The organism is Stenotrophomonas acidaminiphila, assembly GCA_002951995.1.
Classification (GTDB): domain Bacteria; phylum Pseudomonadota; class Gammaproteobacteria; order Xanthomonadales; family Xanthomonadaceae; genus Stenotrophomonas; species Stenotrophomonas acidaminiphila_A.
Map to the genome: position 1 here is coordinate 3,069,290 of CP019797.1, position 56,929 is coordinate 3,126,218.

Annotated in this window: 49 protein-coding genes and 8 pseudogenes (2 of these 57 cut by a window edge); 34 read left to right on the forward strand and 23 right to left on the reverse strand. The window is 68.5% G+C overall.

What is annotated here, in order from left to right; genetic code table 11:
* Both B1L07_13665 and B1L07_13670 read left to right on the forward strand, forming a co-directional pair.
* Positions 1–864, forward strand: partial view of a hypothetical protein gene (locus tag B1L07_13665; protein ID AUZ55958.1) — the 3' portion only. It extends 531 nt beyond the left edge of the window; 864 of the gene's 1,395 nt are visible here — the last part of the coding sequence; its start codon lies beyond the left edge, outside the window; the stop codon is at positions 862–864.
* A 46-nt stretch (positions 865–910) separates the two neighbouring features.
* Positions 911–1,141, forward strand: a complete 231-nt coding sequence (locus B1L07_13670) for a hypothetical protein (protein ID AUZ55959.1) — start codon at positions 911–913, stop codon at positions 1,139–1,141.
* A gap of 74 nt (positions 1,142–1,215) precedes the next feature.
* Here the strand turns inward: B1L07_13670 and B1L07_13675 are convergent, their stop codons facing one another.
* The 8 genes and pseudogenes from B1L07_13675 to B1L07_13710 all read right to left on the reverse strand — a co-directional run bounded on the left by B1L07_13675 (position 1,216) and on the right by B1L07_13710 (position 12,019).
* Positions 1,216–2,496, reverse strand: coding sequence for a hypothetical protein (locus B1L07_13675; protein AUZ55960.1), 1,281 nt, complete (start codon positions 2,494–2,496; stop codon positions 1,216–1,218).
* Positions 2,497–4,385: 1,889 nt separating this feature from the next.
* Positions 4,386–4,742 (reverse strand): hypothetical protein, encoded by a 357-nt coding sequence (locus B1L07_13680; GenBank protein ID AUZ55961.1) that lies wholly within the window; start codon positions 4,740–4,742, stop codon positions 4,386–4,388.
* Positions 4,739–5,011, reverse strand: coding sequence for a hypothetical protein (locus B1L07_13685; protein AUZ55962.1), 273 nt, complete (start codon positions 5,009–5,011; stop codon positions 4,739–4,741). The genes B1L07_13680 and B1L07_13685 overlap by 4 nt, the downstream gene beginning before the upstream one ends.
* 1 nt (position 5,012) lies before the next feature.
* Positions 5,013–5,834, reverse strand: coding sequence for a transposase (locus B1L07_13690; GenBank protein AUZ55963.1), 822 nt, complete (start codon positions 5,832–5,834; stop codon positions 5,013–5,015).
* The gene (locus tag B1L07_13695) at positions 5,831–6,145 is read right to left on the reverse strand and encodes a transposase (GenBank protein AUZ55964.1); all 315 of its coding nucleotides are present in this window, start codon (positions 6,143–6,145) and stop codon (positions 5,831–5,833) included. The genes B1L07_13690 and B1L07_13695 overlap by 4 nt, the downstream gene beginning before the upstream one ends.
* A gap of 292 nt (positions 6,146–6,437) precedes the next feature.
* Positions 6,438–6,917: a hypothetical protein gene (locus B1L07_13700; GenBank protein AUZ55965.1), complete on the reverse strand. Its 480-nt coding sequence runs from the start codon at positions 6,915–6,917 to the stop codon at positions 6,438–6,440.
* Positions 6,918–7,434: 517 nt separating this feature from the next.
* Positions 7,435–8,373: a hypothetical protein gene (locus B1L07_13705; GenBank protein ID AUZ55966.1), complete on the reverse strand. Its 939-nt coding sequence runs from the start codon at positions 8,371–8,373 to the stop codon at positions 7,435–7,437.
* Between the two features lie 959 nt (positions 8,374–9,332).
* Positions 9,333–12,019, reverse strand: a pseudogene (locus tag B1L07_13710) (pyruvate dehydrogenase (acetyl-transferring), homodimeric type).
* 1,209 nt (positions 12,020–13,228) lie between these two features.
* Here B1L07_13710 and B1L07_13715 point away from each other — a divergent pair.
* The 4 genes from B1L07_13715 to B1L07_13730 all read left to right on the forward strand — a co-directional run bounded on the left by B1L07_13715 (position 13,229) and on the right by B1L07_13730 (position 15,512).
* Complete coding sequence (locus B1L07_13715) at positions 13,229–13,735, forward strand: PadR family transcriptional regulator (GenBank protein AUZ55967.1); 507 nt, start codon at positions 13,229–13,231, stop codon at positions 13,733–13,735.
* 84 nt (positions 13,736–13,819) lie between these two features.
* Positions 13,820–14,611 carry an NADPH-dependent ferric siderophore reductase gene (locus tag B1L07_13720; protein ID AUZ55968.1) on the forward strand — a complete coding sequence of 264 codons (792 nt, stop codon included), beginning with the start codon at positions 13,820–13,822 and terminating at the stop codon, positions 14,609–14,611.
* A gap of 70 nt (positions 14,612–14,681) precedes the next feature.
* Entirely contained in the window at positions 14,682–14,993 is a 312-nt protein-coding gene (locus B1L07_13725; GenBank protein AUZ55969.1) for a hypothetical protein, read from the forward strand.
* A 117-nt stretch (positions 14,994–15,110) separates the two neighbouring features.
* Positions 15,111–15,512, forward strand: coding sequence for a hypothetical protein (locus B1L07_13730; GenBank protein AUZ55970.1), 402 nt, complete (start codon positions 15,111–15,113; stop codon positions 15,510–15,512).
* Between the two features lie 113 nt (positions 15,513–15,625).
* Here the strand turns inward: B1L07_13730 and B1L07_13735 are convergent, their stop codons facing one another.
* Together B1L07_13735 and B1L07_13740 are read right to left on the reverse strand one after the other, a co-directional pair.
* Positions 15,626–16,318: a polyisoprenoid-binding protein gene (locus tag B1L07_13735; GenBank protein ID AUZ55971.1), complete on the reverse strand. Its 693-nt coding sequence runs from the start codon at positions 16,316–16,318 to the stop codon at positions 15,626–15,628.
* 85 nt (positions 16,319–16,403) lie between these two features.
* Positions 16,404–16,994, reverse strand: a complete 591-nt coding sequence (locus tag B1L07_13740; protein AUZ55972.1) for a nitroreductase family protein — start codon at positions 16,992–16,994, stop codon at positions 16,404–16,406.
* A 130-nt stretch (positions 16,995–17,124) separates the two neighbouring features.
* On the opposite strand from B1L07_13740, the gene B1L07_13745 reads away from it, so the two are divergent.
* The 4 genes and pseudogenes from B1L07_13745 to B1L07_13760 all read left to right on the forward strand — a co-directional run bounded on the left by B1L07_13745 (position 17,125) and on the right by B1L07_13760 (position 20,235).
* A complete protein-coding gene (locus B1L07_13745) occupies positions 17,125–18,099 on the forward strand; it encodes a nucleoside-diphosphate sugar epimerase (GenBank protein ID AUZ55973.1) in 975 nt (324 codons plus the stop codon).
* A gap of 37 nt (positions 18,100–18,136) precedes the next feature.
* Positions 18,137–18,984: pseudogene (locus tag B1L07_13750) on the forward strand (hypothetical protein).
* Positions 18,985–19,000: 16 nt separating this feature from the next.
* Positions 19,001–19,519, forward strand: a complete 519-nt coding sequence (locus B1L07_13755) for a hypothetical protein (protein ID AUZ55974.1) — start codon at positions 19,001–19,003, stop codon at positions 19,517–19,519.
* Positions 19,520–19,680: 161 nt separating this feature from the next.
* A complete protein-coding gene (locus B1L07_13760) occupies positions 19,681–20,235 on the forward strand; it encodes a hypothetical protein (protein AUZ55975.1) in 555 nt (184 codons plus the stop codon).
* 599 nt (positions 20,236–20,834) lie between these two features.
* On the opposite strand, the gene B1L07_13765 is transcribed toward B1L07_13760, so the two are convergent.
* Positions 20,835–23,639, reverse strand: a complete 2,805-nt coding sequence (locus B1L07_13765) for a bifunctional glutamine synthetase adenylyltransferase/deadenyltransferase (GenBank protein AUZ55976.1) — start codon at positions 23,637–23,639, stop codon at positions 20,835–20,837.
* Positions 23,640–23,738: 99 nt separating this feature from the next.
* On the opposite strand from B1L07_13765, the gene B1L07_13770 reads away from it, so the two are divergent.
* The 3 genes from B1L07_13770 to B1L07_13780 all read left to right on the forward strand — a co-directional run bounded on the left by B1L07_13770 (position 23,739) and on the right by B1L07_13780 (position 26,236).
* Positions 23,739–23,990: a hypothetical protein gene (locus B1L07_13770; GenBank protein AUZ55977.1), complete on the forward strand. Its 252-nt coding sequence runs from the start codon at positions 23,739–23,741 to the stop codon at positions 23,988–23,990.
* A complete protein-coding gene (locus tag B1L07_13775; GenBank protein AUZ55978.1) occupies positions 23,990–24,418 on the forward strand; it encodes a VapC toxin family PIN domain ribonuclease in 429 nt (142 codons plus the stop codon). The genes B1L07_13770 and B1L07_13775 overlap by 1 nt, the downstream gene beginning before the upstream one ends.
* 303 nt (positions 24,419–24,721) lie before the next feature.
* Positions 24,722–26,236: a propionyl-CoA--succinate CoA transferase gene (locus B1L07_13780; protein ID AUZ55979.1), complete on the forward strand. Its 1,515-nt coding sequence runs from the start codon at positions 24,722–24,724 to the stop codon at positions 26,234–26,236.
* 69 nt (positions 26,237–26,305) lie between these two features.
* Here the strand turns inward: B1L07_13780 and B1L07_13785 are convergent, their stop codons facing one another.
* The 4 genes from B1L07_13785 to B1L07_13800 all read right to left on the reverse strand — a co-directional run bounded on the left by B1L07_13785 (position 26,306) and on the right by B1L07_13800 (position 28,693).
* The gene (locus B1L07_13785; protein AUZ55980.1) at positions 26,306–26,644 is read right to left on the reverse strand and encodes a hypothetical protein; all 339 of its coding nucleotides are present in this window, start codon (positions 26,642–26,644) and stop codon (positions 26,306–26,308) included.
* A gap of 132 nt (positions 26,645–26,776) precedes the next feature.
* Positions 26,777–27,037: a hypothetical protein gene (locus tag B1L07_13790; protein ID AUZ55981.1), complete on the reverse strand. Its 261-nt coding sequence runs from the start codon at positions 27,035–27,037 to the stop codon at positions 26,777–26,779.
* A 17-nt stretch (positions 27,038–27,054) separates the two neighbouring features.
* Positions 27,055–27,462, reverse strand: a complete 408-nt coding sequence (locus B1L07_13795; GenBank protein ID AUZ55982.1) for a hypothetical protein — start codon at positions 27,460–27,462, stop codon at positions 27,055–27,057.
* Positions 27,463–27,646: 184 nt separating this feature from the next.
* Entirely contained in the window at positions 27,647–28,693 is a 1,047-nt protein-coding gene (locus tag B1L07_13800) for a 3-deoxy-7-phosphoheptulonate synthase (GenBank protein AUZ55983.1), read from the reverse strand.
* A 400-nt stretch (positions 28,694–29,093) separates the two neighbouring features.
* Between B1L07_13800 and B1L07_13805 the strand changes: the two genes are divergently transcribed.
* The gene (locus tag B1L07_13805) at positions 29,094–29,537 is read left to right on the forward strand and encodes a thiol reductase thioredoxin (protein ID AUZ55984.1); all 444 of its coding nucleotides are present in this window, start codon (positions 29,094–29,096) and stop codon (positions 29,535–29,537) included.
* 247 nt (positions 29,538–29,784) lie between these two features.
* On the opposite strand, the gene B1L07_13810 is transcribed toward B1L07_13805, so the two are convergent.
* Together B1L07_13810 and B1L07_13815 are read right to left on the reverse strand one after the other, a co-directional pair.
* Positions 29,785–31,428: a chaperonin GroL gene (locus B1L07_13810; GenBank protein ID AUZ55985.1), complete on the reverse strand. Its 1,644-nt coding sequence runs from the start codon at positions 31,426–31,428 to the stop codon at positions 29,785–29,787.
* A gap of 58 nt (positions 31,429–31,486) precedes the next feature.
* Entirely contained in the window at positions 31,487–31,774 is a 288-nt protein-coding gene (locus B1L07_13815) for a co-chaperone GroES (protein AUZ55986.1), read from the reverse strand.
* Positions 31,775–31,981: 207 nt separating this feature from the next.
* Between B1L07_13815 and B1L07_13820 the strand changes: the two are divergent.
* From B1L07_13820 to B1L07_13880, 13 genes and pseudogenes are all read left to right on the forward strand, one after another.
* Positions 31,982–32,316, forward strand: a pseudogene (locus tag B1L07_13820) (divalent-cation tolerance protein CutA).
* A 2-nt stretch (positions 32,317–32,318) separates the two neighbouring features.
* Entirely contained in the window at positions 32,319–34,643 is a 2,325-nt protein-coding gene (locus B1L07_13825; protein AUZ55987.1) for a cytochrome C biogenesis protein, read from the forward strand.
* A gap of 1 nt (position 34,644) precedes the next feature.
* Complete coding sequence (locus B1L07_13830; protein AUZ55988.1) at positions 34,645–35,217, forward strand: thioredoxin; 573 nt, start codon at positions 34,645–34,647, stop codon at positions 35,215–35,217.
* Between the two features lie 210 nt (positions 35,218–35,427).
* The gene (locus B1L07_13835) at positions 35,428–35,862 is read left to right on the forward strand and encodes a type II 3-dehydroquinate dehydratase (GenBank protein AUZ55989.1); all 435 of its coding nucleotides are present in this window, start codon (positions 35,428–35,430) and stop codon (positions 35,860–35,862) included.
* A 61-nt stretch (positions 35,863–35,923) separates the two neighbouring features.
* Positions 35,924–36,406 (forward strand): acetyl-CoA carboxylase, biotin carboxyl carrier protein, encoded by a 483-nt coding sequence (locus B1L07_13840; GenBank protein AUZ55990.1) that lies wholly within the window; start codon positions 35,924–35,926, stop codon positions 36,404–36,406.
* A 10-nt stretch (positions 36,407–36,416) separates the two neighbouring features.
* Positions 36,417–37,784, forward strand: a complete 1,368-nt coding sequence (locus B1L07_13845; protein ID AUZ55991.1) for an acetyl-CoA carboxylase biotin carboxylase subunit — start codon at positions 36,417–36,419, stop codon at positions 37,782–37,784.
* 177 nt (positions 37,785–37,961) lie between these two features.
* Positions 37,962–38,876 carry a ribosomal protein L11 methyltransferase gene (locus tag B1L07_13850; GenBank protein ID AUZ55992.1) on the forward strand — a complete coding sequence of 305 codons (915 nt, stop codon included), beginning with the start codon at positions 37,962–37,964 and terminating at the stop codon, positions 38,874–38,876.
* A 29-nt stretch (positions 38,877–38,905) separates the two neighbouring features.
* Positions 38,906–39,655 (forward strand): hypothetical protein, encoded by a 750-nt coding sequence (locus B1L07_13855; GenBank protein ID AUZ55993.1) that lies wholly within the window; start codon positions 38,906–38,908, stop codon positions 39,653–39,655.
* 97 nt (positions 39,656–39,752) lie between these two features.
* Positions 39,753–40,025, forward strand: a complete 273-nt coding sequence (locus B1L07_13860; GenBank protein AUZ55994.1) for a Fis family transcriptional regulator — start codon at positions 39,753–39,755, stop codon at positions 40,023–40,025.
* A gap of 312 nt (positions 40,026–40,337) precedes the next feature.
* Complete coding sequence (locus tag B1L07_13865) at positions 40,338–41,921, forward strand: bifunctional phosphoribosylaminoimidazolecarboxamide formyltransferase/IMP cyclohydrolase (protein ID AUZ55995.1); 1,584 nt, start codon at positions 40,338–40,340, stop codon at positions 41,919–41,921.
* 10 nt (positions 41,922–41,931) lie between these two features.
* Entirely contained in the window at positions 41,932–42,753 is an 822-nt protein-coding gene (locus B1L07_13870) for a hypothetical protein (GenBank protein AUZ55996.1), read from the forward strand.
* Positions 42,753–43,160 carry a hypothetical protein gene (locus B1L07_13875; protein AUZ55997.1) on the forward strand — a complete coding sequence of 136 codons (408 nt, stop codon included), beginning with the start codon at positions 42,753–42,755 and terminating at the stop codon, positions 43,158–43,160. The genes B1L07_13870 and B1L07_13875 overlap by 1 nt, the downstream gene beginning before the upstream one ends.
* Positions 43,161–43,182: 22 nt before the next feature.
* A pseudogene (locus tag B1L07_13880) lies at positions 43,183–44,468 on the forward strand (phosphoribosylamine--glycine ligase).
* A gap of 133 nt (positions 44,469–44,601) precedes the next feature.
* Here B1L07_13880 and B1L07_13885 read toward each other — a convergent pair.
* Complete coding sequence (locus B1L07_13885; GenBank protein AUZ55998.1) at positions 44,602–45,597, reverse strand: aldo/keto reductase; 996 nt, start codon at positions 45,595–45,597, stop codon at positions 44,602–44,604.
* Positions 45,598–45,673: 76 nt separating this feature from the next.
* Between B1L07_13885 and B1L07_13890 the strand changes: the two genes are divergently transcribed.
* Both B1L07_13890 and B1L07_13895 read left to right on the forward strand, forming a co-directional pair.
* Complete coding sequence (locus B1L07_13890; protein ID AUZ55999.1) at positions 45,674–46,594, forward strand: LysR family transcriptional regulator; 921 nt, start codon at positions 45,674–45,676, stop codon at positions 46,592–46,594.
* A gap of 215 nt (positions 46,595–46,809) precedes the next feature.
* The gene (locus B1L07_13895; GenBank protein ID AUZ56612.1) at positions 46,810–49,008 is read left to right on the forward strand and encodes a TIGR01666 family membrane protein; all 2,199 of its coding nucleotides are present in this window, start codon (positions 46,810–46,812) and stop codon (positions 49,006–49,008) included.
* Here B1L07_13895 and B1L07_13900 read toward each other — a convergent pair.
* Positions 49,005–50,137, reverse strand: a pseudogene (locus B1L07_13900) (MFS transporter). The gene B1L07_13895 and the pseudogene B1L07_13900 sit on opposite strands and share 4 nt — an antisense overlap.
* Positions 50,138–50,283: 146 nt before the next feature.
* On the opposite strand from B1L07_13900, the gene B1L07_13905 reads away from it, so the two are divergent.
* The 5 genes and pseudogenes from B1L07_13905 (at position 50,284) to B1L07_13925 (ending at position 54,262) form a co-directional block, all read left to right on the forward strand.
* Positions 50,284–51,219 (forward strand): LysR family transcriptional regulator, encoded by a 936-nt coding sequence (locus B1L07_13905; GenBank protein AUZ56000.1) that lies wholly within the window; start codon positions 50,284–50,286, stop codon positions 51,217–51,219.
* Positions 51,206–53,094: pseudogene (locus B1L07_13910) on the forward strand (glycerol acyltransferase). The gene B1L07_13905 and the pseudogene B1L07_13910 overlap by 14 nt, the downstream one beginning before the upstream one ends.
* 144 nt (positions 53,095–53,238) lie before the next feature.
* Entirely contained in the window at positions 53,239–53,511 is a 273-nt protein-coding gene (locus tag B1L07_13915; protein AUZ56001.1) for a hypothetical protein, read from the forward strand.
* A gap of 22 nt (positions 53,512–53,533) precedes the next feature.
* The gene (locus B1L07_13920) at positions 53,534–53,842 is read left to right on the forward strand and encodes a hypothetical protein (GenBank protein ID AUZ56002.1); all 309 of its coding nucleotides are present in this window, start codon (positions 53,534–53,536) and stop codon (positions 53,840–53,842) included.
* A gap of 9 nt (positions 53,843–53,851) precedes the next feature.
* The gene (locus B1L07_13925; protein ID AUZ56003.1) at positions 53,852–54,262 is read left to right on the forward strand and encodes a hypothetical protein; all 411 of its coding nucleotides are present in this window, start codon (positions 53,852–53,854) and stop codon (positions 54,260–54,262) included.
* A gap of 204 nt (positions 54,263–54,466) precedes the next feature.
* On the opposite strand, the pseudogene B1L07_13930 reads toward B1L07_13925, so the two are convergent.
* The 4 genes and pseudogenes from B1L07_13930 to B1L07_13945 form a co-directional block, all read right to left on the reverse strand.
* A pseudogene (locus B1L07_13930) lies at positions 54,467–55,353 on the reverse strand (hypothetical protein).
* Positions 55,354–55,429: 76 nt separating this feature from the next.
* Positions 55,430–56,335, reverse strand: coding sequence for an NADH pyrophosphatase (locus tag B1L07_13935; protein AUZ56004.1), 906 nt, complete (start codon positions 56,333–56,335; stop codon positions 55,430–55,432).
* Between the two features lie 86 nt (positions 56,336–56,421).
* Positions 56,422–56,807: pseudogene (locus tag B1L07_13940) on the reverse strand (iron-sulfur cluster insertion protein ErpA).
* A gap of 31 nt (positions 56,808–56,838) precedes the next feature.
* A protein-coding gene (locus B1L07_13945) for a cell shape determination protein CcmA (protein AUZ56005.1) crosses the window boundary here: on the reverse strand, positions 56,839–56,929 show its 3' portion. It continues 338 nt past the right edge of the window; only the last 91 of its 429 coding nucleotides appear in the window; its start codon lies beyond the right edge, outside the window — the gene reads right to left on this strand; it ends in the stop codon at positions 56,839–56,841.

Below are 56,929 nucleotides of genomic sequence, written 5' to 3' on the forward strand. Positions count from 1 at the left end.
CAGTTCGCCGTCGAGCGCGCGCTTGCCGAGCTGGACACCCCCACCGATGCGGTCACCTCCGCACAACGCGCCCAGCGTTACCCGGCGTGGGCAAAGGAAGCACTGGCCGGCGAGGAGATAGGCTCGTCCCCGGGCGGCGAACAACCCAAGTTCACCGCCACGGTGGACACCGGGCACGGCCGCTACGCCGCGCTGGTGAAGTTCGCCCCGCCCGATGAAGGCCAGGCCGCACGGCGCTGGGCCGAACTGCTTGCCTGCGAACACCTCGCCCTGGACTGCCTGCGCGACGCCGGCCTCGATGCCGCCGAATCGGAGCTGATCCAAACCGACGGTCACACCTTCCTCGAAGTGCGCCGCTTCGACCGCGTACCCGGCACGCTGGGCCGGCGCGGCTTCGTCTCACTACTGGCGCTGGACGCCGCGTTCATCGGCGAAGGCACGCGCGACTGGGGCCTGGCCGGCGAACAGCTGCTGGCAGAGCATTGGATAGAACGCGGCACTGCCGACACCATGGCCCGCCTGCACTGGTTTGGCCGCTTCATCGGCAACAGCGACATGCACCTGGGCAACCTCGGCTTCCACCTGACCGACGCCGGCCCACTGCCCCTGTGCCCTGCCTACGACATGCTGCCCATGTACCTGGCCCCCTCGCGCACCGGCATCGTACGCCCGGCCGGCCCATTGCCACTGGCCGCCCCGGCCCGTGGCGGCCAACTGCCCCACATTGCATGGGCCGCAGACGCCGCACTGCGCTTCTGGGGTGCCGTGGCCGACAACGACCACATCACCTCGCCCGAACTCAACCGGCTCGCGCGCGAGAACCACACGGCCGTGGCTACGTTTGCGCGCAGGTTTGTGGGCTAGCCTGCAGCGTCGCAGCCACCGAGATGACAACGGACACAATCGTTGCATGGCCGTCAGGAAAACCGACATGCAATGCAACGTTGATCCAAATTGGCTGCAGGACTTTGATACCGCGTTGAAGCGCTACTTTCTGATTGACCATGCAGAAGCTGGCATGGGTGAGACGGAGCTAGCCCGCTATGCAGACCTTCGCCCGCACGACGCCGCTCTGCAGTATGGGGAAGACTATGACCTGCAACGGGTGGACATTGACTGGGTGTCGCCTACGCGACGGTGATTCACCGGCCAATGCCTACCACCTTTCGAGGGTGTGGCTGCGGCTGTCAGATGAGCTGTCGCAGCTATTAGCTATTAGTCCCAAAGCACTTCTTCGGGCCGTCGGCTGCTCACTTGGTCTTCGTACCCCGCATCCACATGCTCCAAGAACTGCTGATCGGTTGCGAAGCCGCCCGCAAGCCGCATCTTGGCCACTTCGCCGGCCAAGCTTGCGCCGTTGAGCAAGATGACGGGGTACTGATCGTCGTGCACCTCACGCTGCACCGCCTCGGAGAAAAACGAGGTAGTTACATAAGCGCCCACCCAGCCACGGCGCAGCCTTGCCACGGTGCGGGCGATATGAACACCGCCGGTCGGCGTGTCGACCTTCTCGCACTTGGCCTGTCCCAGCACCACTAGCTTCGTTCCCCAAGTGCCCTCGCCGATGTCGATACGGCCCACAAAGTCCAAGCCCCCATCCCCCGTTCCACGGGTTAGCCACCCACGCCTGTAGCCAGCGCCTGTACCGCGGACCATGGACTCACAAGCGAGACTAGCAAGCGCCTCGAATCGGTGCTTCTTCCCTTCATAGAAGCGATACACGGTGTCCAACGTTTTGCCGATTGTCGAGCTCGCCGGCATCACTTGGTCCTGCCTGCACACTATGTGATAGCGCGCAACACGCCGCTTGATGCGCTCGATCTCTGGACTTCCGTACTTCACCCATTGCTGCCAAGCCTTCGGCGCATGGGCGTTTGCAACCATTGCGTCATGTTTCGGATTGCGGCGGTCGCTGATCCAGAGCATCGCCAAGCTCTCGTCCTCTTCTGTTAAGGACAAAATGGCCAGGTCGAACAGATAGTTGGTAAAGAAGCCGCCGTTCTTTTCCGAGAACTGCGTAACCCGCTGAGCACCGGTAATCAGCCCCAACCCTGCAAATTCTTTGAACCCCTTCCGCGAGGAGCGGAACAGGAGAATAGGAGCTGCACGCTCGCGCTTGGTACGGTCAGGCGATGTATGAAGATCGAACTGACGCAGCAATGTACGGTTGCCCAGCGTCGTACCGGGGTCAACATCCGGCAGCTTGTTGTCGCCAAAGTACCTGGCGAAACCCTCGTCCGGCGCCAAGGTATCGTGCCACGGGTTCTCTGCCGAGCCGCGCTTGTGCTCATTACTAGAGAGCAAGATGACCGCAAGCCGCTCCCCGTCTACAGCGCGCGTGGCGCTAGGGGCATTGATTCCCCGCTCCAGCTGCAGCGTAGGCTGCCCGGGGGCTGCGACTACGTAGTGGAAGTTAGGCAGCCCATCAATCACAGGCTCCTCGGGCAGCGTGGGGCGTGCATACCGGTACAGCTCCCCCATACGAAACCGCTTCATGACTTCCCCTTACGATAGCGAGCTACAGGGTAACTAAGTGATTTGAAGCTACCAAGTAGCTGAAACAGCAGGCCCTGCCGATGCGTTGATGCCGGCGAATGGCACCCTACGTCTACCCAAGCTCATGAATTGCCCATCTTTGCTGCGCGCGATCGATATCGTCGCTGCTCCCAGTCACATGGATACTGCCCCTTGATCGAGGTAGGTATCTGTGGAAAATCAACACGGGTGCCTACCACTGCACGAGCGGCCAGCACTACGACGTCACCATGCGCAGCCGCTTCGCGCCCGAGCACGAAGCAGCGCAACACGGTCACCGCGCCGCCCATGGCCGCATCCGCTCCCCAGGCTTAACCATCGCCTACACAACGACAGTGATATCAAGTCGGCGCAGCCGGGCGAGCACCGTACGGATACGCGTTAAGACACATAGCCCCCTCATAGGTTGTGATCAGAATATCGCCGCTGCATAAAAAAGACCACCCCACTCAAGAAGGAAAACCAGCAACCGATATATGGAGTACATTAGCGAGAGAAACAAGAAGCATGAGCTCCAAGCCAACAATCAGCAAAGAAGCACGAGCTTCAAAATTACTTACTAACTTCCTCAAAGACTACAAGTGGCTGGGAATTAGCCTAGGAACACTCACTGTCCTGGCACACTTCTGGCGCATCCGCTATCTTCCAACGCTCGGAATTGCGGACGTAGGGCTATTGGCCTTGGCGATCCTCCTATTCTCATCAATAGCCTTGCTGTTGGTGGGAATAATGTGTGTCATGCCTGGATTTGCCCTACTCGGCTGGTCAACTCAGAGGGTTATCGCACGCCCCCGAGGATCAACTGAGCGCAGCCCTCGCAGGAGAGTGGCCCGAAACAAGGTACGCACTACAGATCCTGCCAGGCAGCCCCAATCCCGTAAGCGCTTAACAGGGATGGGCTTGGTGCTTCTGCAGATTTATGCCGGCTCTCTGGTCGCCTTCTTGCTCTATTGGAGCGTGACCCTGCTTCCCAAAGGCGCTCAAAAGCCGGCGTTTCTGTTTGTATTCTTTTTATCGCTAGTCGTTGTTGTTCTTTCCTCCATCCTCTTGGACATTCGTTGGATTCGCTATCGCGCACTAAAGGCCAAACATAAGAAGCTACTTTCATTTTGCCTAATAGCCTTCCTATACGGCGCCTCCACACCTTTCATGTGGGTAGTGTTCCGAGAATTAAGAACCCCAGCATTGACTCTAATCCCCCTCCTCGTCCTCTTTCCGCTTATCCATTGGGCCATATATGCGACGCAGCGCATGCCCCTGAAATTTCGAACGGTGATTACCGGGGTTGCTCTTGTCTATAGTTTGTTCGTGGCAGGACTGCCACTTCGCTTGATTGACGAATCTCTACGCACCTTTGGTGTTGGCCTCATGGACAATCAGACAGTCTTAGTGACGCAACGCGGCTGCGACATATCGAAAGCTGCCGGCATAAGGGCAATCTGCACCCGAATTGGTACAACCAATAGCGACCTCTTTGCCCTTGGCCCCGTCATAATTCAGACACGGCTCGGATCACACCTGTTGATAGCGGAACCGAGCTGGACACCAGAAACCCCCTTTCATCGCGCCCCAGTACCCGCTTCTGAGATCGCGTCTTGGTTCACCCGGGCAGACAAGATGGTCTCTAAAGAGGGGAAAGCTGAGAACACATCTTCAGCAGGTACGTCAAAGAAAGGATTGACAAAAGATGCCGAGCTTTAACCATCAGCATCAAACTCCTTAGAAGGCAAAATTAAATCCAAATAGGCGAATCCTTCCTCACTACTACCGCCTGGCAGCCATATCCGCTCCCGCCTCGAACATCGCTGGAGAATACCCGAGCCTAAGGACAGATACGCAACCACATCGCCTCACCCCTGCGCCTCAATTACCAGGCGCCCCTCCTGCGCGGTGATGCGCAGCTTGGCGCCGATGGCGAAGCCCAGCTGCTCCAGCCACAGGCCGCTCAGGCGCAGGTGCGGGACGGGTTGGTCGCCGCCGTGGCCGTGGGCGCCGGGGTAGTACGTGCAGCTGACGGTGCACTGGCGGGGCTGGCGTGGGCGGCGGGGTGCGCTCAGGCGGCCGCGGCGGGCGGGGAGTGGATCGGGTTGCAGGTCGGGGGGCGGCAGGGGCGGCAAGGCGTCGAGTAGCGTTTGGGCCAGGGTGCGTGTATCGCGGCGGGTCGGGCGCTTGGCGCGCGAGCTGGTGGAAGCACGGCGGCGGCTCATGGGGCCTCCTGCGCGGCGCACGCGGATTGGGCCACGCCACTGCATTCGCGCAGGGCGGCGTTGATGCGGGCGGAAAGGCTGCGCAGGCATTGCGTCAGCACGCCGGGCTGGCACAGCAGGTGCGCGGTGAGGTCGTGGTTGCCCTGCTCGGTGGCCGCCAGTGCGGCCAGCCGCTGCATGACGTCGCCCACTTCAAGCAGCAGGGCGTGCGCGCCCTCGGGCAACAGGTAGCCCGGCGCGGGTGTAATGACCCAGCACTTCCTGCACAGGTTAGGCCGCTAAAGCGTATGCCTCGGCGGGTGTCTTCATGCCCAGCGCCTGATGCGGCCGCCGGTGGTTGTAGAACTGGATCCAGTCGCCGATCACGCGCATCGCATGCTGTTGGCTTTCGAAGCGGTGCCGGTGTGCGCATTGCTCCTTCAGTGTCCGGATGACGCGTTCGACCATGCCGTTCTGCTGTGGACAGTGCGGGGTGATGAATTCCTGCCGCAATCCGTAGCTGCGCACCAGGCGCGTGTAGTGGCGGCTGGTGAAGACCAGTCCGTTATCCGAGCGCAGCAAGAACGGTTCGGGAACGCGGCCGAGCGTACCGAAGCGCGTGATCAACGCCTGCTCTAAAGCCGCTGCCGCCGTCGTCGCACGGCCGGTTCGCGACAGATGCCATCCCAGCAGTTGGCGGGTGTGGCAGTCGATCACCAGCGCCAATGTGAGCCAACCATCACGGCCGCCCCAGATCCGGCACAGATCGGTCGCCCAACGCTGGTTCGGCGCCGAGGCCACCGAGGGCAGTGCTTGGATGCGGGGACGCATACCCACAGCGCGTTTGCGCACCTGCCAGCCCATCAACTGGAAGATCCGTTGCACCGTGTTCTTGTTCATGCCCAGCAATCCGGCGACCGTGCGATAGCCAAACGAAGGTTCGGCCTCGATCAGTTGCTTGATCGGGCCGGCCAGCTCCGGGCGCACCGCCGGTGCAGTTCTCACTGGCCGGTAGTAAACCGTCCGACGCGGCACGTCGAACCAGCGGCACAACTGCGACATCGAGACCGCCACGCCGTCATTGCGCAGTCCCTGCTGGATCGTGACCATCAGGTCTCGTCCTTGCCCAGCAGGGACGCCAATTTTTTTCGTGCACGTAGCTCCAGCATCGCCTCGCCATACGCCTCCTGCAGATCCTTGAGCTGCCGCTCATACTGCTCGCGCACGTCCTCCGGCTTGGCACGCAGCGCGTTCTCCATTCCGCGCTTCCCGTCATCGACCCAGCTCTCGATCTCTGATGGCGGCAAGTCGAACTGGCGACTCGCCTCCGACACAGTGGTCTTGCCCTGGATGATCTCCAACACCAGCGCCGACTTCCGCCGTGCTGTCCAACGTTTGATCTCTTCTTCCATTACCGCGCTCATCGGTGTCTCCTTGAAAAGGTTACACCTGAGCAGGAAATCACTGGGTCATTACAGAGGTGGGTACCGCTGTGTGAGGAGTTTCGACGCTCCTTGAGGGCCGAGAGTGCTACTGCCTTCGCGCCATGTCAACTGCAATTCAGACAGAACAACAAAGATCGGGGAGAAGTCTTACATTGCTCTCATACGAGCGCGGCCTAATTGAGCTGCATCTATGCGCGTGCGAGAAAGAGTAGACATAGATGGAAGCAACCAGGCTCTCAGTAGAAGGCAAAAATCGAGCCAAGCCCACAAACTAACAAAAATTCAACGCCACTCCTGAAATACACACAGGCTCATGCAAATTCGTCGGAACTAATATTGATGTATCAAAAAAAGCGAAATTGTAACCGCCCTCCTTTAAAGAACTCCGATATCTCACGCCATCGTAGCCAATAGTCTTAATAAGCTCGCAAAGGTATTGCGTAGCAAGATAATCATAGAAGGCCCTATGCGGCGGCGTGGGCCTAGTCAGGTCTTCGCTGAGCATCGTCAGCAGCCCCATCGCATCCCGAACATTTCCAAGCGCCCCCAGATCTAACCGAAAGGGAGATATTAATGACCTTGGATCTGAAAGATCCACCAATTTAAAACCGCAAGCAGGCTCAAATCGCCCTACCGCGACCAAATCAGCCACGGTAGGACGAACTTCGCTAATCGCCGTTTCACGATCACTCGCAGCGTACAAGTATGAAAGACCCGCAGGATTGGCACGTCCCGCTTGAGCTACTCCCAACGGCGGCGCTTTAAGATCATCCAATTCGAATGGATTATCATCTCTTTGAACCCTAGCTCGAAAAAAATGCCTGGGAAGATCCTCATGAGAGATGACCAGCAGTCCAAGCAACTGAGAAAGCTCATCTCGATTTGGCGCAGACTCTGGAAAAAATCTATTTTTATACTTAAGCTCATCCTTGAGAGCCACCCAACGTTCTTCGGCAGTCCTTGTAACGGGCTGGCTCGTTACATACTTAAGCCCCGCAGTATCTGGAAGCAGATCTTTCAGTAACTCCGCTTTATCAATAACGCCTGGGGAAAAGAGCGCCCAATCACGCTCCAGAAGAGGCAAAAGATCATCCCCATCCTCCGACTCCCGATAGAGAGAAAGAAGAATAGAAAACTCACTACCGAGTTCTGCACAATCGATTCGGATCGCACGCGGAGTCAAGCAGCGTTCGCAATAGCCTTCATCTGAGCTTTGCCTTGCAATTTTTTGGCCTATAGCTCTATCCGAAAAGCATGCCATGCAGCACTTAGCCATGAAGAAAGCTCGCCATAAGCTCAAGGTGATGCTGCATACTTAGCTTTTTTACATAACCCAGACCCGGATAATGACCCCGGTCGTGCAATTCTAGGAATTCAGCCACTGCTTTCGTCACGGCGATTTTTGAGTTAGGCGCACGTACAGCGGCGGCGAGTTTAGCTAAAGCTTCGCTAAACTTACCCGCCGGATCGGCCGGCGTCAGGTTTGAATCAGAAACAAAATGACGAATAAACATTGACGATTCTTTATCTTCATCTAAAAATGTAAGATGAATCGCCACTGCGTAAGCCGGCCCACCTCCGTCTGCATACTCATCACCAACAGTAAGGAAATCCCCGAACCCATCCATCCCCTCCTCCTGATAAGTCAGGTGCAGATCGGAAAAATGTTCAATTTCGGGATCGAGATAGTCAGAATTTTTCTTCTTACGAAAGCCATCTCGAACAAGAACCCTGTCCTCGCCCTTAAAATTTCGGCGATATAAGGTGCCCGAATCCTTCGCATCAATGAATATATTTCTACTAAAGCTTGCCTCCGATTTCGTCACTGATGCCTTGATAGCGGAAGCATCAGCTGATCGATCATGTAGCAAGGCTACTGGCTCTGCGGGAATCTTAGTACTACCGTCCTCCAACCCTTGCGTCCGATAAATCCAGGCCAACCCTGTCGAAGCATCGATCAGCTTGGAAAGACTTGCCCGAAATTCATCCCCAAGCCCGACCTTTAAAGTCCCGCAACCCGGGTTGGCGACGATGTATGCGCGCCCTTTATGCTTTTCTATCTCTGACAAACAACGAAGCATTGAGCCAATATCATTCCTAACCGGCTCAACGACAGGACAAAAGCCAGCGTTTGACAAAAGCTCGGCATTTTCCTTGATACAGATAAGCTCGTACTGCTTACCACGAAAATAAGGATGATAGCTCACACCGCCCTCCCCTAGTGACGTCCATTTCGAATAGATCTATTAACCTTGCGATCTGAACACCTGTCAAGTCTTGCGCCAAGGCAGATGCCGCGAGTGATGCAGGCAACCCACTTACAAGAGCTTTCTTCGGAGCAGACCTAGCCAGAAGCCGCTTTGCTACAAAGGCATTGATCGCCACGGGATCCATTGCCAATGATGCAGAAAGAGCCTCTTGATAGATTTTTGTATTAGGAATTCGCTCACCATCACGCCCCAACTTGCATAAGAGGTCAAGTAGATCTTTGCGACGAAGAAGAGCCAACATATCGGTGTGGGACAACAATGAGTCAAATGTTTCCGCAGGCCTAATTACACGAAGTTGATATCTACCGGTTAATACAAGCAGACCGATCTCTGGACCGATTAGCCGTTCAACTATCGGCGCATAGCGTTCGCTTGTGACGACAGAGACCTGCCTGCACGCCTTTTGATATGAATTTAACTGCGTCGGTAGACGTGCCAGCTCGTCGTAGTCAGTCTTGATCTCGTAGGCACTCAAATATTCCCTTGCAAGCAGCACATCGAGCTTAGCCTCTGCAATTCTGACCTCCAGGCACGCAGTCGCTGTACTCAGAGAGTGCCGACCAAGTACCAGCTTTTGCACTATGGCATTTTTGTAAAAATACTCGACACGCTGATTTTTCAAGCAAAATTTGAATGCTGATTCATATAGGTCGGACAAGGTCATGCCTTCAGCTAACTGACCTGTGCCATCCAGAGACCGTAGAACGATCACCAGTTCCTTGGGTAATTCTCCGCTTCCAAGCTCTTTCAACACCCTACTAGAAAAGAGGCGCCGAACAAGAACTGGGTTGGTTCCTGCAAAGTTAACGTGCACTGCTGTCCTGAGCTGTTGTGCTTCCCGCTTCGAACTCATCTCCGCACCAAAAAGAAGAGGGGCCGAAGCCCCTCGTTCTCCATCAAACCCCAACAGGATTCGCCTTATCCGGATCGATGTTGTACTGCTTGATCGCCCGGGCCACATCCTTCGCGGTCATCTTGCCGTCCTTCGCCAGCGCCGCGATGGCGGCGTGGGCGATGTAGTAGCGGTCAACCTCGAAGAAGCGGCGCAGGTTGGCGCGGGTGTCGGAGCGGCCGAAGCCGTCGGTGCCCAGCACCGAATAGGTCATCGGCACGAAGGCGCGGATCTGGTCGGCGTAGGCGCGCACGTAGTCCGTGGCGGCGATGGCCGGGCCCTGGCGGCCTTCCAGCAGCTGGGTGACGTAGGCCTTGCGCGGTTCGGCTTCCGGGTGGAGGCGGTTCCAGCGTTCGACGTCAAAGCCGTCGCGGCGCAGTTCGTTGAAGCTGGGGCAGGACCAGATGTCGGCGGTGACGCCGAAGTCCTTGTCCAGCAGTTCGGCCGCGGCAATGGCTTCGCGCAGGATGGTGCCGCTGCCCAGCAGCTGCACGCGCAGCTCGCCCTTCTTGGGCTTGCCGGCGTCGGTGAGCAGGTACATGCCCTTGATGATGCCGTCGGCTGCACCTTCCGGCATGGCCGGGTGGGTGTAGTTTTCGTTCATCAGGGTGATGTAGTAGTACTCGTCGACCTGGTCTTCCATCATGGCCTTGGTGCCATGCTGCAGGATCACCGTGACTTCGTAGCCGAAGGTGGGGTCGTAGCTGCGCACGTTGGGAATGCCGCCGGCCACGATGTGGCTGAAGCCGTCTTCGTGCTGCAGGCCTTCGCCGTTGAGCGTGGTGCGGCCGGCGGTGCCGCCCAGCAGGAAGCCGCGGGTACGCATGTCCGCCGCCTGCCAGGCCAGGTCGCCCACGCGCTGGAAGCCGAACATCGAGTAGTAGATGTAGAACGGCAGCATGGGCACGTTGCTGACCGAGTAGCTGGTGCCGGCGGCCATCCACGAGGCAATGGCGCCCGGCTCGCTGATGCCCTGCTGCAGCACCTGGCCGCTCTGGTCTTCGCGGTAGTACATGAGCTGGTCGGCGTCGACCGGCTTGTACTTCTGCCCGTACGGGGCGTAGATGCCGATCTGGCGGAACAGGCCTTCCATGCCGAAGGTGCGGGCTTCGTCGGCGACGATGGGCACCAGGCGCGGGCCCAGTTCCTTGTCGCGCAGGCTGATGTTCAGCGTCTGCACAAAGGCCATGGTGGTGGAATAGGTGCGCTCGCCCGAATCCTTGAGCAGGCGCTCGTAGGTTTCCAGCTTGGGGGCGTTGAACGACTTATCGGCCTTGCGGCGGCGCTGCGGCAGGTAGCCGCCGAGCGCGGCGCGGCGCTCCTGCAGGTACTGCACTTCCGGCGAATCCGGGCCCGGGTGGTAGAACGGCACCTGGCCATCCTTGAGCTGTTCGTCGGTGACCGGGATGTTGAAGCGGTCGCGGAAGTGGCGCACCGCTTCGTCGTCCAGCTTCTTGGTCTGGTGGGTGGGGTTGAGCGCCTCGCCGGCGCTGCCCATGCCGTAGCCCTTGACCGTCTTGGCCAGGATGACGGTGGGCATGCCCTTGGTGTTCACCGCCTGGTGGTAGGCGGCGTACACCTTGTGCGGGTCATGGCCGCCGCGGTTCAGGCGCCAGATGTCGTCGTCGGACAGGCTGGCCACCATGGCGGCGGTTTCCGGGTACTTGCCGAAGAAATGCTCGCGCGTGTACGCGCCGCCGAAGGCCTTGCAGTTCTGGTATTCGCCGTCGACGGTTTCCATCATGAGCTTCTTGAGGACGCCGTTGGTGTCCTTGGCCAGAAGCGGATCCCAGTAGGAGCCCCACAGCAGCTTGATGACGTTCCAGCCGCCGCCGCGGAACACGCCTTCCAGTTCCTGGATGATCTTGCCGTTGCCGCGCACCGGGCCGTCCAGGCGCTGCAGGTTGCAGTTGACCACGAAGATCAGGTTGTCCAGGCCTTCGCGGCCGGCCAGGGCAATGGCGCCCAGGGTTTCGGGCTCGTCGCTCTCGCCGTCGCCGATGAAGCACCACACCTTGCGGTCGGACTTCTCGATCAGGCCGCGGTTTTCCAGGTAGCGCATGAACTGCGCCTGGTAGATGGCCGCCAGCGGGCCCAGGCCCATGGACACGGTGGGGGTCTGCCAGAAGTCCGGCATCAGCCACGGGTGCGGGTAGGACGACAGGCCGCCGCCGTCCACTTCCATGCGGAACTTGTCCAGCTGCTGCTCGCTGATGCGGCCTTCCAGGAAGGCGCGGGCGTAGATGCCCGGGGCGCTGTGGCCCTGGATGAACAGCAGGTCGCCGGGGTGGTTGTCGCTGGGGGCACGCCAGAAGTGGTTGAAGCCCACGTCATACAGCGTGGCGCCGGAGGCGAAGGAGGCAATGTGGCCGCCCAGGTCGCCCGGCTTGCGGTTGGCGCGCACCACGGTGGCCATGGCGTTCCAGCGGATGATGGAACGGATGCGCCATTCCAGCTCGGCGTTGCCGGGGCTCTTGGCCTCCAGCTGCGGCTCGATGGTGTTGACGTACTCGGTGGTGGGGGAGAACGGCAGGAACGCGCCCGAACGACGGGTCAGCTCAACCATGCCTTCCAGCAACTGATGCGCGCGCTCGGGGCCCTCGACATCGATAACGGCCTTCAACGACTCGATCCACTCCTGGGTTTCCAGGGGTTCGGGTCGTTGTGCAGCACTTCATTCAACCAGTTCATTGGCGCTCCCAGGTACGGCACGCACGCGCGCGCTTGTTCAGTAGTTTTGAGCCGCAAAGTGTAGCGCACCCGCCCGCCTGCGAAGCTGGCTACGCCTGCGTATGGGCGTGCCGGCGGCGGTGTCTGGCGGACAACGCGCGACAGTGCGTTGGCCGCCCGCGGGACAGCGGCGGACAGGTGCAACGCCCTGTGCGCCTTGTTGCGGCACGTTGCGCGTGGAGCGGCCGCGCGCCCGCGTTGAGGCAGTGCCGGCCAGGCACCCGTGGCGACACGCAGCGCCACGGAACAGCGTGTTCCCCGTGGATGCGGGGCTTGCCCGCAGGGGCCCGCATTTCGTAGATGCGGGGCTCGCCCCGCATGGGGGCTTTCCCGGTGAAGCCCCGTGCCAGGCAAGCCCGGCACCTACGGGGGCGTTTGCCCGCTCTCATATCTCGTGAATGCGGCGCTTGCCGCGCGTGGAGCCTGTCACCGTAGATGCGGGGCTTGCCCCGCATGGGGCTTTCCCGGTGAGGCCCCGTGCCGGGCAAGCCCGGCACCTACGGGGGCGTCTGCCGCTCTCTTGGCCCGTGAATGCGGCGCTTGCCGCGCGGGGAGCCGCGCATTTCGTGGATGCGGGGCTTGCCCCGCATGGGGCTTTCCCGGCGAAGCCCGTGCCGGGCGAGCCCGGCACCTACGGGGGCCTCTGCCCGCTCTCTTGGCCCGTGAATGCGGCGCTTACCGCGCAGGGAGCCGCGCATTTCGTAGATGCGGGGCTCGCCCCGCATGGGGGCTTTCCCGGCGAACCCCGTGCCGGGCGAGCCCGGCACCTACGGGGGCGTCTGCCGCTCTCTTGGCCCGTGAATGCGGCGCTTGCCGCGTGGGGAGCCGCGCATTTCGTAGATGCGGGGCTTGCCCCGCATGGGGCCTTCCCGGCGAACCCCGTGCCGGGCAAGCCCGGCACCTACGGACACGTTTGCCCGCTCTTTTGCCCGTGAATGCGGCGCTTGCCGCGCGTGGAGCCGGGCAGCGTAGATGCGGGGCTTGCCCCGCATGGGGCTTTCCCGGTGAGGCCCGTGCCGGGCGAGCCCGGCACCTACGGGGGCGTTTGCGCATTTTTGCTCCGTGAATGCGACGGTGCGGTGCGATGCGGCCAGGCGCTGGCTGGGGCGCCGGTTTGCGACAGGGTGGTTTTCGATATATCGTCACGACCAAATTCGATATATCGAAATCATGCCGCCCGCGCCGCCGCCCACCGCCCGTAAACGCCCCACCGCGCGCCCGCTCGGCCGTGGCGACCTGCGCCTGCTGCTGCTGTCGCTGCTGGGGCAGGCGCCGCGGCATGGGTATGAGCTGATCCAGCAGGTCGGTGAGATGTTCATGCACGTGTATGCGCCCAGTGCCGGCTCGGTGTACCCGCTGCTGGCCGATTTCGAGAAGCAGCGCTGGGTGGTGGCCGAGGAAGACGGCGGCCGCCGGCGCTACCGCATTACCGCCCTCGGCCAGGCGCAGCTGAAGCTGCGGCAGGCCGAGGTGGAAGCGGCGCAGCTGCGCGCCCGCCACAGCGCGCGCGCCATCACCAAGGCCAACCTGCCGCCGCCGGTACGCGAGGCGATGCACCGGCTCAAGAAGGCGCTGGTGCTGCGCGGCGGCCGCTGGCAGGACGTCGATGCCGGGCGCGTGGCCGCGCTGCTGGAACAGGCCGCGGCGCTGGTACGCCAGGGCGACGCCGACGCCTGACCTTTCTGTTTCCCCACGACCGAGCCAGACGCCTCCCACCAGGTCACCCCGGCGCACAGCGCCCACCGCCCCCCAGGTATGCCCATGTCATTGCACGAAAACCGCACCCTTCGCCTCACCCCGCGTTTCCGCCAGCTGCAGGTACTGCGCAGCGAGCGCCTGACCCCGCACATGCAGCGCATCGTGGTGGGCGGCGCCGAGCTGGAAGGCTTTGAAAGCCCGGGGCCGGACGACCACGTCAAGCTGTTCTTCCCCAATGCGCAGGGCGCGTTCGTGCTGCCGGAGCTGACCGCGCAGGGCCCGCGCTACCCGGACGGGCTGATGCCCTCGCCCAGCCGCGATTACACCCCGCGCCTGCACGACGCCGCAGCCGGTGAGCTGGTGCTGGATTTCGTGCTGCACGGCCACGGCGTGGCGTCGGGCTGGGCGCTGCGCGCGCAGCCGGGCGATGCGCTGGTGGTGGCCGGGCCGCGCGGTTCATTCCAGGTAGCCGACGACTACGACGCCTATGTGCTGATCGGCGACGAGACCGCGCTGCCGGCCATTGCCCGGCGCCTGGCGGAACTGCCGGAGCACGCGCAGGCCGAAGTGCTGGTCGAGATTCCCGAGGATGCCGACCGGCAGCCGCTGCCCAGCGCCGCGCAGGTGCGGGTGTCGTGGCTGGAGCGCAATGGCGTGGACGCGGCCAGCAGCACCCTGCTGGAGGACGCGCTGGTGGATTTCGAAGTGCCCGACGGCGATGCGTTCTACTGGATCGCGCTGGAATCGCGGCGCGCGCGGGCGATGCGGCAGTTCTTTGCCGGGCACCTGCAGGTGCCGGCGGACTGGATCCGCGCCACCGGGTACTGGAAGGCGCACCCCGGCGATGCCGACTGAGCCGCCCGCGCCACGACGCCGGCGCGGACGCCCGCTGCTATGCTGCGGGCAGTTGATCCGGTTGCCTGCCATGACCCCGCGCCCGCTGAACCTGCTGCTTGTTCCCGCCACCGCCGTGCTGCTCGCCGCCGGCCTGGGTGGCTGCCTGTCCACCCCCGGCCCGACGGTGGCCGGCGACGGCCGCTGCAGCGACACGCAGCTGCAGTGGGCGGTGGGCCAGCCGGGCAACGAGGCCAACATGCGCCGGCTGGCGCGCGAGAGCGGCGCCGGGCTGGTGAATCCGATCGGCCCGGCCACCATCGTCAGCCGCGATATCCGCCAGGACCGGCTGCGGGTGTTTCTGGACGCGGGCAACACCATCACCGCGGTGCGCTGCGAATAGGCGCCGCGCGGCACGACCGGCGACGAACGACGGACGAGGAAAGGCCCGCCCCCGGCGGGCCTTTTGCGCATGGGCGATGCGACAATCGCGCCCGGTCATGACGGAACAGGCGGCAACGTGGGCAAGCTGACGATGGCGGTGATGGATACCCTGCAGGCACGCGTGGCCGACGATGGCCAGTGCGACACGCTGCTGGCCGGGTTTGCGCAGCCGCAGGCGCTGCGCGCGCCGCTGCGGGCGCTGGTGCAGGCGCAGCAGCAACTGCTGCAGGCCGAGCACGAAGTGGCGCAGGTGGCCGACGTGCTGCGCCGCGACCAGAAGTACGCGCCGGCCGGGCGGCCGTCGATCCATATCGTGCAGCTGCGCAAGCAGCAGGCGGCCGCAAAGCAGGTAATGCTGATCGCGCGGCAGCGGCTGGCGCAGGTGGCGCAGACCTTCGTGCAGGCCAGCGGGCTGGCGCTGAAGCCGAAGCAGTCGCCCAGCGAGGCGGTGGCGGCGTGGCTGCAGGCGCTGCGCTGAGCCACCGGTGCCCCCGCGGCGCGGCTCGGCGCCGCGGCGGCCGCGATGAAAAGCACAAGGCCCGCCATTGGCGGGCCTTGCGCGTATTGCGTGCGGACCAGGTGCCCGGCGGCTTATTCGGCCTTCGGGATCGAGGCTTCGGTGGTGATGCGCACCTTGACCTCGTCGCTCACGGCTGGAGCGTAGGCGCCCACGCCGAAGTCGCTGCGCTTGAGGGTGGTGGTGGCGTCGAAGCCGACCGACGGCAGCTTCAGCATCGGGTGTTCACCGGCGCCGTTGATGGTGACGTCCAGGGTGACCGGCTTGGTGGTTCCCTTGACGGTCAGGTCGCCGGTGACGGTGAGCTTGTTGGTGCCGGCGGCTTCGACCTTGGTGCTCTTGAAGGTGGCGGTCGGGAACTTGGCGGCGTCGAAGAAATCGGCGCTGCGCAGGTGTTCGTCGAACTTGCCGGTGAAGGCGTTCAGGCCCGACAGCGGCAGGGTCACTTCCACGCTGGACTTGCTGACGTCGGCGGCGTCGTAGACCAGGGTGCCGTCGACGTTGCCGAAGTGCGCGCTGGGGTTGGAGAAGCCCATGTGGGTCCACTGCACCAGCACGTCGGTGTGGGTCGGGTCGAGCTTGTAGGTACCGGAAGCGACCTGGATCGGGGCGACTTCGGGCGCGGCCGGGGCGGCGGCGGCTTCGGCCGGGGCGGCGGCGGTGGTGTCGGCCGGGGCGGCCGGGGCAGCGGTGTCGGCCGGCTTGGAGCAGGCGCTGATGGCGGCGGCCAGGGCCAGCGGGAGCAGCAGCTTGGTGACGGTGGACATGGGTGTCTCCTGGGATGCGGAATGGGAAGGCGGGAACGGTCTTTTCAGCATGCCGGCGCGCCTGTTACGGCGCCGGGTGGAGCGGTCAAACGATACGCGCGGCTTCGTCGAAGGACAGGCGCGGCAGGCGCGGGAACACGCCGGAAGGATCGCCATAGCCCAGGTTGACGAGGAAGTTGGACTTGATGGCGGTACCGGCGAAGAAGGCGGCGTCGACCTTGGCGTTGTCGAAGCCGGACATGGGGCCGGCGTCCAGGCCCAGCGCGCGCGCGGCCAGCATCAGGTAGGCGCCCTGCAGGCTGCCGTTGCGGAAGGCGGCCTCGTGGCGGCCTTCGCGCGGGCCGTCGAACCAGGACTTGGCGTCGGTGTGCGGGAACAGGTACGGCAGCTTTTCGTGGAAATCCTCGTCGTAGCCGACGATCACCGTGACCGGCGCGGCCAGGGTCTTGGCCAGGTTGCCTTCGGACAGCGCCGGGGCCAGCTTCTGCTTGGCTTCGGCGGACTTGACGAACACGAAGCGCGCCGGCGTGGAGTTGGCCGCGGTCGGGCCCCACTTCAGCAGGTCGTACAGTGCGCGCAGCTGGCTGTCCTCGACCGGGCGGTCCTGGAAGGCATTCTGGGTGCGCGCGGTGCGGAACAGCTGGTCGAGCGCGGCATCGGCAAGAACATCAGACATGGAAACTCCGTGATGGATTGGCTACGGTCGTGGCCTTGTACGGGCAAGCCCCGGACAATGCCAGCGCAGCAGAGGCCGCAGTGTAGGGCGTCGTGACTGTTGCAACACCCGGCCTGACTGAAACGAATTAATGCCACACGCGAAACGATCGACGCTTCCCTGGACGATCACCGACGGCCGCGCCGGCAACGTGCGCCAGGCCGTGGCGTTGGCGTCGGCGCTGCGCCTGGGCGGCCAGCAGCGGCTGCAGCTGGCGCCGCGCGCGCCATGGCGCTGGCTGGCGCCGCGCACCCTACCCGGCGCCGCGCGCGGCTTTGGCGAAACGTTCGAACGCCTGGCCACCGGGCCGGCGCCGGCGCTGGCGATCGGCTGCGGCCGCCAGGCCGCCGGCGCGCTGCGGGTGCTCGGCGCGCGTGGCACGCGCACGGTGCAGATCCTGGACCCGCGCATCAATGCCCGCCACTGGGACTTGGTGGTGGTGCCCGAGCATGACCGCCTGCGCGGCGGCAACGTGCTGACCCTGCTGGGCAGCCTGAACCCGGTGACCGACGACTGGCTGGCCTGCGGCCGCGCCGCGTTCGCCAGCTTCGAGCAGTTGCCCGGGCCGCGCACCGCGCTGCTGGTGGGCGGCCCCACCGACCATGCGCCGTGGCAGCAGGCGGAGATCGTGCCGGTGCTGCGCGAACTGGCCGCGCGCATCCGCGCCGAAGGCGGCAGCGTGCTGGCCACCACCTCGCGGCGCACGCCGCGGCCGGTGACCCAGGCGCTGCTGCGCGCGTTCGACGACGTGCCCGGGGTGATCTGGAGCGACGGCGGCGACGGCAGCAACCCGTATGCCGGCCTGCTGGGCTGGGCCGACCGGGTGGTGTGCACGCCCGATTCGGTGAACCTGCTGTCCGAGGCGTGTGCCACGCGGGTGCCGGTGGGCGTGCTGCTGGGCCAGCGCGCGCAGGCGCGGATGCTGCGCTTCCAGCGCGCGCTGCGCGCGCGCGGGCGCCTGCTGGACGGGCTGGACGCGCTGCAGGCCGATCCGCGGCAACCGATAGAACCGCTGCGCGAAACCCCGCGCATCGCCGCCGAGGTAAAGGCGCGGCTTGGCCTGTAACGCTTTCTTACGTGCCCCCTGCAAGGATGCGCCGCCGATGAACCGCCCTCTTCCCGCCCTGCTGGCGCTGGGCCTGGCCACGCTGGCGCCGGCCGCGCTGGCGCAGCCGCCGGCCTGCGCCCCGCGCTACCCGCCGCCCACCACGATGGCGGCGATGTTCGACATGGCCGCGCTCACCGCCGACACCCTGGACGCCCTGCCCGGGGTGGACGTGGCCATTGCCGCGCGCGGCGGCCAGGACCTGAGCCGTTATGGGCTGCGCCACAGCCACCTGGCGTTCCTGCGCCGCGACGCCGCCGGCCGCTGGGAGGTACTGCACCTGCTCAACCGCTGCCAGGGCGGTACCTCGGCGCTGTACCGCGAGGGGCTGGTGAATCTGGTGGGCGAAAGCGCCATCCGCACCGACCTGCGCGTGGGCATTCCCAGCGCCGCGGTACGCGCGGCGCTGGCGCAGTTGCTGGACGGCGACGCCGCGCCGGCGCGTGCCCTGCACCAGCCGCGCTACAGCATGCTGGCCTACCCCGGCAGCAGCGACTACCAGAACTCCAACCAGTGGGTGCTGGAAGTGCTGGCCGCGGCGATGGCGCGCGCCGGCGAGGGCCGCGTGCTGGACGGGCGCAGCGCGGCCCGCGACTGGCTGCAGCGCAACGACTACCGCCCGCGCGGCTGCACATCGGCCTGGGCAAGCGGCTGGGCGCGCGCCTGTTCGCCGACAACGTGGCGGTCACCGACCACCCGGCCAGCGAGCGCCTTTCCGGCAACTATTCGGTGGTGACGGTGGAATCGGTGTTCGATTTCCTGCACCACCGTGGCGCGCTGGAGCGCGAGCTGAGCATTCCCCACCAGGGCGACGCGGCCGCCGCGCCCGCCCCTTCTTCCCCGTGACCCCAGGAACGCCCCCATGAAGCCCTTGCCCGCCGCTGCCGCCCTGACCTTCGCCCTGGCCCTGCTGCTGCCCACTGCCCCGGCACGCGCCGGCGACAACCTGAACACCTCCGACGTCTCGGTGCTGCTGGTCAGCGGCAGCGCGGTGATGGTGGTCTCCGGGCCGGTGTTCCTGTCGGCGGCGGGCGTGAACCGCGCCAGCGAGCTGTCCAGGACGGCGGACGCCCCAGGCGACGGCCGCCGCCGGATCAGTGCCGGGCCGCTGCCGGACATGCAGGTCAAGGCGATCGCACCGACCGCCGATGGCGGCCGCAGCGTGACCCTGGTGGACCCGCGTGACCCGGCAAACAGCGCGCGCCTTCAGTGGCCGCAGCGCGAGGACAACCCGGCCGCCAATTTCGTGCCCGGCCAGACCGTGGCCTTCACCCCCAGCCCGCGCGGCAGCGGCTGGATGCTGCGCGCCGAGGATGGGGCGGTGCTGACCTTCGTGCCGACCATCGAGGCGGCCGACGACAGCCACAGCGCCACGCTGTAGGCCCGTACCCGGCCACCGGCAGCGGGTGAAGGGCGGTAAAGCCGGCGGCCGGTACAATGCCGGCCCGTTGTTGCCTGCCTGCTCCGGCACCGCCACCCACTTTTTCCCGCCCGCCGGCGGCCACGCTCCCTGGCGTTGCCGTCCGTTGCCTGCCTGCTGCCATGCCCCCGACTCCGCCGATCCGTTTCGCCCCGCTCACTCCGCTGTCGCTGCTGCTGGCCGTGCTGGCCATGGGCGCGGTGGTGCTGGGCTCGAACGTGCTGGTGCAGTACCCGATCAACGACTGGCTGACCTGGGGCGCCTTCAGCTATCCGGTGGCGTTCCTGGTGAGCAACCTGATCAACCGCCGCTTCGGCCCGCAGGCGGCGCGGCGCGTGGCCTGGGCCGGGTTCGCGGTGGCGGTGCTGCTGTCGGTGTGGATCGCCACGCCGCGCATCGCGGTCGCCTCGTGCATGGCCTTCATCTGCGCGCAGCTGCTGGACATCACCGTGTTCGACCGGCTGCGCCGCGGCAACTGGTGGCGCGCGCCGGCGGTGGCCACCAGCTGCAGCGCGACCCTGGACACGGCGATCTTCTGGACCATCGCCTTCGCCGGCGCGCCGCTGCCGTGGGTGAGCTGGGCGGTGGGCGACTGGCTGGTCAAGCTGGGCATCGGCCTGTGCCTGCTGGTGCCGTTCCGCGCACTGCTGTGGAAGATGGCCCCGGCGCGGATGTAAGGCGCCGCGGCGGCGTGTTTCACGGCAGCGGGGCTTGCCCCCGGCGTGTGGCTTTGCCGGTGATGCCCCGTGCCGGGCGAGCCCGGCACCTACGGTCCCGCGGGGCGCGGCTGCACCTGCGCCTGCGCCAGCGCGCACAACGCATCGGCAGCCTGCGTCCCTGCGGCAATGGCCATCGCGGCGTAGATGCGGGGCTTGCCCCGCATTCGGCCTTCCCGGTGAGGCCCCGTGCCGGGCGAGCCCGGCACCTACGGTTCCGCGGGGCATGGCTGCACCTGCGTCGTGCCATCCCCGCGCGAACATCGCCTCGGCAACCTGCCTCCTTGCGGCAATGACCATCGCAGCGTAGATGCGGGGCTTGCCCCGCATTCGGCCTTCCCGGTGAAGCCCGTGCCGGGCGAGCCCGGCACCTACGGTCCCGCGGTCGCGAGTACACCTGCGTCGTGCAATCACAGCGCGCACAACGCATCGGCAGCCTGCCTCCCTGCGGCAATGACCATCACGGCGTAGATGCGGGGCTTGCTCCGCATTCGGCTTTCCTGGTGATGCCCCGTGCCAGGCAAGCCCGGCGCCTACGCTTCGAATGGCAAGCCCGGTACCTACGCTTCGAACGGCAGGCCCTGCGCCACCGCCGCGGCGGTGATCGCCGCGCACGCGCTTTCGATGCCCGGGGTCGGCACGGTGATGCGCGGGCGCCGGTCCAGGGTGCACGACAGTCCGGCATCGAGCAGGGTGGCGTGGGCGTCGTGCAGGGCCGTGGCGGTGGCGGGCGGCAGCCAGCCGCTGGTGGCCAGCGCGTCGATCAGGCGTGGGGTTTCGCGCGGCCCGCACAGCGCCGGGGCGCTCGCCGCGCCGGCCAGCACGCCGGTCTGCAGCAGGAACTCCAGGTCCACCAGGCCGCCGGCGCCCTGCTTGAGGTCCAGCCGCGCGGCATCGCTGCGGTCCAGCTCGGCGCGCATGCGCGCGCGCATCTTCAACACGTCGCCGAACAGGGTGCCGGGGTCGCGGGTGCGGCCCAGCGTGCTGCCGCGCACCTGCTCGAACGCGGCCAGCAGGGCCGCGTCGCCGGCCACGCCGCGGGCGCGCACCAGTGCCTGGTGTTCCCAGGTCCAGGCGCGCTCGCGCTGGTATTCGGTGTAGCTGGCCAGCGAGGACACCAGCGCGCCCTTGCCGCCGTCCGGGCGCAGGCGCACGTCGATGTCGTACAGGCGCCCGGCGGCGGTGACCGCCGACAGCAGCGCCATCACTTTCTGCGCCAGCCGCGCGAACCAGCGGCTGCTCTCCAGCGGGCGCCGGCCGTCGCTTTCCTCGGCCGCGGGCGGGTGGTCGTACAGGAACACCAGGTCCAGGTCGGACCCGAAGCCCAGTTCCAGCCCGCCCAGGCTGCCGTAGCCGATGATGGCGAAGCGCCCGCCGGGCACCTGGCCATGTGCGGCGGCCAGGTCGGCGTGCGCCATGGCCAGCACGGTGTCGACCACGGCGTCGGCCAGCTGCGCCAGCTGCCGGGTGCAGTCCACCGCGCGCTGGCGGCCATCGTGGAAGGCCAGCGCCATGCGGAAGCTCAGCGCCAGGCGTACCTCGTTGAGCGCGCGCAGCGCGGCTTCCGGGTCGTCGATGGCCAGTGCCGCGGCGCACGCGTCGCGCATTTCCTGCGCCTCCGGCAGCGGCCCGGCCACGCGCGTGTCCAGCAGTTCGTCCAGCAGCAGCGGGAACGCCACCAGGCGTTCGGACAGCAGCGCGCTGCGCGCCAGCACGTTGACCAGCCGGGTAAGCGCGCTGGGTTGTTCGTCCAGCAGCGCCAGGTAGCTGGTGCGGCGCAGGATCGCCTGCAGCAGGCCGAGCACGCGGCGCAGCGCGGCGTCGGGCTGCGGCGAGCGGGTGGCCGCGTGCAGCAATGCCGGCAGCACCCGGTCCAGGCGCGCGCGCGCGGCGTCGGACAGCGATTTCACCCCGAGCGACTGCGCGAACTCGCGCAGCGACTGGTCGGCGCCGGCGGCGTCGGCGAAGCCGGCCGCGGCCAGCACCTCGGCGTCGCCGCCACCGGGCAGCACCCGCCAGTAGCTGGACAGCGCGTCGGGCGCGGCCTGGCCGCGGCGTGGCGCCAGCAGCGCGGCGAATTCGGTGGCCACACACTGGCGCTGCTCGTCCAGCGCCACCAGCAGTTGGTCCCAGCCGGCATGGCCCAGGCCCAGCGCGATGCGCAGGCGGTCGTCGGCATCGGCCGGCAGGCGGTGGGTCTGCGCGTCGCGCAGCATCTGCAGGCGGTTCTCCAGCCGGCGCAGGAAGCGGTAGGCGTGGGCCAGCGCGGCGCCGTCGGCCGCGTCCATCTGCCCGGATTCCACCAGCGCCTGCAGCGCCGGCAGCAGCCGCCGTTCGCGCAGCGCCGGTTCGCGGCCACCGCGGATCAGCTGCAGCGCCTGGGCGAGGAACTCGATCTCGCGGATGCCGCCGGGGCCGCGCTTGATGTCGTCGAAGCGGTCGCTGCGTGCGACTTCGGCGGTGATCGCGGCTTTCATCTCGCGCAGGCCGTCGAGCGCGGTGAAGTCCAGGTAGCGGCGGTAGACGAACGGGCGCAGGGTTTCCAGCCAGGCCTCGCCGGCGGCGATGTCGCCGGCCACCGCGCGTGCCTTGATCCACGCATAGCGCTCCCAGTCGCGGCCTTCGCGCTGGAAGTACTGGTCCATGCCGGCGAAGGACAGCGCCACCCGCCCGGCGCTGCCGAACGGACGCAGGCGCAGGTCGACGCGGTGGCAGAAGCCGTCGGCGGTGGTTTCGTCCAGCAGCCGCGCCAGGCGCTGGCCCAGCCGCGCGAAGTATTCCTCGGCCGCCAGCGGCCGCGCGCCGTCGGACTCGCCCGCCTGCGGGTAGGCATAGACCAGGTCGATGTCGGAGGAAAAATTGAGTTCGCCGCCGCCCAGCTTGCCCAGCCCGAACACCACCAGCCGCTGTGCGCTGCCGTCGTCGGCGCGGACCACGCCGTGGCGCTGGGCGAACTCCTGCTCCAGCGCGGCCAGCGCTAGCTGCAGGCAGTCCTCGGCCAGGGCGGTGGCGCCGCGCAGGGTGGCGTCGACGTCGTCCAGCCCGTTCACGTCGCGCCAGACCAGCCGGGTGGAGGCGGCGGCGCGGTAGCGGCGCAGCTGCACCGGCCAGGCGCTGGGCTGCAGCGGGTCGAGCACGGGCAGCGGCAGCGGCGCGTCGACGGCCAGCTGCGCCAGCAGCTCCGGCTGCCGGCACAGGGTGTCGATGGCGAAATCGCTGGCCAGCGCCAGCCGCCGCAGGCCGGCCTCGACGTCAGGGACCTGCGGCCAGTGCGCCGGGTCTGGCGCGGCGAGCCTGAGGCGGGCGATGGCGCGGTCGAGCAGGGCGGCCACGGGCGGGGGCGGGTCGGAAATCGGCAAGGTCATGGGCCCATTCTGGCATTGCCGGGCGCCTGCCCCGCGGGAGCGGAGGCTCCAAGACAGCTGATGTGACAGCATCACGCATCAATCATCAGGGAGAGCCTCATGCGCACCACCCTCGACATCGCCGACGACGTGCTGTTTGCCGCCAAGGAGCTGGCACGCCGCGAGAAGAAGCCACTCGGCCAGGTGATCAGCGAACTGGCGCGGCGGGCGTTCGCCCAGTCCGATGCCCCCTGGGGCACGACCGGCGTGGCCGAACCCCTGGCCGATTACGGCATTCATCCGCTGCCGCCACGCGGCGTGGTGGTCAGCAATGAACTCATCGACCGCCTGCGCGACGAAGAGGGCATCTGATGCGTGCGTTGCTCGACGTGAACGTGCTGATCGCACTGCACGACAGCGACCACGTCCACCATCACCCTGCCTCGGCCTGGCTGCGCACGCATATCGCGCATGGCTGGGCCAGTTGTCCGCTTACCCAGAACGGTTGCCTGCGCATCATGTCCCAGCCCGGATACGCCAAGCCGCAACCGCTGGGCAGCCTGGTGAGCATGCTGGCGCGTTCCACGTCCACGCCCTTCCATGCGTTCTGGCCAGACGCCATCAGCGTGCTGGATCGCACGCATTTCCAGCACGCCTACATCCACAGTCCGCGACAGTTGACCGATCTGTACCTGCTGGCGCTCGCGGTGCACCACGGCGGGCGGCTGGTGACCTTCAACCGGCACATTGCGCTGAGTGCGGTAGCGGGCGCGCGGCCCGAGCACCTGGTGCAGTTGTAAGGCCGACCGCGGCACCGGGCACGGCACCGGGAGACCGCAAGTAAAAAGCCCGCTGGCAGCGAACTGCCAGCGGGCTTTGCTCCCTCCCCCACGTCGGGATGCAGGGCGATCCTGCGGGGTCGGCGTACAAGTTGCACGCTGCAGTGCAAAAAAGCCGCTGGCACCGGCAAGGCCCCTGAAACGGCCCGTGGCCGGCCCCGCCGCCCCCGCATCGCCGGGCGAATGCCATCCCACGAAGGTAGAACACCGCCGGTGGCCGCCATCCGGGATAATCGGCCATCCCCACGAGCCAACGTCGTTTCCATGTCTGTAGAACGCATCCTGGACCCGCGCCTGCGCGAACGGGTCGTCTCCGCCGAACACGCCGCCAGCCTGATCCAGCCGGGCGAAACCGTCGCGATGAGCGGTTTCACCGGTTCCGGTTACCCCAAGGCGGTGCCGCAGTGCCTGGCCCAGCGCATCGAACAGGCGCACGCGCGCGGCGAGGAGTTCCGCATCAACCTGCTGACCGGCGCCTCGACCGCGCCGGAGCTGGACGGCGCGCTGGCCAAGGTCGATGGCATCGCCATGCGCATGCCGTTCCAGAGCGACCCGGACGCGCGCAAGCGCATCAACGCCGGCAAGCTGGACTACCTGGACATCCACCTGTCGCACGTCGCCCAGCACGTGTGGTTCGGCTTCTACAACGAGATCGACACCGCGGTGGTCGAGGTCTCGGCGATCCACGCCGACGGCTCGCTGGTGCCGTCCACCTCGGTGGGCAACAACAAGACCTGGCTGGACCTGGCCAAGAAGGTGATCATCGAGGTCAACGCGTGGCAGCCGCTGGGCATGGACGGCATGCACGACGTCTATTACGGCACCGCGCTGCCGCCGCACCGCAAGCCGATCCCGCTGGTGCGCGGCGACGACCGCATCGGCCAGACCACGCTGCGCTGCGACCCGGACAAGATCGCCGCGGTGGTGCTGACCCACGCGCCGGACCGCAACAGCCCGTTCAACCCGCCCGATGCCGACAGCCAGCGCATCGCCGGGCACCTGATCGAGTTCCTCAAGCATGAAGTGGCGCGCGGGCGCCTGCCGGCCAACCTGCTGCCGCTGCAGTCGGGCGTGGGCAACATTCCCAATGCGGTGCTGGCGGGGCTGGCCAGCAGCGGCTTCCGCGACCTGGAAGCATTCACCGAGGTGATCCAGGACGGCATGCTCGAGCTGCTGCGCACCGGCGTGCTGCGCTATGCCTCGTGCACCGGCTTCGCGCTGAGCCCGGTGGCCACCGAGGAGTTCATGCGCAACATCGACTTCTACCGGCAGCGCATCATCATGCGCTCGCAGGAAGTGTCCAACCACCCGGAGCTGGTGCGCCGGCTGGGCTGCATCGGCATGAACGGCATGATCGAGGCCGACATCTACGGCAACATCAATTCCACCCATGTCATGGGCAGCAGCATCATGAACGGCATCGGCGGCTCGGGCGACTTCGCGCGCAACGGCTTCCTGTCGATCTTCCTGAGCCCGTCCACCGCCAAGAACGGCAGCATTTCCTCGATCGTGCCGATGGTCAGCCATGTCGACCACACCGAGCACGACGTGGCGGTGGTGGTCACCGAGCAGGGCCTGGCCGACCTGCGCGGGCTGCCGCCGCGGGCCCGCGCACGCACGCTGATCGCCAACTGCGTGCACCCGGAGTTCCGCGACCAGCTCAGCGATTATTTCGAGCGTGCCTGCCGCGACAGCTACGGCAAGCACACCCCGCACCTGCTGCCGGAGGCGCTGTCCTGGCACCAGCGCTGGCTGGACACCGGCACGATGAAGGCCTGAGGCCCGCATTTGCCGCACCGCATGAAGCCCGGGATTCCCGGGCTTCATGCGTTTACGGGCGGGCCCGGCTCAGCCGCCGGTCTGGTCCTTGACCGTCGTGGCCTGGCCGTTGGCCTTGACGCTGCTGATGCCGGCTTCGCGCGCGGCCCGCGATGCATACAGCTGGCTGCTGCCGATCACCTGGTGGTTGGCCGCCGTGAGGTTGAAATGGTAACGGCCGTCGCTGGCCGTCCTGCGCGCGTAGCGCGCGTCGTCGGCACAGTTGGCGCGTACCGAGGCGATGCCGTTCTCCGCGGCCGCGCGCGTGGTGTAGCGCTCGCTGCCCAGGATGACTTCGGCATTGCCGGCCTTGAGCACGAAGTGGAACTGGCCGTCACTGCTGCGATGCAACTCGAACCAACCCTTCATCAGGTTTCCCCGCTGCTGGAGTCGCCGGCGCGCGACACCGCGGCACCGCCGCCGCCCCGCTCCGGCCGGAGGCCCGCCGCAAGCGGGCCGCTGTGGCCGCGCAAAGCCCCACGGCCAGGCCCGAATCTACCCTTATCGGCCGCCGTGTTCGAGCCAGGCCAGCTTGCGGTCGCGCGGTTGCCGCTTCAGCTGCCACTCCGCGCGCGACGCGGCGGCGCGGTCGGCGTACTGGCGGACACCCAGCACGCGCAGCGGCGGGTGCGCGCGGGTGTAGCGCGCGCCCTTGCCGGCCGCATGCGCCTGGAAGCGCGCCTGCACGTCGGTGGTGATGCCGGCGTAGTAGCTGCCGCCGCTGCACTCCAGCAGGTACAGGAACCAGGCGCCGCCGGCCACGTTGCCCCGTCCGCGGCTTACAGGCTGGCGGCGTCGGCGATCTTGCACATGCCCTCGCCCACGGCCTTGTTCGAGGTCATCTGCCCGCCCTTGATGCTGAAACGCACTTCCACGCGGATGCTGCCGTCGTCCTGGCGGCGCACGGTGGTGCGCAGCGGCACGGTGGAACCGCCGCCACCGCGCACCGGGTTCTCGGCGGCGATGTAGCCGGTGCGCTCGTTCGGCGACACCGACACCATGCCCTCGGCCTCGATCGCGGCGACGGTCTTGCGGAAGGCTTCGGCGTAGCTGACGCCTTCGTGTTCGGTCGCGGCCAGGAACTGCTTGCCGGTGGTGAAGCCGCCGGTCACCGACAGATTCTGCAGGCAGCCACTGCCCGAGTCCTGGACCGGCTTTTTGGCCACGGCCAGTGCCGGCACCAGCATCAATGCCATCGCGACGGTGCAACTGAGGATACGCATCACTTCCTTCTCCCTGGTACGGTGATTGATCGGCTTCCTGCCGGACGCGGCGCGTCCTGTTCCACACAGCAGGCGGGAGGCCTGGCGCCTCCCGCCGGGTAAGCTACTTGGAGCGGCCGGCCGTTGCCAGTGCAGGCGTCACACCCGCTCAGGCGGCCGCCTCCAGCCGCGCGCGGCGGCGCACCCGCACCGCCTCGGCCAGGCGCTCGAGCACCTGCACGGTGCTGTCCCAGCCGATGCAGCCGTCGGTGATGCTCTGGCCGTAGACCAATGGCTGGCCGTCGACCAGGTCCTGGCGGCCGGCGACCAGGTGGCTCTCGACCATGACCCCGACCACGCGCGATTCGCCCGCTTCCAGCTGCCCGGCGATGTCCGCGATCACCTGCGGCTGGTTCTCCGGCTTCTTGCTGCTGTTGGCATGGCTGGCGTCGATCATCAACCGCGCCGGCAGCTGCGCCCTGGCCAGCACCTCGCTGGCCGCCTGCACGCTGGCCGCGTCGAAGTTGGGCAGCTTGCCGCCGCGCAGGATGACGTGGCAGTCGGGGTTGCCGCGGGTGGCGACGATGGCGGTGCCGCCTTCCTTGGTGACCGACAGGAAATGGTGCGGATGCGAGGCCGCGCCCACCGCATCGGCGGCGATCTTGACGTCGCCGGTGGTGCCGTTCTTGAAGCCCACCGGGCACGACAGCCCGGAGGCCAGCTCGCGGTGCACCTGGCTTTCGGTGGTGCGCGCGCCGATCGCGCCCCAGGCCACCAGGTCGGCGATGTACTGCGGCGAGATCACGTCGAGGAACTCCACGCCGGCCGGCAGGCCCAGCCGGTTGATGTCGCGCAGCAGGCCGCGCGCCACCCGCAGGCCCTTGTTGATGTTGAAGCTGCCGTCCAGGTCCGGGTCGTTGATCAGCCCCTTCCAGCCGACGGTGGTGCGCGGCTTCTCGAAGTACACGCGCATGACGATTTCGAGTTCGCCGCCAAGCGCGTCGCGCAGCGGGCGCAGGCGCTGGGCGTAGTCCATCGCCGCCACCGGGTCGTGGATCGAGCACGGCCCGACCACCACCGCCAGGCGGTCGTCATGGCCATGCAGGATGTGGTGCAGCGCGGCGCGGGCGTCGGCCACCGTCTGCGAGGCCTGCTCGTCGCAGGGCAGCAGCGAGATCAGGTGCGCCGGCGGGGTCAGCGGATCGAGCCGGCGGATGCGAAGGTCGTCGGTGTGGGGGGCATTGCGGGGTCTCCGGTGTCAAGCGTGGTGGGGGCCCCAGCGGAAGGCGGCATGAAAAAACGGCAGGACAGTCGTTTTTCACGGCGAAGCCGCCCGCAGGGTGGCGCACAGGGATGTGCGCCATGAAAAAAGCCGCCAGGTTCGCTGGCGGCTTTTCGGGAGTGCGTCTGAAAGTTTCTTCAGGGTGAGCGCAGTCCTTCCTCCGCCAGCGGCTTCGGAAAGTAGTACCAGAAGTAAAAGCTGGCGCGGGTTGCGTTCATGGGCAGCATTGATAACACGGTTTTTTGTGCGATGCGACAGTTTCAACCGCAACCGCGATTCACCCCCGGGGCGCGATACTTGTGCGTCTTCCCCCGATGCCCGGCGAGGCCCGGCCATGACCACCGACACCCTGCTGCAGGTCGCCTGCCCGCACTGCAACGCCATCAACCGCCTGCCGGCCGCGCGGCTGGCGCAGTCGCCGGCGTGCGGACGCTGCCACCGGCCGCTGTTCGCCGCCACCCCGGTGGCGCTCGACGCCGCCGCCTTCGAGGCCCACGCGCAGCGCTCGCAGCTGCCGCTGCTGGTCGACTTCTGGGCGGCCTGGTGCGGCCCCTGCCGGCAGATGGCACCGGAGTTCGCCAGAGCGGCCGCGCAGCTGGAGCCGCAGGTGCGCCTGGGCAAGCTCGACACCGAGGCCGAACCGGCGCTGGCGGCGCGCTTCGGTATCCGCAGCATCCCCACGCTGGTGCTGCTGCACGGCGGCCGCGAGCTGGCGCGCCAGTCCGGGGCGATGCCGGCCGGCGCGATCGTGCAGTGGGTGCGCGCGCAGTTGCGGTGAGCGCCCGGCATCGAAACAACCCGCATACCGTAGATGCGGGGCTTGCCCCGCATGAAGCTTCACCGCGAAAGCCCGGTGCGGGGCGAGCCCTGCACCTACGGCACGGTAGCTTCATCGCAAAATCCATCGTGCGGGGCGAGCCTCGCCCCACAAGACACCCGGTCCGGCGACGGGGAACCGGAAAGCAGAAACCCCGCCTCGCGGCGGGGTTCCTTCGTGCAACGGCAGCGGTGAGGCTGCGGCGGACTTAGAAGTCCATGCCGCCCATGCCACCCATGCCACCCATGCCACCGGCAGCGGCCGGCTCGTCCTTCTTCGGGGCCTCGGCCACCATCGCTTCGGTGGTGATCATCAGGCCGGCGATCGAGGCGGCGTTCTGCAGCGCCGAACGGGTCACCTTGGTCGGATCCAGGATGCCGAACTCCAGCATGTCGCCGAACTCGCCCGAGGCGGCGTTGTAGCCGAAGCTGCCGGTGCCTTCCTTGACCTTGTTGACGATGACCGACGGCTCTTCACCGGCGTTGGCGACGATCTCGCGCAGCGGGGCTTCCATGGCGCGCAGGGCGATCTGGATGCCGTGGTTCTGGTCTTCGTTGGCGCCCTTCAGGCCGGCCAGCGCGGTGACCGCACGGATCAGGGCGACGCCGCCGCCCGGCACCACGCCTTCCTCGACCGCCGCACGGGTGGCGTGCAGGGCGTCGTCGACGCGGTCCTTCTTTTCCTTCATTTCGATCTCGGTCGAAGCACCGACCTTGATCACGGCAACGCCACCGGCCAGCTTGGCCACGCGCTCCTGCAGCTTCTCGCGGTCGTAATCGGAGGTGGTGTCCTCGATCTGCACCTTGATCTGCTTGACGCGCGATTCGATGGCGGCGGCATCGCCGGCGCCGTCGATGATGGTGGTGTTCTCCTTGGAGACCTGCACCTTCTTGGCGCGGCCCAGGTCCTTGATGGTGGCCTTCTCCAGCGACAGGCCCACTTCCTCGGAGATCACGGTGCCGCCGGTCAGCACGGCCATGTCTTCCAGCATCGCCTTGCGACGGTCGCCGAAGCCCGGGGCCTTGACCGCCACGACCTTGACGATGCCGCGGATGGTGTTGACCACCAGGGTCGCCAGCGCCTCGCCTTCGATGTCCTCGGCGACGATCAGCAGCGGCTTGCCGGCCTTGGCCACGCCTTCCAGCACCGGCAGCAGGTCACGGACGTTGGAGATCTTCTTGTCGTGCAGCAGGATGAACGGGTCGTCCAGGTCGGCCGACTGCGCCTGCTGGTTGTTGATGAAGTACGGCGACAGGTAGCCGCGGTCGAACTGCATGCCCTCGACCACGTCCAGCTCGTTCTCCAGGCCCGAGCCTTCCTCGACGGTGATCACGCCTTCCTTGCCGACCTTCTTCATGGCTTCGGCGATGATGTTGCCGATCGACTCGTCCGAGTTGGCCGAGATGGTGCCGACCTGGGCGATGGCCTTGTCGTCGGCGGTGGGCTTGGAGATGTTCTTCAGCTCGGCGACGGCGGCCACGACGGCCTTGTCGATGCCGCGCTTGAGGTCCATCGGGTTCATGCCGGCGGCCACGGCCTTGGCGCCTTCGCGGATCAGGGCCTGGGCCAGCACGGTGGCGGTGGTGGTGCCGTCACCGGCGTTGTCGTTGGTCTTGGAAGCGACTTCCTTGACCATCTGCGCGCCCATGTTCTCGAACTTGTCGGCCAGTTCGATTTCCTTGGCGACGGACACGCCGTCCTTGGTGATGGTCGGGGCGCCGAAGCTCTTCTCGAGCACGACGTTGCGGCCCTTCGGGCCCAGGGTCGCCTTGACGGCATTGGCGAGAATGTTGACGCCGCGCACCATGCGCGAACGGGCGTCTTCACCGAAACGGATATCCTTGGCAGCCATTGCTATACCTCAGTGGATCAGGGTTTAAGGGGTCTTGGGAGTCGTTCGGAAACGCGGCTCAGCCGATCACGGCCAGCACGTCGTCCTCACGCAGCACCTTGTATTCGACGCCGTCGGCCTTGTAGGTGGAACCGGCGTACTGGCCGTAGATGACCTTGTCGCCGACCTTCAGCGCCGGGGCGCGGACGCTGCCGTTGTCCAGCGGCTTGCCGGGGCCGACGGCCACGACTTCGCCCTTGGTGGACTTTTCCTTGGCCGAATCGGGGATCAGGATGCCACCGGCAGAGACTTCCTCGGCTTCGATGGGCTTGACCACGACGCGGTCGTGCAGCGGCTTGATGCTCATGTGAGACCTCTTGGATGTTGGTGATGGGTCTGGAAAGTCCGGTGGTCGCCACCGCTGCCGTCCGGCAGCAGCGACGCCACGCCTAAAAACGCCCGTCGCCGGGCTTGGCTGGGAAATGGGGACCGCCGGCGGGCTTTCAAGTGCCTGAACCCAACTTCCTGCGACCCCGCCACCGGTGCCCCGGCGGCGGCGGCGGCATCTGCGACAATGCCGCGGATGGACGCCCGCCTTGTCTTCTGTACCTGCCCCGACGCCGCCACCGCCCAGGCGCTTGCCCGGCTGCTGGTCGAGCAGCGGCTGGCCGCCTGCGTGAACTTGTTGCCGCATATACAGTCTGTGTATCGCTGGCAGGAGCGGGTCGAGCAGGCGGAGGAAGTCCAGCTGCTGATCAAGACCACCGCCGATCGCCTGGACGCGCTGACCGCGGCGCTCCTGCAGCACCACCCGTATGAATTGCCGGAAATACTGGCCGTTTCCCCAGCGCGGGGCTGCCGGCCTACCTGGACTGGATCCGGGCCCAGACCCGCGAGGACCTGACTTGAAGATGCTGTTGCGCCGTTTCACCGCCCTGTGCCTGCTTACCCTCTGTGCCTTCCCGGCGCTCGCCCTGGACGAGAAGGACCTGCTGCCGGTCGACCAGGCCTTCGCCCTCCAGGTCCAGGCGGACACGCGCGACCGCATCGAGCTGCGCTGGGACATCGCCCCGGGCTACTACCTCTACCGCCACCGCACCAGCGTCAAGGCCGGGCCCGGGTTCAGCGCCGGCGCGCTGCAGATGCCGGCCGGGGAAAAGAAGCACGACGAGTTCTTCGGTGACGTCGAGACCTACCACCGGCAGCTCAAGGCCACCCTGCCCGGCACCGCGGACGCCGCCGCCGGGACGGTGACGCTGGAGGTGCGCTACCAGGGCTGCGCCGATGCCGGCGTGTGCTATCCGCCGCAGAAGCGCACCGTCGAGGTCCGGCTGCCCGGCGCCGCGGCCACCCCTGCCGCGGCGACCGGCGCGCCGCTGTTCAACCCGCTGGCGCGCACCGACGGCGGCGGCCTGAAGCTGCCGGGCAGCGCCGCCACCCAGTCGCTGCCGCTGCCCTCGGAGCAGGCGTTCGGCTTCGAGGCGATCGTCGACGACGGCAACCGCCTGCTGCTGCGGTTCTCGCCGGCACCGGGCTACTACCTGTACCGCGACCGCACCTCGCTGGCGCTGGAAGGCGCGGCCGGGATCCGCACCGGCAAGCCTCAGTGGCCGGCGGGCACCTCCCACCGCGACGAGCATTTCGGCAACGTGGTGGTCTACTTCGACCAGGTCGACGTCCCGCTGCCGCTGCACCGCGAACGCGCCGACGCCAGCCCGGCGACGCTGGTGGCCACCTTCCAGGGCTGCCAGACCGACGGCATCTGCTACCCGCCGATGACCCGGCGGGTGCGGCTGTCGCTGCCCGCCGGCAAGGTCTCGCCCAGCGGCGAGGCCATGGTCACGCCGCTGGTGATCACGCCGCTGCCCAGTGGTCGCAAGCCCGCCGACCCGGTGGCCATCGACCCGGCCAACCCGCCCGCCCCGCAGCCGCTGGTGGTCCGTTCCAACGACAGCGGCAACGGCGCCGCCACCACGCCCGACGCCTCGGCCGACAACGCCGGCCGCAGCCAGCCGCCGGGCAGCGCCGGCGAGGATGACTCGCTGGCGTGGATCCTGCTGCTGGCGCTGGCCGGCGGCCTGGTCCTGAACCTGATGCCATGCGTGCTGCCGGTGCTGTCGCTGAAGGTGCTGGGGCTGGCGCAGAGCGGTGAGAGCCGCCAGCACGCCCGCCGCCACGCGCTGTGGTACACGCTGGGGGTGCTGGTGGCGTTCACCGCCATCGGCGCGCTGGTACTGGCCCTGCGCGCGGCCGGGCAGGCCGCCGGCTGGGGCTTCCAGCTGCAGCACCCGTGGTTCATCGCCGCGCTGGTGTACCTGATGTTCGTGGTCGGCCTGAGCCTGAGCGGCGTGTTCACCCTGGGCGGCAACCTCGGCGGCGTCGGCCAGTCGCTGGCGCAGCGCCAGGACGCGGCCGGCGACTTCTTCACCGGGGTGCTGGCCTGCGTGGTCGCCAGCCCGTGCATCGCCCCGTTCATGGGCCCGGCGCTGGCCTATGCGTTCACCGCGCCGGCGGCGGTGGCGATGCTGGTGTTCCTGGCCCTGGGGCTGGGGCTGGCGCTGCCGTTCCTGCTGATCGGCTTCGTGCCGGCGCTGGCCCGGCGCCTGCCCAGGCCCGGCGCCTGGATGGAAACCTTCAAGCAGGTGCTGGCGTTCCCGATGTACCTGACCGCGATCTGGCTGCTGTGGGTGCTGGGCAAGCAGCGCGGCATCGACGCGATGGCGCTGCTGCTGGCCGGCGCGGCGCTGCTGGCGCTGGGGCTGTGGTGGTTCGAGCGCAACCGCTGGCGCAGCCGCCGCGCGGGCATGGCGCTGGGCGCGGTGCTGGCGCTGCTGGCACTGGTGCCGGTGTGGGGCGTGACCCGCATGGAACCGCCGGCACGCGCGGCCAGCGAGGGCACGGTGGCGTACTCGCCGGAAATGCTGGACCGGCTGCGCGCGGACAACCGCGTGGTATTCGTCAACATGACCGCCGACTGGTGCGTGACCTGCAAGGCCAACGAACGCAACGTGCTCGACCGCGATACGTTCCGCGACACCCTCAAGCGGGTGGACGCGGTGTACATGCGCGGCGACTGGACCAACGTGGACCCGCAGATCAGCGCGTTCCTGGAGCAGCACAAGGCGGTGGGCGTGCCGCTGTACGTGGTGTACGGGCCGGGTGCGCCGCCGCGCGTGCTGCCGACCGTGCTGACCCAGGCCATCGTCGAGGACGCGCTGCTGCGCGCGGCGCGCTGAGATGCGCAGCGCGGCAGGGTGGGTGGTGGGCATCGCCGCGGCGGCCGGGCTGGCCGCCGGCGCCTGGCTGAGCCGGCCCGCGCTGCCGCCGATGAACGAGCCGTCGACGCCGCCCGCGGCCACGGCGCCCGCGGCGCTCGCCCCGGGCGACCGGGTGCCGGCCTTCACCCTGCCCGACCTGGACGGCATGCCGGTGCGGTTCCCGGACCGCTTCCTGGGCCGGCCGCTGCTGATCAACGTCTGGGCCAGCTGGTGCGCCCCCTGCATCGAGGAGATGCCGGAACTGGCGCGCTTCGCCGCCCGCCATGCCGACGACGGCCCGCAGGTGGTGGGGCTGGCACTGGACACGCATGAAGCCGTGCTCGATTTTCTCGGCAACGTGCCGGTGTATTACCCGATCGTGCTGGAGACCCCCGGCCCGGCCGACGCCAGCGTCAAACTGGGCAACCACCAGGGGCTGCTGCCCTACAGCGTGCTGATCGACGCGCAGGGGCGCGTGGTCCGGCAGAAGCTGGGCCCGTTCAAGGCCGGTGAGATCGAGGCGTGGGCCGGGCTGGACGAAGAAGCGCGCTAACCGCGGCGAACGTGACGCCAACATCCGCCAGCACGCCGCGCCCATGGCGCCCCGCGGACGCCGCGCGCATGCGTCCACACGACGCCCCGGGCACCCGGCGGGATCCCGGGCAATTTCAAACAATCGATTAAAACGTCGTCAATTTCGCCGAACTGGACAGTATTCCCCGGTTCGCTCACACTGCCGCCCTTTCCCGCCCACCGCTGGCCCATGGCAAAACTGCTGGTCCTCCACGGCCCCAACCTGAACCTGCTCGGCACGCGCGAGCCGGAGGTCTATGGGCACACCACGCTGGCCGACATCGACGCCGCGCTGGCGCGCCAGGCGCAGGCGGCGGGGCACGCGGTGGAGAGCCTGCAGTCCAACGCCGAGCATGTGCTGGTGGAGCGGGTGCAGGCCGCGCGCGGCGATGGTACCGGTTTCATCCTGATCAACCCGGCCGCCTTCACCCACACTTCGGTGGCGCTGCGCGACGCGCTGGCCGCGGTGGCCATCCCGTTCATCGAGATCCACCTGTCCAACCCCCACGCCCGCGAGCCGTTCCGCCAGCACAGCTATTTCAGCGACAAGGCGGTCGGCGTGGTCTGCGGCTTCGGCGCGGACAGTTACCGCTACGCCATGGACGCGGCACTGCTGCGGCTGTGACCCCCATTCCCGGGCGGTGGGCGCGAGCGCGCCACCGCCTACACCACCCAAGAGGCATCCTATGGACCTGCGCAAAATCAAGAAGCTGATCGACCTGCTGGAAGAGTCGAACCTGGCGGAGATCGAGATCAAGGAAGGCGAGGAATCCGTGCGCCTGTCGCGCACCCCGGTCGGCGGCTACGCGCCGGCGCCGGTGATGGCCGCCCCGGCCCCGGTCGCCGCCCCGGCCGCGGCCGCGCCGATGCCGATGAGCTCGCCGACCGAAGCGTCCACCGGCGGCACCGCCAAGCCGGGCAACGCCCTGCCGGACGGCCACGTGCAGCGCGCGCCGATGGTCGGCACCTATTACGCGTCGCCGTCGCCGGACAAGCCGCCGTTCGTCAGCGTGGGCCAGCAGGTCAAGGCCGGCGAGACCCTGGCGATCATCGAGGCGATGAAGATGTTCAACCCGATCGAGGCCGAGGTGTCCGGCACCGTGGTCGCCATCCTCGGCGAAAGCGGCAACCCGGTGGAGTTCGACCAGCCGCTGTTCGTGATCGCCTGAGGCGCCGGCCATGCTCGACAAGGTCGTAATCGCCAACCGGGGTGAGATCGCGCTGCGCATCCTGCGCGCGTGCCACACCCTGGGCATCCGCACGGTCGCGGTGCACTCCACCGTCGACCGCAACCTCAAGCACGTGGCCATGGCCGACGAATCGGTCTGCATCGGCCCGGCGCCGTCGTCGGAGAGCTACCTCAACATCCCGGCGCTGATCGCCGCGGCCGAGGTCACCGACGCCCAGGCCATCCACCCCGGCTACGGCTTCCTCTCCGAGAACGCCGATTTCGCCGAGCGCGTGGAGCAGTCCGGCTTCATCTTCATCGGGCCCAAGGCCGACACCATCCGCCTGATGGGCGACAAGGTCGAGGCGATCCGCGCGATGAAGGCCGCCGGCGTGCCGTGCGTGCCCGGCTCGGGCGGCCCGCTGGGCGACGACCCGGCAACCAACGTCAAGATCGCCCGCGAGATCGGCTATCCGGTGATCGTCAAGGCGGCCGGCGGCGGTGGCGGCCGCGGCATGCGCGTGGTCCACACCGAGGGCGCGCTGGTCAACGCCATCGCCACCACCAAGCAGGAAGCCAAGGCCGCGTTCGGCAACGACATGGTCTACATGGAGAAGTTCCTGGAGAACCCGCGCCACGTGGAGATCCAGGTGCTGGCCGACGGCCAGGGCAACGCCATCCACCTGGGCGAACGCGACTGCTCGATGCAGCGCCGCCACCAGAAGGTGGTGGAGGAAGCGCCGGCGCCGGGCATCACCCCGGAACTGCGCGAGGAGATCGGCAAGGTCTGCGTGGAAGCCTGCATCCGCATCGGCTACCGCGGCGCCGGCACCTTCGAGTTCCTGTTCGAGAACGGCCGCTTCTACTTCATCGAGATGAACACCCGCATCCAGGTGGAGCACCCGGTGACGGAGATGATCACCGGCATCGACCTGGTCGCCGAGCAGCTGAAGATCGCCGCCGGCCACAAGCTGTCGATCAAGCAGAGCGACATCAAGATCAACGGCCACGCCATCGAGTGCCGCATCAACGCCGAGGACCCGGAGACCTTCTTCCCGTGCCCCGGCACCATCACCGGCTTCTACCCGCCAGGCGGCCCCGGCGTGCGCGTGGACACGCACATCTACGGCGGTTACCGCGTGCCGGCCAACTACGACTCGATGATCGGCAAGCTGATCGTGCACGGCCCGGACCGCGACACCGCCATCGCCCGCATGCGGGTGGCGCTGAGCGAGATGGTCGTGGACGGCATCAAGACCAACGTCGCCCTGCAGCAGCGGATCATGCGCGACAAAGGCTTCCAGGCCGGCGGGCAGAACATCCACTACCTGGAAAAGCGCCTGGCCGAGCGCAAGAACCAGTCGATCGCGCTGACCTGAGCGCGGTGCGTCGCGGGTGAAGGAAGAAGGCGGGGAAACCCGCCTTCTTCCGTCTGCGCGGCCGCATGGGGGTGCAACGGCCCCGGGCACCACGGCACCCGTGGCCGGCAAGAGAAGGAAAACATCCGCCGCCTCGTCTAGGATGCCCGCTTCCGTTCTGCCGTCGCCGTCATCGCCATGCCCTTTCTCGAACTCACCCTGCGCTGCACCGAAGCCACCCAGCCCCGCTACGAGAACGCCCTGGAGGACGTCGGCGCGCTGGCGGTGACGATGCTCGACGCCGATGCCGACACCAGCAACGAACGCGCGATCCTGGAGCCGGGCGTGGGGCAGACGCCGCTGTGGAACGAACTGGTGCTGAGCGCACTGTTCCCGGCCGATACCAACGCGCTGGCGCTGCTGGCCGCGCTGGAATCGTTCGACGCCGGGCTGGACTGGAGCAGCGCCGGCTTCCGTTCGGTCCAGGACGAGGACTGGGAACGCGCCTGGCTGGACCAGTTCCAGCCCATGCAGTTCGGCCAGCGCACTTGGATCGTACCGTGGAACCATGAACTGCCCGAAGCGGCGCAGGCCGCCGACGCCGCGGTGGTGCGGCTGGATCCCGGCCTGGCGTTCGGCTCGGGCACCCACCCGACCACCGCGCTGTGCCTGCGCTGGCTGGACCAGCTTTCGGCCGAGGGCGAACTGGCCGGCCGCAGCGTGCTCGACTTCGGCTGCGGCTCGGGCATCCTCGCCCTGGCCGCGCTCAAGCTCGGCGCCGCCGCCGCGGTGGGCGTGGACAACGACCCGCAGGCGCTCACCGCCACCGCCGACAACGGCGAGCGCAACGGCGTGCACATCGCCGCGTACCTGCCCGAGGACGAGCCGGCGGCGACCTACCCGGTGGTGGTCGCCAACATCCTGGCCTCGGCGCTGGACGCGCTGGCCGAACGGCTGGCGGCGCGGGTGGCGCCCGGCGGGCGCATCGCCCTGTCCGGCATCCTGCATGGCCAGGAAGGCGAACTGCTGGAACGCTACGCGCCGTGGTTCGTGCAGCTGGAAGCCGTGCAGGACGGCGACTGGATGCGCATTACCGGCGTGCGCCGTGCTTGAATGAACGCAGCGTCCGCGACCGACCTGCCATGAGCGAAGAAACCCCGCCGCCCCGTCCTTCGCTGGCCACGCTCCTGCGGAGCGGGGCCACACCGCCGCCGGACACCCCGCCCGCCCGCGACGGCGACGTCGATGGCGGCGGCGATGCGCCGCAGCCGGTACCGCCCGCGGACGGGGCCGCCGACGGCGAAGCGCCGGCCCTGGGCGACGCCGCCGCGGACAGCGCGCAGGACGGCGACGGCCCGGCGCAGGAAAGCGGCAGCGCGCCGAGCTTCCTGCAGCGCTCCCCGGTGGCAACCGCCAGTGGCCGCCGCGCACCGCGCTGGCAGTGGCTGCTGCTGGCCGCGCTGGCCCTGCTGCTCGCCGTCCAGGTGGTGATCGCCGACCGCGCCACGCTGGCCGCGCGTCCCGGCTGGCGCCCGGTCGTGGCCGGCCTGTGCGCGGTGCTGCGCTGCAGCCTGCCGCCGTGGCACCAGCCCACGGCCTACACCATGCTGCAGCGCGAAGTGCGGCCGCTGCCCGGGCGCCCGGGCGTGCTGCAGGTACAGGCCAGCTTCCGCAACGACGCGCGCTGGGCGCAGGCCTGGCCGGCATTGTCGTTGTCGCTGTCCGACGCCGACGGCCGGGTGATCGGGCGCCGCCTGCTGCAGCCGCGCGACTATCTGGGCAGCGCGCACGACCCCGCGCAGCGGCTGGAACCGGGACAGAGCGCACAGATCGCGTTCCTGCTGCGCGAGCCGTCGGCGGCCACGGTGGCCTACGCGTTCGAGTTCCGCTGACCCGGCGCCCGACATGGCGGCCCCCTCGTTCACGCGCTAGACTCCCCTCCCCATGCCGGGCGCGGCCGCGCCGGCTCCGCTGAATCCGGGAATTCCCTTGAACGCTGCCCCACCCCGTCCTGACAACAGTCGTGGCGCTCCGAAGCCGCCGCTGCGCGAACACGTCGCCCAGTCCGTGCGTCGCTACCTGCGCGATCTGGATGGCTGCGACGCCGACGATGTCTACGAGATCGTCCTGCGCGAGATGGAGATTCCGCTGTTCGTGGAGGTGCTCAACCACTGCGAGGGCAACCAGAGCCGCGCCGCGGCGCTGCTGGGCATCCACCGCGCCACCCTGCGCAAGAAGCTCAAGGAATACGGGCTGGCCTGAGCGGCGCCATCGCTGCGCGCTGGCGCCGCACGGTCTGCAGTACAAACCGCGGGCCCCGTCTTTCGCCCTGCATACCCCGCGCCTTCGGCGCGCCCCCTGACCCAGGGGGCTTTGCTCCGGATATATCCCCCACTGCCTGCGGTGGGTGCCGAGCGTTGGACGGCACGTCATCGACAGCACCTGTCGGACAAGCCGGTGCTGCGCACCACCCCGAACCGGCAACCGGCAGTACCGGTCGTCACCGCTGCAACCGGACCGGCACGCTGCGCGCGGCTACAATACGGGCCCGCTTCCGCTTCCCTCCCCACCCCCATGTCCGCTGATCTGCTGCCCGTGCGCCGGGCCCTGCTGTCCGTTTCCGACAAGACCGGCCTGGTCGAACTGGCCCGCGCGCTGGCCGCGCACGGCGTTGAACTGTTGTCCACCGGCGGCACCGCCAAGGCGATCCGCGAGGCCGGCCTGCCGGTCAAGGACGTGTCCGACGTGACCGGCTTCCCGGAGATGATGGACGGCCGGGTCAAGACCCTGCACCCGATGGTGCACGGCGGCCTGCTCGGCCGCGCCGGCACCGACGATGCGGTGATGGCCGAACACGGCATCGCGCCGATCGACCTGCTGGTGCTGAACCTGTACCCGTTCGAGTCGGTCACCGCCAGGGCCGACTGCACGCTCGCCGACGCGGTGGAGAACATCGACATCGGCGGCCCGGCCATGCTGCGCAGCGCCGCCAAGAACTTCGCCCGCGTCGCCGTGGCCACCAGCCCGGACCAGTACGCCGCGCTGCTGGCCGAACTGGACGCCAACGGCGGCCAGCTGTCGGCGGCCAGGCGTTTCCAGCTGTCGGTGGCCGCGTTCAACCGCGTCGCCCAGTACGACGCGGCGATCAGCAACTACCTGTCGGCGATCAGCGACACCGCCGCCGCGGTGCCGGTGCGCGAGGAATACCCGGCGCAGATGAACTCCACCTTCGTCAAGGTGATGGACCTGCGCTACGGCGAGAACCCGCACCAGAGCGGCGTGTTCTACCGCGACCTGTACCCGGTGCCGGGCACCCTGGCCACGTTCGTGCAGCTGCAGGGCAAGGAGCTGAGCTACAACAACCTGGCCGACGCCGATGCCGCGTGGGAATGCGTGCGCCAGTTCGAGCTGCCGGCCTGCGTCATCGTCAAGCATGCCAACCCGTGCGGCGTGGCGGTGGCCGCCGATGTCGGCGCCGCCTACGAGATGGCCTACAACACCGACCCGACCAGCGCGTTCGGCGGCATCCTGGCGTTCAACCGCACGCTGGACGCGGCCACCGCCAAGACCATCCTCGACCGCCAGTTCGTCGAAGTGCTGATCGCCCCGGACTACGAGCCGGCCGCGCTGGAGTACGCCACCAAGAAGGCCAACGTGCGGGTGCTGCGCATCCCGGCCGGCGACGCGCGCAACAACTACGACACCAAGCGTATTGGTTCTGGCCTGCTGATCCAGAGCGCCGACAACCGCGGCATGAGCGCCGACGAGCTGAAGACGGTGACCCGGCGCGCGCCGACCGCGGCCGAGCTGCGCGACCTGCTGTTCGCCTGGCGCGTGGCCAAGTACGTCAAGTCCAACGCCATCGTCTATGCCAGGGACGAGCGCACCATCGGCGTCGGCGCCGGGCAGATGAGCCGGGTGTACTCGGCGCGCATCGCCGGCATCAAGGCCGCCGATGCCGGGCTGGTGGTGCCGGGCTCGGTGATGGCCTCCGATGCGTTCTTCCCGTTCCGCGACGGCCTGGACGCCGCCGCCGAAGCGGGCATCACCGCGGTGATCCAGCCGGGTGGCTCGATGCGTGATGCCGAAGTGATCGCCGCGGCCGACGAACATGGCATCGCCATGGTGTTCACCGGCGTGCGCCACTTCCGCCACTGAGGCCGCAGGCATGGCGGCGGGCATGATCCGGACGCTGGCGGTACTGCTCGCCGCGCTCGTGCTGGCGTCGTGCCGGCAGGATGCGGCCACCCAGGACGGCGGCACGGCGCAGGCGCCGGACGGCGATGCGGCCGTGCTGGCGCTGCTCAAGGCGCGTTACGGCGCGCCGGCGCGGCTCAAGGGCCCGTGGACGCAACGCCTCGACGACCCGCAGCTGGACCCCGCGCGCCAGGTCCAGCGCGCGCTGTGCGCCGACCGCGGCATCACCCTTGCGGGCGGCCGCTATCGCATGCTGGCGGTCTGCACCCGCTATGCCGACGCGACCCCCGTGGAACTGGGCGTCAGCGACTTCATCGTGCTGCGCGAGGCCGCCGATGGCAGCGTGGGCATCGCCGCCGAGCTGCCGGGCCGGGCCAGCGGCAGCGGCGGCCAACCGGGCGCGATCAGCATCCTGCAGGTCGGTGCCGGTGCCTGGGCCTACCAGATCGACGAAGAGCGGGTGGTGGTGGGCGCGCGGATGCGCGACCGCAGCTGGCTGGTGTTCGACGGCGGCGACACGGTGGCCGAAGCGGGCTGGCTGCGTGCCCACCTGGACGACCAGAATGCGATCGACTGCGTCACCACCGGCAGCTGCCGGCCCGGGACGCTGGACCTGGATTTCGACGCCCGTCCGGACGACAGCGAGCCCGGGCTGCGCTACTGGCCGTTGCGCGTGCACGAGGCCGGCAACGGCTGCACCGGCACGGTGGATGCGCTGCATTCCATTGCCTACGATCCGGCGCAATCGCGCTACCTGGTCCCGGCGCGCATGCAGCTGGAGGGTTGCGGCTGATGCGCTGGCGCCTGCCCCTGTTCCTGGCCGCCTGCCTGGCGGCGGCCACCGGGTGCGGCAACCACGCGCTCGACCAGGCGCAGCGCGCGGCCCTGCAGGAGATCGGCGCGCAGCTTCCGCGTCCCTATCGCGACGGGCTGGTGGTCGAATCGGTGCACCGCGACGGCGACGAGCTGGTGCTGGTGATCCGTTCGGCGGAGATCACCGTGGCCATGGCCAAGGCCAGGCCCGCCGTGTTCGACGCGCTGCGCGACGACGAGCAGGCCGCGATGCAGGCACTGTGCGCCGATCCGCTGTTCGCCCCGCTGCATGCCGCCGGCGGCGGCGTGCGCCGGCACTTCGTCGATGCCGACGGGGCGGTGTTCTTCGACGCCACGCTGAAAGCCTCCGATTGCCTTTCCCCTTGAATGCCCCTACAGGAACTGCCCCATGAAAATCCTCGTCATCGGCGCCGGCGGCCGCGAACATGCGCTGGCCTGGAAGCTGGCCCGGTCCGCGCGCGTGAGCGAAGTGATCGTCGCCCCGGGCAATGCCGGTACCGCGACCGAAGCCAAGTGCCGCAACGTGGCGGTCAAGGTCACCGACATCGCCGGCCTGCTCAAGTTGGCGCAGGACGAGGCCGTCGGCTTGACCGTGGTGGGCCCGGAAGTGCCGCTGGTGGCGGGGTGGTGGATACCTTCCGCGCGGCGGGGCTGCGCATCTTCGGGCCGACCGCCGCCGCCGCGCAGCTGGAAGGCAGCAAGGCCTTCGCCAAGGATTTCCTGGCCCGCCACGGCATCCCCACCGCGTTCTACGCGGTGCACACCGAGGTCGATGCGGCACTGGCCTACCTGCGCGAGAAGGGCGCGCCGATCGTGATCAAGGCCGACGGCCTGGCCGCCGGCAAGGGCGTGATCGTGGCGATGACGCTGGACGAAGCCGAGGCCGCGGTGCGCGACATGCTCAGCGGCAACGCCTTCGGCGATGCCGGCGCGCGGGTGGTGATCGAGGAATTCCTGGAGGGCGAGGAAGCCAGCTTCATTTCCATGGTCGATGGCCGCGTCGCGCTGCCGATGGCCACCAGCCAGGACCACAAGCGCGTGGGCGACGGCGACACCGGCCCCAACACCGGCGGCATGGGCGCGTACTCGCCGGCGCCGGTGGTGACGCCGCAGGTGCACGCCCGGGTCATGCGCGAAGTGGTCGAGCCGACCGTGGCCGGCATGATCGCCGACGGCGTGCCGTTCACCGGCTTCCTGTACGCGGGGCTGATGATCGACGCCACGGGCGCACCGAAGGTGATCGAGTTCAACGTGCGCTTCGGCGACCCGGAAACCCAGCCGGTGATGCTGCGCCTGCAGTCGGACCTGGTCGACCTGCTCGAAGCGGCCATCGACGGCGCACTGGCGGGCGTGGACGCTCAATGGGATCCGCGCCCGTCGCTGGGCGTGGTGATGGCGGCAAAGCCGTACCCGGACGCGCCGATCACCGGCGATGTGATCAGCGGCCTGGATGACGTACCGGCCAGCGCCAAGGTGTTCCATGCCGGCACCGCGCTGGACGCCGACGGCAACGTGGTCAGCGCCGGTGGCCGCGTGCTGTGCGTGGCTGCGCTGGGCGACAGCGTCGGCGACGCGCAGGCCCATGCCTACGCCGGCGTGGCGAAGATCCACTGGGCCAACGAATTCCACCGCAACGACATCGGCTGGCGCGCGATCGCACGCGAGCAGCAGTAAACCACCGGGGTGGCGGAAGATGAGAAGGGCGGCCCCGGGGCCGCCCTTTTCGTTGTCTCCCTCTGCCGGCGGGATGGAACACGGCCCATGGCGGCGAGAGGCGCAAGGCGCAGAGCTGCCGCTGTCGCTTCCTTCAGCGATGCACGCTGCCGATGCTCGCCGCCGGGTAACGTGCACCGGCGGCCACGTCCACCGGGAACACCGCGTCGATGCGGGCCAGTTCGTCGGCATCCAGCACCACGTCCAGCGCGTCCAGGTTTTCCTCCAGGTAGGCCAGGCGCTTGGTACCCGGGATCGGCACCAGGTCCTCGCCCTGGGCCAGTACCCAGGCCAGGGCCAGTTGCCCGGGACTGATGCCCCTGGCGGCGGCAATCGCGTTGACCTGCGCCACCAACGCGAGGTTCCGGGCGAAGTTCTCGCCCTGGAAGCGCGGCGAATTGCGCCGGTAGTCGCCGTCCTCGAAATCGTCCGGGCTGCGGATCGCGCCGGTCAGGAAGCCGCGGCCCAGCGGCGAGTACGGCACGAAGCCGATGCCCAGCTCACGCACCGTATGCAGCACGCCGTTGTGCTCGGGTTCGCGCGACCACAGCGAGTACTCGGTCTGCAGCGCGGTGATCGGGTGCACCGCATGCGCGCGGCGGATCGTTTCCGGCGCCGCCTCGGACAGGCCCAGCCAGCGCACCTTGCCCTGCTCGACCAGCCGCGCCATCGCGCCCACCGTTTCCTCGATCGGCACCTGCGGGTCCACGCGGTGCTGGTAGTACAGGTCGATGTGCTCCACGCCCAGCCGCTGCAGGCTGGCCTCGCAGGCGGCCTGCACGTATTCGGGGCGACCATCGACGCCACGCGCCTGCGGGTCGGACGGGTCCAGGCGGACGCCGAACTTGGTGGCCAGCAGCACCTGCCCACGGCGACCGGCGATGGCACGGCCGACCAGCCTTTCATTGGTATGCGGGCCGTACATGTCGGCGGTGTCGAGCAGGGTGACGCCGCGTTCCAGCGCGCGCTGGATCACCGCGATGGCCGCGGCATCGTCGCCACGGCCGCCGTAGAACGCGCTCATGCCCATGCAGCCAAGGCCGAGGGCGGAAACCACGGGGCCGTCGCGGCCAAGGGTGCGGGTCTGCATGGCAATGCTCCAGAACGGGGGACGCCACTGTAGGGCGCGGGAACCCGGCGATAAATCGGGGTAATCTGCAACATCAATGAAGCAGCACTTCACAATAGCCCCCTCCCTGCTGCCGGCGCTGGCGGCCTTCGCCTGCGTCGCCCGCCACGCCAGCTTCAGCCAGGCGGCGATCGAACTGGGCATGTCGGCGTCGGCGGCGTCGCAGTCGGTGCGCACCCTGGAGCGGCGGCTGGGCGTGCGCCTGCTGCACCGGACCACGCGCCGGGTCGGCCTGACCGAGCCGGGCGAGCGCCTGCTGCGCGAGGCCGCACCGGCGCTGGCGCGCATCGGCGGCGCGCTGCAGGCACTGGAGGAAAGCCGCGACGTGCCCGCCGGGCGCCTGCGCATCACCGCGCCGCGGATCGTGGTCGAACAGATGCTGCTGCCGCACCTGCCGGCGTTCTCCATGCGCTTTCCGCATGTCGAGGTGGAGCTGGCGGTGCAGGCGGCGCTGACCGACCTGGTGGCCGAAGGTTTCGATGCCGGCATCCGCCTGGGCGAATCGCTGGCCGATGGCATGGTGGCGGTGCCGCTGGGCCCGCCGCAGCGCCTGGTGGTCGTGGCCGCGCCGGACTACCTGCGCCGGCACCGGCCACCAGACACGCCGCAGGCGCTGGCCGCGCATGCCTGCATCCGCTACCGGCGCAGCGACGGCCGGCTGATGCCGTGGGAGTTCAGCCGCGACGGGCACGATTTCAGCGTCGAGGTCGGCGGCGGGCCGATCTTCAACGACAGCGGGCTGGGCCGGCGCATGGCCATCGCCGGCCTCGGCCTGGCGCAGGTGTTCGAAGCGGCCGCGGCCGAGGACCTGGCCGCCGGCCGCCTGCAGCGCCTGCTCGATGCGTGGCAGCCGCCGTTCCCCGGCTTCCACCTGTACTACCCGTCGCGCGAGCAGCTCGCGCCCAAGCTGCGGGTGTTCGTGGATTTCATGCGCGACGCCAACGCTCCGCCCCGGTAGAGCAGCGCCTGCTCCACTGACGTCTTGCACCGATGCTCCGCAGGAGCGCGCTGCCGTGCGCGACGAAGCACCCACGGCAAGGCCCAACCGCGCACGGCAGTGCATGCCTGCGGGGCAGCTGCTTCGCACCAACGGCCTTGCCCCATTGCCTTGCCGCTTTCATTCGCGCACGGCAAGCTGGGCCATCCCCACGCTTGGCGACCCACCGCACCGGCATGCGCCCCACCGAACGCCTGTTGAACCGGCTCTGGGCCCATGAGAAGGCCAGCTACGGCCTGCGCGTGTTCATCGCACTGGGCACGCTGATGGCCGTGTGCTGGTACCGCGGCGACCTGCAGCCGCTGCCGTCGCTGTTCCTGGGCACCATTGCCAGCGCCGTGGCCGAGACCGACGACAACGGCTGGGGCCGCAGCAAATCGGTGCTGCTGTCACTGCTGTGCTTCGTCGCCGCCGCCGCCGCGGTCATCCAGCTGTTCGACTGGCCGCTGCCGTTCGTCGCGGCGCTGGCACTGGCCGCGTTCGCGCTGACCCTGCTGGGCGCCCTGGGCGAACGCTACGCCTCCATCGGCCAGGCCACGGTGACCCTGGCGATCTACACCATGATCGCGATGGACCAGCACCGCGGCGCCGGCACCGGTGCGGCCTGGCGCGACGTGGCGCAGATGCTGGCCGGCGCGGCGTGGTACGGCGCGCTGTCGATCCTGTGGACGGTGATGTTCGCCAACCGGCCGGTGCGCGAGCGGCTGGCGCGGCTGTTCGCCGAGCTCGGGCGCTACCTGCAGCTCAAGGCGGACCTGTTCGAGCCGGTGCGCCATGGCGACCTGGAGGCACGGCGGCTGGCGCTGGCCGAGCAGAACGTGCGCGTGGTCGAGGCGCTCAACGCGGCCAAGACCGCGATCCTCAGCCGCTTCGGCCGCTCCGGGCGCCCCGGGGTGCAGTCCGGGCTGTATTTCCGCCTGTACTACATGGCGCAGGATTTCCACGAACGCGCCAGTTCCTCGCACTATCCCTACGAGGCGCTGACCGAGGCGTTCTTCCACAGCGACGTGCTGTACCGCTGCCGGCGCCTGCTGTCGCTGCAGGGCAGCGCCTGCATGGCGCTGGGCCAGGCCATCCGCCTGCGCCAGCCGTTCGACTACGGCGAGCGCAACCGCCAGGCCGGGCAGGACCTGGAACATTCGCTGCAGTACCTGCGCGACCAGCACAACCCGCACTGGCAGCGCCTGCTCGGCTCGCTGCAGCTGCTGGCGAGCAACCTGTCCAGCATCGCGCGGCAGTTGTCCGAGGCATCGCTGGCCGACACGCCACTGGAAGGCATCGACACCCGCCTGCGCGATTCCTCGCCGCATACCCTGCGCGAGATGGCCACCCGGCTGCGCCAGGCGCTGACGCCCGGCTCGGTGCTGTTCCGCCACGGCGTGCGCATCGCCCTGGCGCTGATCGCCGGGTACGCCGTGCTCAAGCTGGTGCACCCCAGCAACGGCTACTGGATCCTGCTCACCATCGTGTTCGTGTGCCGGCCGCACTTCGGCGCCACCCGGCTGCGGCTGGTGCAGCGCATCGGCGGCACCCTGGTCGGGCTGGGCGTGACCTGGGCGCTGATGCAGCTGTTCCCGGGCACCACGCTGCAGTTGCTGCTGGCGCTGGCCGCGGCGCTGCTGTTCTTCGTCACCCGCACCGAGCGCTACGTGATCGCCACCGCCGCGATCACCACCATGGCGCTGCTGTGCTTCAACCTGCTCGGCGACGGCTTCGTGCTGATCTGGCCGCGGCTGCTGGACACGCTGATCGGCTGCGTGATCGCCGCCACCGCCTCGCTGCTGATCCTGCCCGACTGGCAGGGGCGGCGCCTGCACCGGGTGATGGCACAGGTGATCGCCACCAGCGCCCGTTACCTGGACGAGGTGCTGGGCCAGTACCGCAGCGGCATGCGCGACGACCTGCCCTACCGCATCGCCCGCCGCGACATGCACAACGCCGACGTCGCACTGTCGGTGGCGCTGTCCAACATGCTGCGCGAGCCCGGCTACGCGCGCGGCAACCTGGATGCCGGGTTCCGCTTCCTGGCGCTGTCCAACACCCTGCTCGGCTACCTGTCCGCGCTCGGCGCGCACCGCGCGCGCGCCACGGTGACCGACGATCCCCTGGTCAGCCATGCCCAGCAGTGCCTGCAGCAGGCGCTGGCCAGGCTGTCGGCCGCGCTCGCCGCGCGGCGGCCGGTGCCGGCGGCCGAGGTCGATGAGGCCGCGCTGGCGGATACGCTGGAGCAGTTGCCCGGCGACAGCGACGACAAATCGCGCCTGGTACGCACCCAGCTGGCGCTGATCCTGCGCCTGCTGCCGCGGCTGCGCGCGGCGGCGGACGAAGCGGTGGGCGCGCCGGCGCCGGCCACGCTGGCGGCTCCGCAGGGCTAGCGTCGCGCCGACGCGCGCGGCATTGCCAGCAGCGCCGCCAGCGCCAGTGCGATGCCCACCGCGCACACCCCGTTCCAGCCGTACCGGGTCCAGCCCAGCGTGCCCAGCGCGGAACCGGCCGCGCCACCGATGAAGTAGCAGGTCATGTAGGCCGCGGTGATGCGGCTGCGGGCGCTCTCGTCCAGGCGGTAGATCGTGCTCTGGTTGTCGATGTGCACCGCCTGCACCGCCACGTCCAGCGCCAGCACGCCCACCACCAACGCGGCCAGCGACACCGGCGCCAGCAGCAACACCCCCACGACAGCAGCAACAGCACCAGCCCGCCACCGGTCACCAGGCGGCCGTGGCCGCGGTCGCTCAGGCGCCCGGCGCGGCTGGCGGCCAGCGCACCGGCGGCACCGACCAGCCCGAACAGGCCGATGCTGGCGATGGAATAGCCATAGGCCGGCCCGGACAGCAGGAACGCCAGCGGCGTCCAGAACACGCTGAAGCCGGCGAACAGCAGCGCGCCCAGCCATGCGCGCCGGCGCAGCACCGGTTCGTCGCGCAACAGCGCCAGCACCGAGGCGAGCAGCCGTGGATACGACAGCGTCGCCCGCGGCCGGTAGGCCGGCAGCGCGCGCGCCAGCGCCAGCGCCATGAGCAGCAGCGCGACGCCGGCCACCCAGTACACGGTATGCCAGGAGCCGATCCCGGCCAGCAGCCCCGAAGCCGTGCGCGCCAGCAGGATGCCCAGCAGCAGCCCAGCCATGAGCGTGCCGACCACGCGCCCGCGCCGCTCCGGCGCCGCCAGCGTCGCCGCATGCGGGATGATCACCTGCGCGGCCACCGCGCACAGCCCGCTGAGCGCGGTGCCGGCCAGCAGCTGCGTGAAATGGCCGGCGCTGGCACTGACCAGCAGCCCCAGCGCCGCCAGTACGAACAGCGCCACGATCAGCCGGCGCCGTTCCAGGCGGTCGCCCAGCGGCACGATCAGCAGCAGCCCGGCGGCATAGGACAACTGCGCGACCGTCACCACCCAGCCCACGCGACCGGCGCCCAGCCCGAACGCGTCGCCCAGCAGCTGCAGCAGCGGCTGGGCGTAATAGTTGCTGGCCACGATCAGCCCGGTGGCGGCGGCCAGCAGCATGACCCGGCGCTGGCTGAGCACGTGCGGTTGGGGGATTGGCTGGACATCACGGCCTCGATGGGGAACAACGGAAGGCAAGTCTGTGGGCCACCCATGAATGACGCCAATGTATTGTTTTCATCCTTTCCATCTTTCTGAGTGATGGCATGTTCACCCTGCGCCAGCTGGAGTTCGTCGTCGCCGTCGCCGAGGAGGGCGGGTTCACCGCCGCCGCCGCGCGCTGCCATACCGTGCAGTCGGCGCTGAGCCACCAGGTGGCGCGGCTGGAGGACGCCTTCGGCGCACGCCTGTTCGAACGCGGCCACCGCCAGGTGCGGCCCACCGCGGCCGGTGAAGTGTTCCTGCGCAACGCCCGGCTTACCCTGCAGGCCGCCGACCGGCTGCAGGAGGAAATGGCGCTGGCGCTGGGCACGGTGCGCGGGCGCATCCGCATCGGCCAGATCACCGCGCTCAGCGTGGTCGACGTGCCCGCGCTGCTGGCCCGCTTCCGCAGCGCGCATCCGGCCGTGGACGTGCACCTGCGCGTGGGCATGAGCGAGGAACTGCTGGCCGAGCTGGCCGAGGGCCGGCTCGACGTGGCCCTGGTCGGCGTCGGCCCGCAGGTGCCGCTGCCGGCGCAGCACCGCCTGCTCGACGAGGAAGGCCTGTCGCTGCTGCTGCCGCCCGGGGATGCGCTGGCGGCGATGCAGCGGGTGCCGCTGAGCGCGCTCAACGGCGTGCCGCTGGCGGCGCTGGTGCCCGGCGCCGGGGTGCGCCGGATGATGGACGACGCGCTGGACGAGCGCGGCGTCGTGCCGCGGCTGCAATACGAAGTCAGCCACGGCGAACTGCTGCGCCAGCTGGTGGCCGCCGGGCTGGCGGTCGCGGCGATCCCGGACAGCATGGCCGCGCGCATGCACGCGGTGGAGGTACGCCCGCTGGACGAACCGTTCCGCTTCCGGACCTGCGCGGTGTGGCGTGCCGATCCCACTCCGGCCGCGCGCGCCCTGCTCGCGCTGCTGCCCGCCGCCGCGACGCACGGGGCGGGCAGCGAACCTGCTAAGGTGCGCCGCAAACCAAGGAACCCACGTGGCCGGCCATAACCAGTTCGCGCTGCTCGGACAGCGCCGCTTCCTGCCGTTCTTCGTCGTCCAGGCGCTGGGCGCCTTCAACGACAACGTGTACCGCCAGGCGATCATCGGCCTGCTGTTCTTCCTCGGCGTCAGCACCAGGGAACGCAGCATCTACGCCATGCTCGCGCCGGCGATCTTCATCCTGCCCTACTTCCTGTTCTCGGCGCTGGCCGGCCAGTTCGCCGAGAAGCTGGAGAAGCAGCGGCTGATCGTCATCACCACCACGATGGAAATCGTGATCATGTCGCTGGCCGCGCTGGGCTTCCTCACCCAGAGCATGCCGGTACTGCTGGTGGCGCTGTTCTGCACCGGGCTGCAGTCCACCCTGTTCGGACCGGTGAAGTACTCGGTGCTGCCGTCCATCCTCAAGCCGGAGGAACTGACCGGCGGCAATGGCCTGGTCGAGATGGGCACCTCCCTCTCCATCCTCGGCGGCATGATCGCCGGCGGCATGATCTTCACCCTGGCCGGCAGCCACGGCCCGGTCGTGGCTTCGGTGGCGGTGATCGCGCTGGCGGTGGCCGGCAACATCGCCGCGCGGCTGATCCCGAAAGTGGATGCCGGCGCGCCCGGCCTGAAGATCAACTGGCACCCGCTGTCCGAATCGCTGGCGGTGCTGCGCATGGCCAGGAAGCAGAAGGCGGTGCGCAACGCGGTACTGGGCGTGTCCTGGTTCTGGTTCGTCGGCACCGTGCTGACCTCGCAGCTGCCGGCCTACGCCGAGATCAACCTGGGCGGTGGCTCGACCCTGTACATCTTCGCCCTGGCGCTGTTCTCGGTAGGCACCGGCACCGGCTCGCTGCTGTGCGAGAAGCTGTCCGCGCGCACCGTCGAGATCGGCCTGGTGCCGCTGGGCGCGTTCGGCATGAGCGCGTTCCTGTTCGACCTGTACTTCGCCCGTACCGGCACGGTGGCGGCGAGCGGGCTGGACGTGGCCGGCTTCCTGCGCCAGCCCGGCAGCGTGCGCATCGTCATCGACCTGCTCGGCATCGGCCTGTTCACCGGCCTGTTCGTGGTGCCGCTGTTCGCGCTGATCCAGAGCCGCACGCCGAAGTCGGAGATGTCGCGCGTGTTCGCCGCGCTCAACATCCAGAACTCGGGCTTCATCGTGCTGGCGGCGATGGCCGGCCTGCTCACCCAGAGCGTGCTGGACTGGAGCGTGCCGCAGCTGTTCCTGGCGCTGGCCATCGCCAACGTGCTGGTGGCCGGCTACATCTTCAGCATCGTGCCCGAGTTCCTGATGCGCTTCCTGAGCTGGGTGATGGTGCGCGCGCTGTACCGCCTGCGCCGGACCGGCATCGAGGAACACGTGCCCGACGAAGGCGCGGCGCTGATCGTGTGCAACCACGTCAGCTACATGGACGCGCTGATCCTGGCCGCGGTGATCCCGCGCCCGGTGCGCTTCGTCATGTACTACCGGATCTTCAACATCCCGCTGATGCGCTGGATCTTCCGCACCGCCAAGGCCATTCCCATCGCCAGCCCCAAGGAGGACGCCGAACTGATGCAGCGCGCGTTCGACGCCATCGACGCGGCGCTGGCCGAAGGCGAACTGGTGTGCATCTTCCCGAGGGCGCGCTGACCCGCGACGGCGACATCGCGCGGTTCCGCTCCGGGGTGGAGAAGATCCTCGCGCGGCGGCCGGTGCCGGTGGTGCCGCTGGCGCTGAAAGGCATGTGGAGCAGCATGTGGAGCCGCCGCGACACGCGGCTGGGGCGGATGCGGGTACCGCGCCGCTTCCGCGCCCACATCGAGGTGGTGGCCGCCCCCGCGGTCGACGGCACCGCCACCGACGCGGCGGCGCTGGAGGCGCGGGTACGGGCATTGCGCGGCGACGACGCCTGACCGGCTTTACCGCCTGCCCGGCAAATCGCTACGCTACCCGTCCACACGCGGCTGCAGGGATTGCACGGCATCCGCCGACACCGAGGAACCATGGACATCCCACCGCCCCCTCCCAGCGCTCCCGCCGCTCCCGCGCCGCAGCAGGTGCACCACTACTACCATCCGCAGAAGTCCGGCGGCGTGGCGGCGCTGCTGGAGGTGCTGCCGGGGCTGTTCCTGCAGACGTTCGGCATCGGCCACATGTACGCCGGCAACGTCGGCACCGGCCTGATCATCATGTTCGGCTACTGGGCGCTGACCTTCGTCAACATCCTGCTGTGCTTCGTCTTCATCGGCTTCATCACCTGGCCGCTGTGCTGGGTCGCGGCCATGATCCTCTCGTCGCTGACCGCGGCGAACGCCTGCAAGTCACGCTGATCGCCATCCCACCGGAGAACCCATGAATACCGTCAATCCCGCCAGCAGCATCCCCAACCACCTGGCCTGGTCGATCATCGCCACGGTCCTGGCCACCTGCCTGTGCTGCCCGCTGGGCCTGGTGGGCATCGTCGCCATCGTGTTCTCCAGCAAGGTCAACAACCTGCTGGCCCAGGGCGATATCGACGGCGCGCGCCGTGCCTCCAACAACGCCAAGACCTGGTGCTGGGTGGCCACCGCGCTGGCCATCATCGGCGTGGTGTTCAACGCCATCTACTTCGCCATGGGCGGCGCCGCCGCCTACATGGAAATGCTGCAGAAATACCAGTAAGCCGTGGCATTGGTGCTCGAAACCCGGCACAGGCTCGGGCTGGCGGGGGTCGCACTGGCGATTCCCGCCGGCCTCTGGCTGCTGTGGCATTTCGACCCGAACGTCGAGGGCAACCCGTTCCCGCCCTGCATGTTCCTGGCCTTCACCGGCTACTACTGCATCGGCTGCGGACTGACCCGCGCGCTGCACGCGCTGGCCCACGGCGACCTGCTGCGCGCGTTTTCGATGAACCCACTGGGCCTGGTGACCCTGGCCCTGATCCCGTTGATGGTGCTGTGGTCCGCCGGCTGGAACCCACGCTGGTTGCAGCCGCTGATGAAGGTGGTGATGGCGCCGAAGCTGTGGCTGGCGGTGCTGCCGGCCTACTGGATCGCCCGCAACCTGCCCTGGTATCCGTTCACCCTGCTGGCACCGGGCTGAAAAACACCGGGCGGCAACCTCCGGCGCGCCATGCCTTGCGCGCGTGCCGGCATCGCGCGCACCAGGCCCCGTGCCGGGCAAGCCCGGCACCTACGTTTGCGCCCCGGCGGCATCAGGCGACCGGCGTGTGGAGGCGGCTCTTGCCCCGCATGAAACCCCCTCGGCGATGCCCCGTGCCGGGCACGCCCGCCACCTGCGCCGGTCTCAGCCCACCCAGCCGGCGATGATCAGCAGCGCCAGCAGCGCCATCCACAGCAGCAGCATGCGCCAGACCATGCTCATCGCGTCGCGCAGCTCGGGGTGACGCTCGGCGTGCGGGACCAGGCCGGCCTCGCGCGCATCGGCCGCGTCCTCGGCCAGCTCCATGCCGACCCCGGCGCGCGCGGCCTCGCCCAGGAATCCCAGGTCCAGCGCCCAGCGGTTGCCGCCGGCGCGGCGCCATGCCGAGAACACCGTGTCGAAATTGCCGACCAGCGCCATCGACAGGGTCATCAGCTGGGCCACCGGCCATTCCAGCAACGCCAGCGCCCAGCCCCCGTTTCGCGGGCTTCGGCGGCCACCCCGGCGGCGATCGGCCCATGCACCGACTGCACCAGCAGCCGGTACAGTACCGCCCCCAGCGGGCCCAGCAGCAGGAACCAGAACAGCGGCGCGAACCAGCGCCGCAACGCGTTGTACAGGGTCGCGTCGACCAGCGTCGGCAGATCCTCGCGCAGGCTGCCGCCGGCCGACTGCAGCTGTGCGACCGCCGCGTCGTAGGCGGCCGGGTCTTCGGCGTCGATGACCGCCTCGACGTCGCGGTCGAGGTCGCGCGGCCCCCAGCACAGCGCCAGCACCCCCATGCCGAACAGCAGCGACGGCAGCCCGTGCAGGTGCCCGGCGAGCAGCCACTGCACGACCGCCACCAGCAACACCCAGGGAAGGATCGCCAGCAGCAGCCCGAAGCGGCCGGCATTGCCGCCGCCTTCGTGTACCTGCAGCCAGCCCAGCCAGCGCCCGAACCAGCGCCAGTCGCGCAGCGCCGCCATCGCCGCGGGCGCCAGGTGGCCAAGGACCAGTGCCGCGATCACTGCTACCAGGGTCGTGAACATGCGATTCCTCCGGGTCCCGATTGTAGGCCCCGCCATGGCCGCGCAGGCTGTTGCCGGCGACGACCCGCTGCCGGCTTCATGGCTGCCGGCGCCGGTACCAGTCCTCGATCAGAGTACGGGCGATCGAGATGCGTGGCGACAACAGGATGCCCTGGCCATCGTCGGCCTGCTCGCGGCGCAGTGCCGCGCCGATTTCCTCGGCATCGAACCAGCGTGCGTCCTCGAGCTCGCCGTCGACCTGCGGCACGTCGCCGTGCGCGGTCGCGCGGAAGCCGACCATCAGCGCCCCGGGGAAGGGCCACGGCTGGGTGCACAGGTAGTCGGCCTGGATCACCCGCACCCGGGTCTCCTCGAACACTTCGCGCGCGACGGTCTGCTCGAAGGTCTCGCCGGGCTCGACGAAACCGGCCACCACTGACCAGCGTCGCGGCGCCCAGCTGGCTTGGCGGCCCAGCAGCAGGCGGCCGTCATGCTCGACCGCGACGATGACCGCCGGATCCACCCGCGGGTAGTGCTCGGTACCGCACTGGCCGCAGCGCCCGATGAAACCGCCGCGCCCGAACACCACCGCGGCGCCGCAGACGCCGCAGAAGCGGTTGCGCGAGTGCCAGTACGACATGCCGCGCGCATAGCAGAACACGCCGGACGCCTCGGCCGGCCACTCGGCGGCGGCGCGGCGCAGGTCGATGCGTCCCGGCGCCTGTACCGACACCATCGCCGCTTCAACCACGAACCAGGCGCGCGCCTGCTGCATGCCCAGGAAGATGGCGGTGCCCGGGCCGCCGCCCAGTTCGCGGCCACTGGTCAGGAACGGCTGGCCATCAGCGTCGGCGAAGGCGGTGCCATCGGCGTCGAGTACCAGCACCCGGGCATCGGGCCACAGCCGCGCCAGCGCGTCGGCGTCGTCGCGCAGTGCGTCGGCGCGGTCCAGCGCTGCGCCGGCAAAGGCATGGGCGTGGAAGGAAGAATCGGAAGCAGGCATCGTCGGCAGACTACCGGCAAACCAGCGTGGCGAGAAGCGGCCGGCGTCCGCCGCGGGATGCGCGTGCCGGCGGCCTGGCGCCGCGCTCAGACGGCGAAACTGCTGCCGCAGCCGCAGGTCGTGCGGGCATTGGGATTGCGGATCACGAACTGGGCCCCGGTGAGGCTTTCCGAGTAATCGACCTCGGCGCCCATCAGGTACTGCAGGCTCAGCGGGTCCACCAGCAGGGTCACGCCATCGGTGACCACCGCCAGGTCGTCGTCGGCCCGGTTCTCGTCGAACTCGAAGCCGTACTGGAAGCCGGAACAGCCGCCGCCCTGGATATAGACGCGCAGGGCCAGGGCAGCGTTGCCCTCCTCGCGGATCAGCTCGCCCACCTTGGCCGCGGCGGCCGGGGTGAAGTTCAGCGGGCGATCAAGGGACTGGTAATCGGGGCGGCCGTTGCGCCGGGCAGGGAAACGAGCGTGCTCATGCGCCCAGCATGGGGACGCCCGCCCGCCGATTCAAGCCTCCGCCGCTTCAGCCTGCGCCTGCAGCGCGGCCGCCTCGGGCGAGGGCAGCGCGGCCATCGTCGTGGCATGCACCAGGCGGCCG

Excerpts from the sequence above, each read along its gene's own strand:
- B1L07_13670 (AUZ55959.1), top strand. The coding sequence starts at position 911 with ATGGCCGTCAGGAAAACCGACATGCAATGCAACGTTGATCCAAATTGG.
- B1L07_13675 (AUZ55960.1), bottom strand. The coding sequence starts at position 2,496 with ATGAAGCGGTTTCGTATGGGGGAGCTGTACCGGTATGCACGCCCCACG.
- B1L07_13680 (AUZ55961.1), bottom strand. The coding sequence starts at position 4,742 with ATGAGCCGCCGCCGTGCTTCCACCAGCTCGCGCGCCAAGCGCCCGACC.
- B1L07_13695 (AUZ55964.1), bottom strand. The coding sequence starts at position 6,145 with ATGAGCGCGGTAATGGAAGAAGAGATCAAACGTTGGACAGCACGGCGG.
- B1L07_13715 (AUZ55967.1), top strand. The coding sequence starts at position 13,229 with ATGCCGCCCGCGCCGCCGCCCACCGCCCGTAAACGCCCCACCGCGCGC.
- B1L07_13720 (AUZ55968.1), top strand. The coding sequence starts at position 13,820 with ATGTCATTGCACGAAAACCGCACCCTTCGCCTCACCCCGCGTTTCCGC.
- B1L07_13725 (AUZ55969.1), top strand. The coding sequence starts at position 14,682 with ATGACCCCGCGCCCGCTGAACCTGCTGCTTGTTCCCGCCACCGCCGTG.
- B1L07_13735 (AUZ55971.1), bottom strand. The coding sequence starts at position 16,318 with ATGTCCACCGTCACCAAGCTGCTGCTCCCGCTGGCCCTGGCCGCCGCC.
- B1L07_13740 (AUZ55972.1), bottom strand. The coding sequence starts at position 16,994 with ATGTCTGATGTTCTTGCCGATGCCGCGCTCGACCAGCTGTTCCGCACC.
- B1L07_13745 (AUZ55973.1), top strand. The coding sequence starts at position 17,125 with ATGCCACACGCGAAACGATCGACGCTTCCCTGGACGATCACCGACGGC.
- B1L07_13755 (AUZ55974.1), top strand. The coding sequence starts at position 19,001 with ATGAAGCCCTTGCCCGCCGCTGCCGCCCTGACCTTCGCCCTGGCCCTG.
- B1L07_13760 (AUZ55975.1), top strand. The coding sequence starts at position 19,681 with ATGCCCCCGACTCCGCCGATCCGTTTCGCCCCGCTCACTCCGCTGTCG.
- B1L07_13765 (AUZ55976.1), bottom strand. The coding sequence starts at position 23,639 with ATGACCTTGCCGATTTCCGACCCGCCCCCGCCCGTGGCCGCCCTGCTC.
- B1L07_13770 (AUZ55977.1), top strand. The coding sequence starts at position 23,739 with ATGCGCACCACCCTCGACATCGCCGACGACGTGCTGTTTGCCGCCAAG.
- B1L07_13775 (AUZ55978.1), top strand. The coding sequence starts at position 23,990 with ATGCGTGCGTTGCTCGACGTGAACGTGCTGATCGCACTGCACGACAGC.
- B1L07_13780 (AUZ55979.1), top strand. The coding sequence starts at position 24,722 with ATGTCTGTAGAACGCATCCTGGACCCGCGCCTGCGCGAACGGGTCGTC.
- B1L07_13785 (AUZ55980.1), bottom strand. The coding sequence starts at position 26,644 with ATGAAGGGTTGGTTCGAGTTGCATCGCAGCAGTGACGGCCAGTTCCAC.
- B1L07_13795 (AUZ55982.1), bottom strand. The coding sequence starts at position 27,462 with ATGCTGGTGCCGGCACTGGCCGTGGCCAAAAAGCCGGTCCAGGACTCG.
- B1L07_13805 (AUZ55984.1), top strand. The coding sequence starts at position 29,094 with ATGACCACCGACACCCTGCTGCAGGTCGCCTGCCCGCACTGCAACGCC.
- B1L07_13810 (AUZ55985.1), bottom strand. The coding sequence starts at position 31,428 with ATGGCTGCCAAGGATATCCGTTTCGGTGAAGACGCCCGTTCGCGCATG.
- B1L07_13815 (AUZ55986.1), bottom strand. The coding sequence starts at position 31,774 with ATGAGCATCAAGCCGCTGCACGACCGCGTCGTGGTCAAGCCCATCGAA.
- B1L07_13825 (AUZ55987.1), top strand. The coding sequence starts at position 32,319 with ATGCTGTTGCGCCGTTTCACCGCCCTGTGCCTGCTTACCCTCTGTGCC.
- B1L07_13830 (AUZ55988.1), top strand. The coding sequence starts at position 34,645 with ATGCGCAGCGCGGCAGGGTGGGTGGTGGGCATCGCCGCGGCGGCCGGG.
- B1L07_13835 (AUZ55989.1), top strand. The coding sequence starts at position 35,428 with ATGGCAAAACTGCTGGTCCTCCACGGCCCCAACCTGAACCTGCTCGGC.
- B1L07_13840 (AUZ55990.1), top strand. The coding sequence starts at position 35,924 with ATGGACCTGCGCAAAATCAAGAAGCTGATCGACCTGCTGGAAGAGTCG.
- B1L07_13845 (AUZ55991.1), top strand. The coding sequence starts at position 36,417 with ATGCTCGACAAGGTCGTAATCGCCAACCGGGGTGAGATCGCGCTGCGC.
- B1L07_13850 (AUZ55992.1), top strand. The coding sequence starts at position 37,962 with ATGCCCTTTCTCGAACTCACCCTGCGCTGCACCGAAGCCACCCAGCCC.
- B1L07_13855 (AUZ55993.1), top strand. The coding sequence starts at position 38,906 with ATGAGCGAAGAAACCCCGCCGCCCCGTCCTTCGCTGGCCACGCTCCTG.
- B1L07_13865 (AUZ55995.1), top strand. The coding sequence starts at position 40,338 with ATGTCCGCTGATCTGCTGCCCGTGCGCCGGGCCCTGCTGTCCGTTTCC.
- B1L07_13870 (AUZ55996.1), top strand. The coding sequence starts at position 41,932 with ATGGCGGCGGGCATGATCCGGACGCTGGCGGTACTGCTCGCCGCGCTC.
- B1L07_13875 (AUZ55997.1), top strand. The coding sequence starts at position 42,753 with ATGCGCTGGCGCCTGCCCCTGTTCCTGGCCGCCTGCCTGGCGGCGGCC.
- B1L07_13885 (AUZ55998.1), bottom strand. The coding sequence starts at position 45,597 with ATGCAGACCCGCACCCTTGGCCGCGACGGCCCCGTGGTTTCCGCCCTC.
- B1L07_13890 (AUZ55999.1), top strand. The coding sequence starts at position 45,674 with ATGAAGCAGCACTTCACAATAGCCCCCTCCCTGCTGCCGGCGCTGGCG.
- B1L07_13895 (AUZ56612.1), top strand. The coding sequence starts at position 46,810 with ATGCGCCCCACCGAACGCCTGTTGAACCGGCTCTGGGCCCATGAGAAG.
- B1L07_13905 (AUZ56000.1), top strand. The coding sequence starts at position 50,284 with ATGTTCACCCTGCGCCAGCTGGAGTTCGTCGTCGCCGTCGCCGAGGAG.
- B1L07_13920 (AUZ56002.1), top strand. The coding sequence starts at position 53,534 with ATGAATACCGTCAATCCCGCCAGCAGCATCCCCAACCACCTGGCCTGG.
- B1L07_13935 (AUZ56004.1), bottom strand. The coding sequence starts at position 56,335 with ATGCCTGCTTCCGATTCTTCCTTCCACGCCCATGCCTTTGCCGGCGCA.